The organism is Pseudarthrobacter sp. NIBRBAC000502770 (genome assembly GCF_006517815.1).
In the GTDB taxonomy this organism is placed as follows: Bacteria; Actinomycetota; Actinomycetes; order Actinomycetales; family Micrococcaceae; genus Arthrobacter; species Arthrobacter niigatensis.
The window spans coordinates 3,123,312-3,177,675 of sequence record NZ_CP041198.1 but is presented as its reverse complement, the minus strand read 5'-3'; the positions used below and the strand labels follow the sequence as shown (position 1 = coordinate 3,177,675).

The following is a 54,364-nucleotide window of genomic DNA, read 5'->3' as shown; positions in this document are numbered from 1 at the left end:
TAGGGGCTGCCGGCGGCCACCAGGCGGGAAATGGCGGCGGCCGCGGGGAGCAGGCCTTCCCAATAGGCCGGCGTCAACCCGCCGCCCACCACCACGCCATCCACGCCATCGAATGCGGCAGGATCCGCCGGCTTGTCCCCGCGCAGCGGGATGGCCACGATCCCACAGTCAAGCCTGGCTTGGAGGGGCGCCGAGCAGGTCTCAATGAGTTCCTCCGGGCTTCCTCCTCGATGGTGTACGGCCACGGCAATCCGGACAGCCCGGCCAGGTGCCGCATGCCGGCGGACTGCATCCGCAAACTGGTCAAAGACATCCGGAAAGCCCAGTGGATCAGGGCCCGCCCCGGCAAGGAAGATGCTCATGAGCTTCAAGATACCGGCCAGAACTTGCCTGGCGGGGACGACGGAAAAAGCCATTGACCGGGGCTACCTAAAGGGATAATGTACAACCAAATGGTTGTAGATCCGCTTCGTGAGGCCGAACTGGACCGCCTCTTCCACGCGTTCGCCGATTCCACCCGCCGCGACATTGTCCGCAGGGTGACCGTAGAGGAGTTTTCAGTTTCCGGTCTCGCCGCCCTCTACGCCATGAGCTTCGCCGCCGTACAGAAACATGTGGCGGTATTGGAGCGCGCCTCCCTTGTCACCAAGGAAAAGCGCGGAAGGGAGCAGATCGTGCGGGGCAACCATGAAGGCCTGCTGAAAGCCCGGCGGCTGCTCGACGAATATGAACAAATCTGGCGGCAGCGCGCCGCCCGGATGGCAGCCATTCTCACTGAAGGTTAGGAAGGCAAGGCCATGACAGTCATCAGTACGGATAAAAACCCCGAGGCCCTGAGCCTCACCCTCGTTGCCGAGTTCGACGCCGGCATGCAACGCGTCTGGCAGCTCTTTGAGGACCCGCGGCAGCTGGAGCGTTGGTGGGGTCCGCCCACGTATCCGGCTACCTTCTACAAGCACGACTTCGTTCCGGGCGGCCGCGCCAGCTACTACATGACAAGCCCGGATGGGGAGAAGTTCCACGGCTGGTGGGAATTCACCAGCATCGAATCGCCGCGCCAGCTTGAATTCAACGACGGTTTCGCGGACAGCGACGGCAACCCCACCGGTGACCATGGCGTCAGCCATGCCACAGTGACGCTGGAACCGGTGGGGGAGCGCACCCGGATGACCATGCTGTCCGCCTTCGAGTCTGAAGAACAGCTGGAAGAGATGATCAAGATGGGCATGGAGGAGGGCCTCAAGGCAGCGGTCGGCCAGATCGACGGACTCCTTGCCGAGCACGCCAACGCCTGACAGTGCAACAGCCACTTCCTTTGCCACGGCGCCAGGTGGGCGGACGACGGCGGGACGTTCCGTCGTCGTCCGCCAACCCTGGGCGTTGAACGCCCAGGCCCGCCGCTGAATACTGGAGGTTGGGACCCGGCGAGGGAAGGCGGTGGCAGCAATGAGCGGCGCAGGGGAATTCCGCAAGCGCCTGGAGCGTGCGGCCGAGGTGCGGTCGTACCGTGGCGCCGGCATCAGCGCCGAGGAGGAAGCCGCGCTGGATGCCCTCGACGCGCAGGAGCGGGAGAAGCGCAGGAAAGTCAGCGATGCCGCCCGCGCGGAATACCTGGTCCGCGACGCCATGGCGCAGGGCAAGTTCGACAACCTGAAGTATGCGGGCAAACCAATTCCCGGCCTGGGCGAGTCGTACGATCCCGACTGGTGGGTGAAGGGGCTGATCCAGCGGGAGAACATCAGCGGCCTGGGGCCGGCGGCCATCCTCCTCCGCGCTGAGGACGCCGAGCTCGACGCGAAACTGGACGCCCAATACACCGAGCAGCAGGTCCGCGATGTCGTGGCGGATTTCAACCGGAGGGTGGTTGATGCCCGCCGCCAGTTGCAGGGCGGCCCACCGGTGGTCACCAAGACCCGTGACGTGGATGGGGAAGTGGAGCGTTGGCGCAGCCGGCGTGCTGTGCAGGTGGACGAGGCGCCGCCCGCGCCGGAGCCGGAACGCCCGTGGTGGAAGCGGCTGTGGAAGGGGACGGGTTAGGCGGCATCCAGATCCACCATGGATGCGCCAAGTGCCTACGGCCTGTAGTTGGGGTTAGGGCCGATCATCGAAGCGGGCGGTGGCGCGAACGGGGTTGCGGGATACAGCGGCGCCACCTTGAGCATGTAGTTGGCCCACTGCGGCCCGGCAATCATGTACCCGTCGAGGCGGGGATAGAAGGTTCCGTTGATGGTCACGTTCTGCCCGGCCCGCTTTTGGCCTTCCAGTGCATCGCCGAAGAAGGAAGCCGTGACAAGGCCGGTGGTGTAACCCACCACCCACGTGGAACCGTTGTTGTTGGAGGTTCCAGTCTTGGCGGCGGTGGGCACCGTGTCCTGTACTTTCGGGTTGATCCAGACACCGGACCCCTTCTTCAGGACGTCCTGGAGCACTGAATTGACGCCCCGGGCCACGTCGGGCTTGACGGCGTCGTGGCAGTCGGGGGCCTGGGCGGGCAGCTTCGCCCCTGCCGCATCGGTCACCTCGGCCAGGGCGATCGGCGCACAGTAGCGGCCCTCCGTGGCGAAGGTGGCGAAGGCGTTTGCCAGGGTAAGCGGAGCCACGCCCGTGCCGCCCAGCAGGTTGCCCAGCTGATGCATGTTGACCGGGGTGCTGTCCAAGCCACTGTGCAGGCCCACGGAGTCCACCATCTTCTGGATGCCGCAAAAATCGAGCTGGGCAGCCGAGGCGAAGGTAGCGGTGTTGATGGAGTTGTACAGGCCGTAGTTGACGGGCATCGGCCGGTAGAAGCCGTCCTCGGCGTTCTGCAGGTCATCGGCAGCGCCAAGGGCCGGGTTGGCCTGCGCCGTGCTGTACGCGCCCAGCACCTTCCCGCAGCTGTCCTTCCACGGGAACCCCAGGGGATAGACCCGGCGTGAGGCATCCACTTCCGCGGTCAGCGGCTTGCCCTCGTTCAACCACTCCGCGAAGGTAAAGGGCTTCATGGTGGAGCCCGGCTGGAACCCGCCGGCGCCATTCAGGTCATTGCCCTGGGCGTCCCTGGCGTCCACGTTGAAGTTCAGGTTGGTGTCAAATTTGCCAGGCTGGGGGAGGAATACCGTGTTCTGGGCCATGGCCAGGATCTTGCCGCTGCCTGGCTGCAGGGTCAGGAGCGAGGCTGCCCACCGGTCCGGATTTGCACCCGCTGTACCGTCCACCTGGGCCTGGGCGGCCGTCTGGAGCCTGCTGTCCAGGGTGGTGACGATAGTGAGGCCGCCGCGGTACAGCCTGCGCTCGCGCTCCACTTCGGTGGCGCCGTAGGCAGGATTGTTCAGGATCAGGTGGGAGATGTAGTCGCAGAAGTAGGGCGCCATTGCGGCATTGGCGCAGCCCTGCTGTTGCGGCGTGATCTTCAGCTCGATAGGGGTGGCCACTGCCGCGTCGTACTGGGCCTGCGTGATCCTTCGCAGGCGGAGCATCTCGGACAGGACCTGGTTCCGGCGCACGATCGACTTGTCCGGATTGGTGGCCGGGTTGTACAGGGTGGGGCTGTTGACCAGCCCGGCCAGCAACGCGGCCTGGGGCAGGGTGAGGTCCTTCGCGGTGGTGCTGAAGAAGTATCGCGCCGCGGCTTCTATCCCGTAGGCATTGCTGCTGAAAAACACGATGTTGAGATAGCCCTCAAGGATCTGGTCCTTGGTGTACTTCTTCTCCAGCGCGATGGCGAGCTTCATTTCACGCAGCTTGTCACCGAAGTCCTTCTGCCCGTTCAGCACCACCGCGTCCGGCCGGTCCTGCGAGAGTTGCGCCTCGTTCAGGACGTTCGTGACGTACTGCTGCGTGATGGTGGACGCACCCTGCTCGCCCCCTTGGTCAGGTTGGACACCAGTGCGCGCAGGATGCCCTGCGGATCCACGCCGGCGTGGGTGTAAAACCTGCTGTCCTCGATGGCAATGATGCCGTCCTTGATGAAGGGGGACATCTGGTCCAGTGGAACCCTGACGCGGTTTTCCGCGTAGAAAGTGGCAATAGCCTGCCCGTCGGAGGTGAGGACTTTGGTGGCCTGCGACGGCGGCTGGACGGTCAGCTCCGTGGGCAGGCTTTCGAAGAAACCAATGGAGGAACTGACGCCCATCCCAGCGGCTGCCACGGCAGGAACCACCAGGCTGGCCGCCAGCACTCCGCACATGACGCTCGCAGCAAGGAAACCCAGGAGCCTTCCCAGGGCGGCGCCAAAGCCGCGCCTGCGCTTCCGCTTCTTCACCATTCCTCGGCCCTCGTCCTCGAAGGTGGGATCAGAATACGCCCCTGCAAAGAGGTGAAACAGGGGCGGAAGGTCAGGATTTGGTCACGCTGAACCCTTGACTCAGCGATAGTTACCGACATATCGTTAACTATCGCTGAAGACGCAGCGAGCACATGAAAAATGAAAGGGCGATGCCACCATGAAAGGCATATTTGATGACAAGAATCCCGGCCCGGAATTCGGCAAGGGACGCTTCGAGCGGGGGAGGGGCCACAGGGGGCCGCACGGGCACCGGGGTCCCGGCTTCGGTCCCGGCTTCGGGCCTGGTTTTGGGCCCGGATTCGGAGCTGGGTTTGGGCCGGGCTTTGGCCCGGGTTTCGGACGGGGCGGCCGGCGTGCCAGCCGGGGTGACGTCCGCTCAGCCATCCTGTCGCTGCTGGCGGAGGCCCCGTCCAATGGTTACGGACTGATCAAGACCATCGCCGCAAAGACCGGCGGAATGTGGCGGCCCAGCCCGGGATCCATCTATCCCACGCTCCAGCAGTTGGTGGACGAGGGGCTGATCGAGGCCGTGGGCGAGGGCCGGGGAACAGAGTTTGCGCTGACGGACGCCGGGAAGGCCTACGTCGCCGAACACGCCGAGGAGATGGAGAACGCCTGGAACGCTGAACCGGACAGCGCCGACAGGGACTTCCACCAGAGCATTGCCAAGCTGATGGGCGCCATCCATCAGTTCCGCACCGGGGTGAGCGAGGAGCAGCGGGCCGCCGCGATGGAAAAGATGGACGAACTGCGCCGCGCGCTCTACAAGATCCTTGCGGACTAGGGCAGGACTTACGCGAAGGAGTCTTCCTTGGCATGCCGTTCAGCGGGAGCCGGGGCCGTTGGAATGTGGGCCGCGGCGTGGCGCAGGGGATTGAAGCCCGCTCCGATCTCGCCGAAGGCGTAGGCCGTCTCGGCGTGCTCAGCCAGGTCCACGCCGGCGGTCTCAGCCTCGTGGCTGACACGGAAGCCAACAGTCTTGTGGATCACCCGGCCGATGACCGCGGTTCCTGCGCCGGACAGCAGGAGCGTGATGACTACCGCGGCCACCTGGGCGATGAGCTGCTGGACTCCGCCGCCGTAGAAGAGACCGCCGCCCTGGCCGTTCACCGGGAGGGCGATGAACCCCAGCGAAAGGGTGCCGATAAGGCCTGCGCCCAGGTGGACACCCACCACGTCCAGGGAGTCATCAAGGCCAAACCGGTACTTGAGGTCCACGAACACGCAGCAGGCGGCTCCCGCCACCAGGCCCAGGCCGATGGCGGCCACCGGGCTGATGTTGGCGCAGGACGGGGTGATGGCCACCAGCCCGGCGACCACGCCGGAGGCTGCACCCAGGGAGGTCGGGTGTCCGTGGCGGATCTTTTCGGTGACCAGCCAGCTCAGCATGGCCGCGGCAGGAGCCACAAGGGTGTTGATCCAGATGAGGCCGGCCTGTTCCACGCTGGTGGCAGCTCCGCCGTTGAAGCCGAACCAGCCAAACCACAGGATTGCGGCGCCGAGCATGATGAAAGGCAGGTTGTGGGGGCGGTGGTTGGGGTCCTTCGCGAATCCGTGGCGCTGGCCAACAATAACGGCGAGCACCAGGGCTGCAGTTCCCGAACTGATTTCCACCACGGCGCCGCCGGCGAAATCAATGACCTGGCCGAAGATTTCCGTGACGGCCCCGCCAGCGCTCATCAGTCCGCCACCCCAGATCATGTAGGCGAGGGGGCAGTAGATCAGGGTGATCCATACGGGCACGAACAGGACCCAGGCGCTGAACTTGGCACGGTCGGCGATGGCGCCACTGATCAGGGCGACGGTGACAATGGCGAAGGTAGCGCTGTAGCCGGCCTTGAGGAGGTCCGGTGAACCCATCAGGTCCTGCAGGCCAAAGCTGGTAAAGGGGTTGCCGAACAGTCCCAGGATGCCGTTCCCGGTGGTCATGGAGTAGCCCCAGAGGACCCAGACCACGCCGACAATCCCCGCCGAGATGAAGCTCATCATGATCATGTTCAGGGCAGCCTTGGCGCGGGTCATGCCGCCGTAGAAGAGGCCAAGCCCGGGGGTCATCAGGAGGACCATTGCGGCCGAAATCATCAGCCAGACGTGTTGGGCAGTGATTTCCACCGGTGGGTCCCTTCGCGATGTGAACGTGGTGCGGGACCCGTGTGGCCCCGCGGCATTTCCCCCGGGATCCATTTTTCGCGGCGTGTGTTTCAATCAATGCCGCCTAAAGTTGCGGCCACGTTACACAAATTGCCCGTGCGTGAAGTTCACGTATCAACTATGTTTCGGGCGTGTAAACGGCCTCTCCTCCGGCGGCTGCTTCGACATCCCTTCACCCGGCCCGTTCCCTGCAACCGCAGGCTGGAGGGGCCTGCGGCAGGTGAGCTCCGCCGTCGTCCGCCCCTGTGCCGGCTGTTTCGAAGCCGTGAACGGCACCTCACCCCGTCAGAAGGTGCGGGCGTTGGCGAGGACCGGCAGTGTGGCCCGGACGTCCTCCACGGTTGACGGGTCGATGTCGACGACGGCGAGTTCAGGTTTCCCGCCCAGGGCAACCACAGGCTTCCCCAGGGGTGTGATCACCGCGCTGTGCCCGATGCCCGTGGGTGCTGTGCCCGCCGGGCCGGCACCCACCGTTTGGGGATCGCCCTGTCCGCACGCAACCACAAATGTGGTGCTGTCCAGAGCCCGGGCGCGCACCAGCAGGTCCCACTGCTCCGCCTTGCCTTCACCGGCGCCCCACGAGGCGCACACGATATTCACCTGGGCGCCTGCATTGGCGTTTGCCGTGAACAGCCCTGGAAAGCGGACGTCGTAGCAGGTGGCCAGGCCAAACACGGTCCCATCGAGCTCGAACGTCACCGGGGCTTCCCCGGCGTCCACCGTCCTGGACTCCGTGAAGCCAAAAGCGTCAAAAAGGTGGACCTTGTCGTACGCCGCCTCCAGCCCGGGCCCGGTGACCAGGAGGGTGTTACGGACCCGGCCGTCTTTCCCCGGCGTGAACATGCCGGCCACGATCGCCAGGTCCAGCTCGGCAGCCATCCTGCGGACCTCGCCGGCCCACGGCCCGTCCACGGGCTCGGCAATGTCTTTCAGGGAATGGCCAAAGGCGCGCATGGTCGCCTCGGGAAAGACCACCAGTTGGGCGCCGGCGTTCTTGGCCTGGGCGGCATACTCCCAAACGAGTTCCAGGTTGGCCGTGGGGTCGGCGCCGCTGATGATCTGCGCTACTGCAATCCGCATTACTGCCTGTAACCCTCCACTTCGCTGATCGGGCGGGCCTCGGCGTCGTTCGGGTTCTCGCCCGAATCCTTCTTGGCCCGCCGTTGGCGCAGCAGGTCCCAGTACTGGTCCAGGCTTTCTTCCACATACTTGAGCCGTGCCTGGTCCGGCGCCTGCCCGTCACCCGAGCCTTCGCGCAGCGAGTGCTCCTCCTCCACCAGGGCCTGGATGTGCGACAAAATATCCTGATCATTCATGGCTACCCCTAACTCCGGTCCGGTCCCCTTCAGCGTACGTACCCGGTGCTGAAGGAGCCAGCCCCTGAGCGGTACCATCAACTTCATGCCCACTGCGCTCGATATGGCAGGTCCCATCCTGGAAGTGCTCACCTGGTTGTGCCTGCCCGCAGGGTTGGGGCTGCTCTTCTACACCGGATTCCTCCGCCGCTTCGTGCACCCCTGGGATGTTGCAGAGGGCGTGGTGTACTCGGATTCCACCGGTGTGGGCTTCCGCTGGCTCGACCGGAAGCACCAGGTGCACCACGCCCCAATGTCCCCTTACGACATCAGGGACATGGCCGCTGGGGACACCCTCCCCATCTATTACCACCCCAAGCGCCCCACGCAGTGGCAGACCACCAGGCCGGAAGAGGCGGGCAGGACGGCCTCGGTCCTGGGCCGCTGCCTCACGGCAATCGGCGCCGTGGCGCTGCTGGCCGGCTTCGTCCTGCCGATGTTCTAGCTGACCAGGACCACCACTATTCCCAGGCACCCCAGGGCGACGCCCGCAAAGGCAGTCCAAAGGACGGCGGGCAGGTCGGCCTCGATGCTTTCGCCTGCCAGGCCGTGGGACCTGGCCCGGTAACGGCGGCGCTGGGTGAGGTAGATGGCAAGGGCAGCCCCGCCCGAAATCACCGGCAGTACCAGGATGGGCGCGCCGTAGGTGGGGAGCCAGCGCAGGAAGAAAGCGCTCGCCGTAGCCAGCGCCAGCATAGTCCGCCCCCATGCGAGGGCGGTCCGCTCGGGCTGGAGGCCGGGATCGCCGTGGGGGCTGGGTGCGTGTGCTGCCACAGTTCAGCGCCAGAGGATGAAGACCAGTACGACGGCGGCGGCCAGCGCGCCTGCGCCGGCCAACAGGGGCACAAAAAGCGGCAGCGGCAGCGGCGCCTTATTGCGCATGCTCCGTTCCACCCGAAGCCACCGAAGGGCGGCGCCACCGCTGAGCATCATGCCCAGCAGCAGCAACAGGATGGCCAGGCCTTTCCGGACAGGTTCGATGAAGAGGCCGGAGGTGAATGCCTCGATGGCGATGCCCCCTGCCAGCAGCGCCAGCGACGTCCGGATCCAGGCCAGGAAGGTGCGTTCGTTCGCCAGCGTGAAGCGCGGGTCCGGTTCCTCGCCGCCGGGGAGCAGCCGTTCGGCCATCCTTCCGCGCGATGGCGGGACGGTGGGCCTGGGGGGCTGCTCACTGTTGATCACCGGGCCAGTTTAGCCGCGGCGGGTGAGGGGCTGCCGGTCAGGAAATATGGCGGAGCGCGGCTTTGCCGGCAAGGTGATCCCCAATGGGCAGGGCGGCTGTTGCGGCGGGGGAAGGGGCGCTCAGGACGTGGATCATCCGCTCTGTCTCCGCCAGCAGGAAGTCGTGGAGGAGCGTTCCATCCCGGCGTACAGCCTGTGCACGGATGCCTGCCCCGTACGGCAGCAGGTCCGCTTTGGCCAGGCCCGGAGCGTATTTGCGGCATTCCTGCAGGTAGCTTCCCTTGAACAGCGAGTTGCGGACCTCGCGCACCGCGGTGGCTGCGTTGGACCGGGCCACACGCCACAGCCCCGGAAAGCGCACGTAGCGGCCCACATCCCTGAGGTCCACCGAGAATTTGGGATAGCCCTCCCGGGCCAGGCCCAGCACCGCGTTGGGTCCCACCGTGATGCTGCCGTGGATGGTGGGGGTGAGATGTACCCCCAGGAAAGGCAGGTCCGGGTCCGGTACCGGGTAGATGAGGTGCGTAACGTAATCCGACTTGGCGTCCGGCAACTCAAAATATTCTCCGCGGAAGGGAATGATCTGCACGTCGATGTTCATTCCGGCCATTTCCGCCAGGCGGTCCGACTGCAGGCCCGCACAGGCCACCAGGCGGCGGCAGGAATAGAGGGCGTGGGCTGTGCCAACGTCCACCCGGTCTGAATGCTCCACGATGGAGTCCACCCTGGCTCCGGTGATGACCCGGCCGCCGGCAGCGGAGATGAGGTCAGCCAGTTTCCGCGCCACGTCCCGGTAGTCCACGATTCCGGTGCTGGGAATGAACAGGGCGCCCAGGCCCGAAACGTTGGGCTCGCGCCGGTTGAGTTCGTCTTGGCCAATGCGCTCGCAGGGCAGCCCATGGACGGCCGCGCGTTCTTCCAGGCGGTCCAGCCTGTCTAATTCCACCGCGGACGTTGCCACCAGCAGTTTGCCCGGCTCGGCGTACCTGATGCCGTGTTCCCGGCAGAACTCCTTGGTCTGCTGCGACCCCGCCTTGCTGAACCGTGCCTTGAGGCTGTCCGGGGCGTAGTAGATCCCGGAGTGGATGACGCCGCTGTTGTGTCCGGTCTGGTGTGATGCCAGGGACTCCGCGGCCTCCAGCAGGACCAGCGAAGCTCCCGGTTGCTTCTGCAGCAGCTGGTAGGCGGTTGCCAGGCCTATGATTCCGCCGCCGATAACGCAGTAGTCCACCCGGTCCACAGGGCCCGCCTTTCGTCGTGGGTAGATCTTAGCCACCGCCGCTGCCCACGCGCTCCTGCTATCCGCCGCTGCGGGGAGCAAACATGATCACGGCAACCCCCAGGAGGCACACCAGGGACCCGGTGATGTCCCACCGGTCCGGGCGGAAGCCGTCAAAGGCCATGCCCCAGGCCAGGGAACCGGCCACGAACACGCCGCCGTAGGCCGCAAGGATCCGGCCGAAATGGGCATCTGGCTGGAGCGTGGCCACGAAACCGTAAGCTCCCAGCGCGATCACGCCAAGCCCGGCCCACCACCAGTCCCTGCCTTCGCGCACGGCCTGCCACACCAGCCAGGCCCCACCTATTTCCGCGGCGGCGGCCAGCACGAACAGCACGATGGTCTTGAAAACATTGACAGACTCGCCAGGGATACCCACGAAGCCATCATGCCAGCCGGTAATGCGGCCCGGCGGGGGCCCTGGGAGGGAGCCGAATGGACGGCGGGAACCTTCCTTGATACCTAACCGTTACTCTTAGAGGGCGACGTGGGGGCTTCGCGCCGATAACTAGCGTGTGACTGCGGAACGGTCATATGACGGAGAGAGAGAAATATGGCTCACACCGCTCTAGGCTTAACCGTATGATCCGGCTACGTCAGCTGGCCCAGGCGGCCTCAGTGCTTACCACCCCCTTGGCGCCGGAAGACATTCTGGCCCTGTTCAACCCTGTCTACTCGGCTCGCCAGCTTCGGGGCGTGGTCACCCGCGTGGTGCAGGAAACCGCGCAGTCGGCAACCATCTTTTTCCGCCCCGGCCGCGGGTGGAAGGCGCACCTGGCGGGGCAGTGGGCCCGCATCGGCGTCGAGCTCGACGGCGTGCGGCACTGGCGTTCCTACTCCCTTAGCGCTCCCGCAGGCAAGGATCCTGCCATCACCGTCACCGACGTCGGCGCAGTGTCCGGCACGCTGGTGCGCACCACCAAGCCCGGCGATGTCCTGTTTCTGGCTCCGCCGCAGGGCGACTTCGTCCTTCCGGAGCACCCCCGCCCCCTTCTCATGGTCACCGCCGGCAGTGGCATCACTCCGGTGATGTCCATGATCCGTACCCTTGTGCCGCGGCGTCCGGATGCCGACGTCGTGCTGGTCCACTCCGCACGCACCCCGGGTGACAGCCTGTTCCGTGAAGAGCTGGCCGAGCTCGCGGACCAGTTCCCCAACTTCCGCCTGGCGCACTGGTACACCGGTGAGCAGGGCCGCATGGACTTCTCCAGCACCAAAGAGTTGGACGAGATCTGCCCCGACTGGAAGGAACGGGCGGCCTACGCCTGCGGCCCGGACAGCTTCCTGGACGACGCCGAGGCCCTCTGGAAGCGCGCCGCCCTGACCACCAGGGCACCCGGAACCGACGTCGCCGTTGCCGGAGACGCCGGCAACCTCATGATCGAACGCTTCAACACCACCTTCAACGCCGGCGTAGGGCACGACGGCGGCCTGGTCACCTTCGAGGCATCCGACCGGGAGGTGGAAGCCGACGGCGACACCCCCATCCTGGACATCGGCGAGGACGCCGGGGTGCTGATGCCCAGCGGCTGCCGGATGGGCATCTGCCACAGCTGCCTCACACCACTCCTGGCGGGGCAGGTCCGCGACCTGCGGACCGGGGAAATCCACGGGGAACCAGGCCAACTCATCCAAACGTGTGTCTCGGCAGCCGCCGGACCCGTCAACCTCGAAATCTGAGGAGCACCACGGAATGTCTGTAATCACACCAAGCAAGGTCACCCCCGCGGGAAGCTCGAGAACCCGGCCCGGGAAGCTTGCCGAATCCGGCAGCCCCGCCGTCCGGCCCCCCGCAGCCGCGCACCTCAGCGATGAGCAGGTAGCGGAGCTGGGCCGTGAGCTCGACGCCATCCGGGACGAGATCCTGGGCAAGCGCGGGGCGGAGGACGCCGCCTACATCCGCCGGATGATCAAGATCCAGCGTGGCCTGGAGATTTCCGGCCGCGCCGCCCTCCTGGTCAGCAAGAACAAAGCCGCGTGGGTCGCGGGGACCACCCTGCTCAGCCTGGCCAAGATCCTGGAAAACATGGAGCTGGGCCACAACATCCTGCACGGCCAGTGGGACTGGATGCGGGACCCGGACATCCACTCCACCACCTGGGAATGGGACTTCGTCACCCCCTCGCGGTCCTGGCAGCACACCCACAACGACCTGCACCACCGGTGGACCAACGTGGTGGGCAAGGACAACGACGTCGGATACAACCTCCTGCGCATGGACGAGAACCAGCCGTGGAAGCCCATCAATCTGGCCAACCCGTTGTTCAACGCCATCCTGGCGCCGGTTTTCGAGTGGGGCATCGCCATCTACGACCTCGAGCTGACCGAGTACAAGGAAGGCACCAAGTCCAAGGAAGCCCTGCTCAAGGACCTCAAGGCGCTGGGCAAGAAGGTCGTAACCCAGTTCACCAAGGACTACGCGGCCACTCCTGCCGTCGCCATGCTGACCGGATCCGCCAAGCAGGCGCTGTTCGGCACGATCACTGCCAACGCCATCCGCAATGTCTGGGCCCACGCGGTCATCTTCTGCGGCCACTTCCCGGAAGGAACCGACACCTTCACCGAAGAGATGGTGGACGGCGAAACCCGCGGTGACTGGTATGTCCGGCAGATGATTGGCTCAGCCAACATCTCAGGCTCGAAATTCATGCACCTTATGACGGGCAACCTCTCGCACCAGATTGAGCACCACCTCTTCCCGGACCTGCCCTCCAACCGGTACGCGGAGGTGGCGCCGAGGGTCCGTGAGATCTGCCAGCGCTACGGCCTGAAGTACACCACCGGTCCGCTCCTGAAGCAGGTGGGCTCGTCCTGGGCCAAGGTCTTCAAACTGGCGCTGCCTGGAAAGCCTGCCCGGGCCTAGGCCGGAAATCCCATCAACGCAGAAGTGGCCCGCCGTCTGGCAGGGCCACTTCTGCGTTTTGTGCCTGCTACCGCCGGGTGGCGGGAGCCAGGAGCATGTGGTCAAGCTTGGGCAGTGCGTGCCGGAGCCGGTGGCCGGCGCGGTCAAGGATCTCTTCGGCCTGCGACAACTCCGTGTCAGCGAGTTCGATCCGTGCCGATCCCTGGAGGCGGTGGCCGGACCACCGCAGCTGCAGGTTTCCTACCGCGAGGACGCCCGGCGTCTCCTCCAGTGCCAGCAGTGCGCGCGAAACCAGGTCTGGTTCGATGCCATCCATGAGCCGCCGGCCGATGCTCCGGACGGTGCCCCAGAGCAGCACCATGATGGCTGCTGAAATGACCAAGCCAACGATGGGATCCGCCAGCGGAAAACCGAGCATGACGCCGACGGCGCCGATCACCACAGCCAACGAGGTGAAACCGTCGGTCCGGGCGTGCACGCCGTCGGCCACCAGCGCTGCGGAACCGATCCTGCGGCCGACCCGGATGCGGTAAATGGCTACGGCCTCGTTTCCTGCAAAGCCGATAAGGCCCGCGGCCATGACCCAGCCCAGGTTCTGGAGCGGCTGGGGATGGATCAGCCGGTCCACCGACTGCCAACCGGCCACGACGGCGGAGAGCGCCACCACAGCCACGATGAACAGGCCGGCCAGGTCCTCTGCCCGGCCGTAGCCGTAGGTGTACCGGCGGTTGGCGGCCCTGCGCCCGAGGATGAAGGCAACCCACAGGGGCACCGCGGTCAGGGCATCGGAGAAGTTGTGGATGGTGTCCGCCAGCAAGGCCACCGAGCTGCTGAACAGGACCACCAGGAACTGCAGCACGGTGGTGGCCAGCAGCACGAACATGCTGATCTTCAGCGCACGGATGCCCTCGGTGCTGGCTTCCATCGCGTCGTCAATGGAATCTGCGGCGTCGTGCGTGTGCGGCACGAACAGTTCGAACAGCCAGCCCTTGAACCCGGAATGGTGATGGTGGTCGTGGTCGTGGTCGTGGTCGTGATGGTGGTGGTCGTGGTCGTGGTCGTGATGGTGGTGGTCGTGGTCGTGGTCGTGGTCGTGCCCGTGGTCATGGTCATGCCCGTGCCCGTGGGTGTGCGTTGACTCCTGGTGCGGCCGGCTCATGAGGCACTCCGTTGCGCGGTGTGGTTGGCGGCCCGGTGGTGGGCCGGTTCCCCGCCGAGGGCATGCTCGGCCTGGAAAATCGCGTCGGCCACCAGCTGCCGGGCGTGTTCGTTCTCCAGCCGGTACATCACCCGGGTTCCGTCCTGGCGGGTAGACACCATTCGTGCCAGCCTCATTTTTGCCAGGTGCTGGGATACGGCGGCGGGAGATTTGCCCACAACGTCCGCAAGGGCGCCCACCGCCATCTCCCCCTCGCGGAGCGCAAGGACTATGCGCACCCTGGTGGCATCCGCCAGCATGGCGAACACCTCCACTGCCAGCTCCACGTACTGGCTGTCGGTGCCCAGGGCGCAAGCATTCTTATCTGCATTCATGCGCATATAGTGTCATACCTTCGGCCGTGGTGCACACGGATCCACGGCTCCCCCCTGGGCGACCGGCAGTAGGAAGGGCGCGCGTCCGACGGCGGCAACGCGCCGCCGTCGGACGCTGTCCCGCCGCCGAGGCGTTCTGCCGCGCGGCCGGCGGGCTCAGCAGTGCGATTTGCCGGGTAGGTGCGGCTCCCCTGAGGCGGCCGCCGCCGGGCACAGCTGCCCGGCGAGCTCCTTCAGTTCCTTCGGATGGAAGGGTTTGGTGAGGTAGCCGGCGGCCCCGGACGCCATGCCGGCAAGGACGTCGTCCTCCTCGGAGCGGGCGGTGAGGAACAGCAGGGGCGCGGTGGTGAGGTTTCCGATGGCTTGCGCCACCACGTGCCCGTCCATATCCGGAAGGCCAAGGTCCAGGGTGACCAGGGCGATGGCGGGATCGGCCGCTGCGGCGATGCCCTCCGCGCCTGTGGCCACGGCTGTGACCTTGAAGCCCGCATGGGCAAGGACCACGGAGATCAGGCCCCGGATATCGTCGTCATCTTCTACGACAAGGCAAACACGCTGCTGTTCCAAATTGAGCCCCCCGGCGAAAAGTTGGCACCATTCTACTGGGCGGGCGGGGATGCAGCAGGCCGCGGGGCCTAGCCGTCGTAATGGGTGCGCGCAGGCCCTTGGCCCAGGGCGTTCACCACGGCCGCGGCCACATCGTGGAGCTTGGTGTTGCGGGTGCTCGACGCGGTCTTCAGGATGGCGAAAGCGTCCTCCTGGCTGCACCGGTTCTGGGCCATGATGATGCCCACCGCCATGTCGATTACCGTGCGGGACTCCAGGGTGGCGCGGAGGTTCGCCGCCGTCTCGCTGTAATGCGCAAAGCGCACTGCAAGGCGGAGCGCCAGGGATGTTTGGCTGACGAAATCCTCGGCGAACTTCAGTACCCGGCCCCCGAAGCGATGGGCTCGGCGGGAGTACAGCAGCAGTGCTGCCTTGGTTTCACCTTCGAGCCGGAAGGGAAGGGCGGCAACCGACCGGACCCCCTTCGCCAGGACGGCAGGGGAGTAGTCTGGCCAGCGCCCGTCGTCGTCGAGGTCCGGCGCGTGGACAGTCTCCTGCGCCGTGAATGCGGTCAGGCTCGGAGTCTCGGCGAACCTGTGCTCGAGCCGTCCGATGGACTTTGCCTCGGGGCTGCTGCTGGCTATCGTCGCTGTCTTCCGCTGCCGGAGCAGGGTAATGGCGCACAGCATCTCGTCGCCGGGCTCGGAAAGGTTACGTGCGGACACCTGTGCCAGTTCGTTGAGGAAGTCCTCAACGTCGGAGCTGTTGAGGACCAGTTCATGCAGGTGTTCGGTGATGGATGTATCGGTTTTTGCTGTTGACTCGCCGGCCACGGTTTCTTGGTGCCATTCGTTCAGGTCAAAACGAGCCTGCAACACATAGGCGGCCCCACAGTTGGGCGGGGAGCCGGTGATGGTCGCTGGATCGACGAACTTTCCAACGGCCTGCTGCTAAACCGATAACCAGAGTATATACATTCCCCGGTGGGGCGAATCCCATTCCCGCGCCAGCCGTAACACCGGTTGCTGGCGCCGGACAGGGGCCAACCGGCACAATGAAGCGGGATCCGGTGCTGCCTCCGACTGGACCATAGACCGTGCTCCCGCTGCGGAAGGACAGGAACATGAGCAGGCTCCTTATCATCGGCCCACCGGGCTCCGGCAAGGGAACGCAGGCCGGGCACCTGGCGCGGCATTTCCAGGTCCCGGCCGTGTCCACCGGGGACATCTTCAGGAGCAACGTCAGGCGGAAGACGGACTTGGGGAACCAGGCCGCCCGGTACCTCGATGACGGCCATTTCGTCCCGGACCACCTCACCAACGCGCTGGTGAAGGACCGGCTCCTGGAAAGCGATGCGAGGAAAGGATTCCTGCTGGACGGCTATCCACGCACCGCCCCGCAGGCATTGGAACTGGATAGCATGCTCGCGGACCACGGCCACGTGCTGGACGCTGTCATCGAACTGACGGCGCCGGACGCTGAACTGGAGGAGCGGATGCAGCGGCGTGCCCTGGAGCAGGGCCGCACCGATGACACGATCGACGTTTTTCGGCGCAGGCTGGATCTCTACCGCCGGCAGACCCATGAAGTAGTCTCGGTGTACGCGGGGCGGGGCATCCTGGTGTCCGTCAACGGCAGCGGCGATCCGGGCGGGATTACCGCAGCGGCAATTGCCGCCGTCGAACAGTTCCTTGCAGCCCCGCGCCCTCCGTCCTGACCGAAACACCGCACGGTGAACGCACTCCAACAGAAGGAAACACTGATGAGAATTGCCGTTACAGGCGGAACCGGAAAACTGGGACGGCACGTGGTGCGCCGGCTCACCGACGACGGCCACCAGGTCCTCACCCTGGACCGGGCAGGTGAACGCAGCCCCGAACTCCTGGTGGTGGACCTGCGCAACTACGGGCATGTTGTGGACGCCCTGCTGGGGGTGGACGACAGGCATGAGGGGTTCGACGCCGTGGTGCACCTGGGTGCGATTCCCGCCCCGGGCATCCTTCCGGACGCAGCAACCTTCGAGAACAATATGCTGTCCACCTACAACGTCTTCCAGGCCGCGCGGCGCGCCGGGATCAAGAAGGTGGTGTACGCCTCCAGCGAGACCGTGCTGGGGCTTCCGTTCGACATCGACCCGCCCTACATTCCCGTGGATGAGGAATACCCGCCGCGTCCGGAAAGCACGTACTCCCTGGTGAAGACCCTCGAGGAGCGGATGGCCGTGGAAATGACGCGGTGGGACCCGGAGCTGAGCATCACGGGCCTGCGGTTCTCCAACGTCATGGATGAAGCCGACTACGAAAAGTTCCCCTCCTTCGATGCCGACCCGACGCTTCGGAAGTGGAACCTGTGGGGCTACATCGACGGCCGGGACGGCGCCCAGGCCGTAGCCCGGGCGCTGGAGAACGCCAAGCCGGGGTTCGAGGCCTTCATCATCGCCAATGCCGACACCGTGATGAGCCGTTCCAGCGCCGGCCTCGCCGCCGAGGTGTTTCCCGGCGTCAAGGTCACCAAGGAACTGGGCGAGCACGAAACGATGCTTTCCATCGACAAGGCGCGCCGGCTGTTGGGCTACGAGCCCGAGCACAGCTGGCGGAACCACGCAGCAGGCGGCCCGGGCTCCGGGGAGGACCAGGCCTAGGACCAGGTACGCAGCAAACGGTCCGAAGGCCAGCCAGGGGTTGGCACGGGATCGTCCAAGGAGCCGGAAGCCGTGAGCTTCCGGCTCCTGTCCGGTCCACTGCCGGCTCCTACTGGCCGCCGCCGTGGCCGCCGGCCGTCCTTCCGGCCCGGTGATGGAGCGAACGGCCCTACATGGGGATAATCTTCAGGCTAGGCATTCACACAGCACGCCCATCCGGCGTGCACTCACCAGGGCGCAGGGACGGGCAGCACATTGGCACAGAAATCAGCAGGTTCCGCAGCCGCGGGGGCTAAGTCCGGCAGGTGGCACGCCTTCCATGAAAAGTTCGTCGTGGAGGAACGCTACGTCGATGCCGCCGACCGGCGCCGACTTTACCGGGCATCGGTCATCCTGGCCGTCGTGGGGCTGGCGCTCTTCATTGCCACACTGGTCAGCGTGCTGCAGGCGGACGGCCTCACCGTCGCGGACCACCCGGTGCATGACTGGCTGCTCACAACCCGCTCAGCCGCACTTACCGCCTTCATGATCTTCCTGGCCATATTCTTCGGCCCCATCGCGCTGCCCATCATCGTGCTGGTGGTGATCCTTATCTGGGGATTCGCAGCCAAGCATGCCTGGCGCCCCATCCTGCTGGCGTCCGCGATGCTGGCAGGGGTGATCGTCTCCCAGATCATCCTGCACATCGTCCAGCGCTCGCGGCCGCCGGTGGACCAAATGCTGTTCGGCGCGGACCAGACCTTCTCCTACCCGTCCGGGCACGTCCTGGGGGCCTGCGATTTCCTGCTGGTGGGCGCCTACCTGATCTTCTCCCGGCGCCGGAACCCCCGGGCAGCGGTGTTCGGATTCATCGGGGCCGGGATCGGGATCATCCTTGCCATCGTCAGCCGGCTCTACCTGGGCTACCACTGGCCCACCGACACCCTGGCATCCTTCTCGCTGTCGCTGCTCATCCTGGGCGGAGTCATCGCCCTGGATACCTGGCGGACGGCAAGGATTCCGGGCGAACCGGTAACGGGGGAGCTCTCCAAGGAAGAATCCGGCCTGGACTAAGACCGCCCGCGGAGCCGCGTCACTGCGGCCGGGACCTTGCCCGCTTCAGGGCCCGGTGCAGTTCCACGTTCGCTGCCTCCAGTTCCAGGACCTTGGCAATGCCTGCCAGGTTAAGCCCCTCCTCAAGGAGTTCTCCGATCCGCTGCAGGACGGCGATATCGTCGTCGCTGTACTGCCGGGTACCGCCCGCCGTCCTGGAGGGCGTCAACAGCCCCCGTGTCTCGTAAAGCCTGATGTTCTGCTGCCCGGTGCCCGTGAGCTCCGCGGCCACCGAAATGGCGTAAAGGGCCCGCGAACCGGGCGGACGCGCGGGCCGCCCCGCCCCAGGATCTGCCATCTGTACTCCCAAAATTCGTTCCGGCCGGTGCCTTGCTTCAGTTTTCCACGAGTGCTATAAAAAATCTATATTCACTGCCATAGATTAGGTGGCAATGGACAGAAGACGCAGATCCATCACCTTGGAAGCTGAAGGAGTGGGAAATGATGTTGATGCGCACCGACCCGTTCCGTGAGCTGGACCGGCTCACGCAGCAGGTCTTCGGAACCCCCGCGCGTCCGGCCGCGATGCCCATGGACGCCTGGCAGGAGGACGGCGAATTCGTCGTGGCGTTCGACCTTCCCGGCGTGAAGGTGGACTCGCTTGACCTGAACGTTGAACGGAACGTCCTGACCGTGCGGGCCGAGCGGCAGGACCCCACGCAGCCCAATGTGGAGCTCGTGGCCTCGGAACGTCCCCGCGGCGTATTCAGCCGCCAGTTGATCCTGGGTGACACCCTGGACACCGAGAAGATCAAGGCCAGCTACGACCAAGGTGTCCTCACCCTGCGGATTCCGGTTGCCGAACAGGCCAAGCCGCGCAAGATCGAGATCCAGACCCAGCAGGGCGGGATGCAGGAGATCAATACATAGGTTCTTCCCGCGGGCCCCTGCCCATCCCGGCAGGGGCGCCGGTGGAACAGGAGGCTGGGATGACGGATGTCCCCGACTACTACGCCGTCCTGGGCGTAGGCCGGGAAGCCACCCGGCAGGAGATCTCCCATGCGTACCGGGTCCTCATGCGCAGCCACCATCCCGACATGGGCGGCGGGCGCAAGGACGTGCACGAACGGCCACCGGGAAACCCGGTAACGGACGGCGCCCCGGCGCAGCGTGACGAACTCCTGGGAATCATGCAGGCGTTTTACGTGCTCAGTGATCCCGGGCGCCGTGCGGACTACGACAGACGATTGGCTGCGGGGGCACCCACCGTGGTTCCGGTCCGAAAAGTCCGCAGTCCCGGCCGCGGGCCCGGACCTGTCATCCGCATCACCCCGGTGCGGTGGGAAAGCGGGCCGTGGGCCTGATGCCGGGCAGTGCGCCTGAACTCGGCCCCGGCCCTGAACCGGGGAACCAATCAAAAGCAGTCCCCATCATCCAAGGAGGCGCAAAGCTGTATGAGCGACTGGCGGCGCTACGATTCACACCTCATTCCCGCATTCCATGAGCGCTTTGAACAGCGCTGGGGCCCGGGAACCGCACCCTTCCTGGATCCCGAGGCGCACGAACAGCCGCTGCCGCGGGCGCAATGGATCAATCCGGCCACGGGAGCTGCCCTGGCGGTGGTCCCGGTCTGGACGGCCGACGAGAGTCAGCAGCGGTCCTTTGGCGTGTTCTACCTGCCGCCGGCGGGAGACATCTGGGTCCTGCGGCCCGGCTATACCGGGTATCTTGAACCGACCGACGGCGACTCGGAGCACCTGGTGACCCTCCGCAATGACGCCTTCCGGAAGGCGGTGGCGCACGCCAAGGAGTTCCTCTTCGGGTCACAGTAGGCGCCGGTGCCCGGCGCGGAGTTGCTGCTCGTCAGCGGTCCTGCGCTGTGACATTCTGGGACGTACCAAACTTCCGTGACCAAAAGGCTGGACCCCCATGCACATCACCGCCAAGGACCTCGCAGCGCTCATCCCCCCGGGGTTCACGCTTGGCGTCGCAACCGCTGCATTCCAGATCGAGGGAGCCCTGGACGAAGACGGCCGTGGACCTTCCGGCTGGGACAGGTTCGCCGCGAAACCGGGTGCCATCGTGGAGGACCACAGCCCGGTGGTGGCCACTGACCACTACCACCGGATGCCGCAGGACGTGGCCCTGCTGAAGCAGCTTGGCGTGGACTCCTACCGGTTCTCCTTCTCCTGGCCGCGCATCCAGCCCGGCGGAACCGGCCCGGCCAACCGCGCGGGGTTGGCCTTCTACGACCGGCTCCTGGACCAGCTCCTGGCGAACGGGATCTCGCCCATGGCCACCATCTACCACTGGGACACACCCCTGGAGCTGGACGAAGCGGGCGGCTGGATGAACCGCGATACGGCCTACCGGCTGGGCGAATATGCCGCCCTGGTGGCCGAGGCGTTCGGGGACAGGGTGGCCCGCTGGGTCACCATCAACGAACCGGCAACGGTCAGCGCGAACGGCTACGCCTTCGGCCTGCACTCGCCCGGCAAGGAACTGGCCCTGGGCGCGTTTCCCACCGTCCACCACCAGCTGCTGGGCCATGGGCTCGCCGTGCAGGCGCTGCGCGCAGCGAAGGTGCCGGGCGAGATCGGGATGACCAATGTGTACTCACCCATGGTGCCGAACTCGATCAATCCGCTGGACAAGATCAGCGCCGGGGTCATGGACCTTGGCCAGAACCGGCTGTACGCGGACCCGGTCCTGACAGGCAAATACCCGGACCTGATCCGTGCGGCCAAGTTCTTCAGTTCCTTCGAGCACCCGGACGAAGACATGGAGATCATCTCCCAGCCCCTGGACTTCTACGGGCTCAACTACTACATGCCTACCAAGGTGGCGGCTGGACCCGGCGGCGGCACCGTGCCGTCAAGCATGGCGGAAGCCATGGGCAGCGACCTCAGCGCAACAGGCAGCGGGGCAACACCGTTCCACGTGGAGACGTGGCCGGAGGCGGACATCACGGCGTACGGCTGGCCGGTCAAACCGGAGTACATGGCGGTGGCCCTGAAGGAGATGGCGGACCGGTACCCCAACCTGCCGCCGGTGATCATCACCGAAGGCGGTGCCAGTTTCGAGGACATCATTGTCCGGGACAAGTCCACCAACACCCGGTTCATCCCGGATGAACGCCGGCTGAAGTACATTTCCGACCACCTTGAAACGGCGTTGCGGGCCACCGCCCCCGGTGGGGTCGCCGAGTCCGTGGACCTGCGCGGCTACTATGTGTGGTCGTTCCTGGACAACTTCGAATGGTCCGCCGGCTACAAGCAGCCGTTCGGGCTGCTGCACGTTGACTTCGAAACACTGGAGCGCACGCCCAAGGCCTCCTACTTCTGGTTCCAGGAACTCATCGAAGAACGCGACCTGGCAGCCGCTGCCGAGGCCGCAATCGCCCAGGCAGTGGTTCCGGACATGCTGCCCAGCGACGACCTCCCCGGCGCCGATGACCTGTTGGCCAACCCCTGAGTAGTCAGCCGCGCAGCAGGTCCAGCAAGGCCAGCTGCTTGGCGATGCCGGCGCCGTCGGGGGAGTAGATCCACGGCACGCGGGAAGTAGTGTGGTCCCCGTCCTCGGAGTGGCCGCCGGCGAATACCGATTCGCTGACGGACAGCTGCCTGATCGCGATTGCCGCGACCTTTTCCGGGTTTTCGGCGGCGAAAGCCGAGTAGATGGCTTCGTCATGCTGGCCGTTGTCGCCGATCAGGAGCCACCGCATGTCCGGGAACTCCTGGGCGAGCCGCTCCAGGTTGCGGTGCTTGTGGTCCTGGCCGCTGCGGAACCAGCGGTCCTGGGTAAGGCCCCAGTCCGTCAGCAGCAGCGTGCCCTTGGGGTACATGTTGCGGGTCAGGAAGCGTCCCAGCGTGGGGGCTGCGTTCCAGGGGCCGGTGGAGAGGTAGATGACCGGGGCGTCGGGATGTTCAAGTGTCAGGCGGTCCAGCAGCACGGCCATGCCGGGCGTGGCCATGCGTGCCCGTTCGCTGAGCACGAAGGTGTTCCACAGCGCCAGGAAGGGACGGGGCAGGGCGGTCACCATGACGGTGTCGTCGATGTCGGACACGATGCCGAATTCCACACCGGGTGCGATCACCTGGATCAAAGCCTCCGCCGGGTCGGTCCCCTCCGCGCGCAGGATTGCGGTGTGCCAGCCGGGGGACAGTTGTACATCCACCTCGGTGTCGACCAGTCCGCCCCGGTCAGCCGTGACGTGGGTGACGACGTCCCCGATGGTGATCTCGACGTCGGTAAACTGCAGCGGCACCCCGGTGAAGGCGCGCCAGCCGCGGATGTTCTGGTTTCCGTTTTTAGCCTCGTGCTCGGCTTTGCTCCCCGGCAGCGGTTTGTGGGTCAGCAGCACGCGCCCCAGCACCCTGACCCGCGTGGTGGAACCGTAGCCCTGGTAGGCGATGGTCTGCGGCACGAACTTCCACCGCTTGGCCAGCGTGATCCGGACATCGTTGACCGAGTCGGACACCCAATGCGCCAAACGGAAGAAGCGGCTTCCGGACAACGCGTACTGGCCTATCTTGTCCTGCCGTGGCGCGTGGGCGTTGTCCCGGGCTGGGTTCTGCGGAGCCGTGTCCATGCCCTAACTCTGCCACAGGGCGGCGGCAGCCTTCAGCCTGCGCCCAGGATCCCGCGCAGGGTCCAGGCGTTCCGTACGGCGTTCCCGCCGCCGTCGTTGTTGAAGTACGCGAAAACGTCGATGCCCGCACTGTCCCACTCGCGGATGCGGTCCGCCCACCAGTGCATGTCCGCATCCGAATAGGAGCCCCCGTACAGGTGCTCGTGGTCCGGCCCATGCAGCCGGACGTAAGCGAAAGGCGCGGTGGTCCGCAGGACGCATGGAAGGTTGGCGCCGCTCATGACGCAGTAAGCCGCCTGGTGCCGCTCCAGCAAGGCGTACACCTCGGGCGAGTCCCAGCTGGCGTGCCGGAACTCCACGGCCACCCTGATCCAGGACGGAAGCGCAGCAAGGAAATAGTCCAGCCGTGCGTCGTCGCGCTCCAGTTGCGGGGGCAGCTGGACCAGGAGCACCGCCCGCTTGTCCCCCAGCTCATGCCAGCACCGGGCAATGCGCTCAATCCAGACCTCCGGTGAATAGAGCTTGCGTGCGTGGGTCAGGCCGCGGGGAGCCTTGACGGACATAGTGAAACCGGGCGGCAGCCGCCGGTTCCAGCCAGCAAAGGTGGTGTCCCGGGGCCACCGGTAGAAGCTGGCGTTCAACTCAACCGTGTTGAACCTGGAGACGTAGCTTTGGAGCCTGTCCCGGACGGGCAGTCCGGGCGGGTACAGGACGTTCTCCCAGTGGTCATAGCTCCAGCCGGAGGTGCCGATATGGATCGCCATTTGCCTCACGCTACACCTGGTATTCCCCTTCCGTTCGGAGCTCTGTGTGGCAGGGTGTTGTCATGGCGCGAATTGAAGATTATGCGGTGGTTGGCGACCTTCACACCGGGGCCCTGGTCAGCAAGGAAGGCTCGATCGACTGGCTCTGCCTCCCGCGGTTCGATTCCCCTGCCTGCTTCAATGCGCTGCTGGACACCCCTGATGCGGGACGCTGGCTGCTGGCGCCTGAGGGAGGGGGAACCTGCACGCGCCGCAGCTACCGGGACGGCAGCCTGGTGCTGGACACCGAGTGGGAGACGCCTGACGGAACGGTCCGGGTCACCGACTTCATGCCGCCCAGGGATTCCGTTGCCGACATCGTCCGCATCGTGGAGGGCGTCAGCGGCACCGTCAAGATGCACGGAGAGCTGGTCATGAGGTTCGACTACGGCCATATCGTGCCATGGGTGCGGAAGGACAAGCGTGGGCTGCATGCCATCGCCGGCCCGGATGCCGTCTACCTGGTGACGCCGGCGCCGCTGCATGGCGAAAATATGCGCACGGTCAGCGACTTCACGGTGAGTGCCGGCGAGAAGGTACCGTTCGTGCTGACCTGGGCGCCAAGCCACGTGGGACGTCCGGTCAGCGTTGAGGCCGAGCACGTCCTCGACAGCACCTTCGAATTCTGGCGGGGCTGGTCCTCGCAGTGCACCGTCAAGGGGAAATACCAGGACGCGGTGGTCCGCTCCCTGGTGACACTCAAGGCACTGACCTACGCACCCACAGGGGGCATCGTCGCGGCCGTCACCACGTCCCTCCCCGAGCAGCCCGGGGGCCAGCGGAACTGGGACTACCGATACTGCTGGCTGCGGGATGCCGCCATGACCCTGCAGGCCCTGCTGGCCGCCGGCTACACCGCGGAGGCTGCTGCCTGGCGGGACTGGCTGCTCCGGGCGGTGGCAGGCGACCCCGCCGACCTGCAGATCATGTACGGGATCCACGGCGAGCGGCGGTTGCCGGAGATGGAACTGCCGTGGCTGAAGGGCTACGAGAACTCCACCCCGGTTCGGATCGGAAATGCCGCGGCGGAGCAGTTCCAGCTGGATGTCTGGGGCGAGGTCCTTGACTGCCTGGCCCTGACCCGGAACTCGCTGCTGAAGCACACGGACGAAGCATGGGATGTGCAGATCGCCCTGATGGAGCACCTGGAAACCATCTGGGACCAGCCGGACAACGGACTCTGGGAGATGCGGGGACCACGCCGGCATTTCACCCACTCCAAGGTCATGGCGTGGGTTGCCGCCGACCGCATGGTGAAGGGCGTGCGTGAATCGGGGCTGCCGGGCCCGGTGGAACGCTGGGAGGCCCTTCGGGACCAGATCCACGCCGACATCATGGCCAATGGTTTCGATGCCCAACGCAACACATTCGTGCAGTCCTATGGCCGCCCGGAACTGGATGCCAGCCTGTTGCTGATTCCCCGCGTGGGATTCCTTCCTCCCGACGACCCCCGGGTAGTGGGCACCATCGAAGCGATCCAACGGGAATTGACCCAGGACGGATTTGTGCTGCGCTACAAGCCGGAAGAGAGTGACGACGGCCTGCCGGGGGATGAAGGGGTCTTCCTGGCCTGCTCGTTCTGGCTGGTGGAGGCGCTGCTGGGGGCGGGGCGCCACGACGAATCGCGCGAACTTTTCGAGCGGCTGCTGGAACTGCGCAACGACGTGGGGCTGCTGAGCGAGGAATGGGCCGTAAAAGCCGGGCGGCAGCTGGGCAATACGCCACAGGCCTTCAGCCACTTTGCGCTTGTGACTAGCGCCCTGGAGCTCCATCAGGATACGGTTCGCCGCAGTGACACTCCCTTTCCGCACGACAATGCGGATACGCGCTGAGGCGGCGCGGAGGGGGCTGGAACTTCTCCTTCGCAGGATAGATAAGTATACTTACTAACACCTCATGGAGTGCTCCCAAGCACAGTGCCGTGATTGACGGAGGAGTGATAGTTATGGCCGGATTTTTTGAACTCGTGGATGCCCCTGACGGTGGTTACCGGATCAGGATGATGGACGGAAGCGGGAACCTGATGGCCATCTCGGTTACCTTCCCCACCAAGCGGGCCGCGGTGGCAGGCGTTGCCATGGCCCGGGAAATTGCCGGTACGGGCCTGATCCGGGACAAGAGCCTGGACGGCGCCGGGTCCGTCATCCGTGAACGCGTGCGGCCCGTCAGTTCACCCAAGGAAGAAGCGGCCAAACTGAAAAAGGCTCCCGGCGCCCGACGGGCGGCGGTGGGCTGATGGCCGAATCCACCACACCCCCTGGCGGCTCCCGCCGGGGGTCCTGTTTGACGTCGACGGGACGCTGATCGACTCGTCGTACATCCACACCGTCGCCTGGTGGGGTGCGTTCCGCCAGTACGGCCACGACGTCCCCATGGCGGCCATCCATCGGCTCGTGGGCATGGGTGGCGCCCGTTTGGTGGATCAACTCCTGCCGTCCGGCCGCGACCGGGAGGAAGACGAAGGCATCATGGCCAGCCACGGCGCACTCTACGCCTCGCACTGGCCAGCGCTGCGCGCCCTGGACGGGGCCAAGGACCTGTTGGGCCGGTGCCATACCGGCGGCGTTGCCGTGGCGCTGGCCTCCTCTGCGCGGCAGCGGGACCTGGAAGTCATGCGCTCCGTACTGGACGCCGACGCCTTCATCGACGCCGCCACCAGCGCCAATGACGCGGAGGAGAGCAAGCCTGCGCCGGATATCCTGGAGGCGGCCCTGAAGGCTGTGGGAGTGGACGCTGCGGACGCCGTTTACGTAGGCGACGCCGTTTGGGACATGAAGGCAGCGGGTGCCCTGGGAATCCCTGCCATTGGGCTCACCTGCGGGGGAATCCATGCGGCGGAACTTCGGGAGGCGGGCGCCGTCGAGGTCTATGACGGGCCGCGCCACCTGCTGCAGAACCTGGGTACCAGTGCCATCGGGCGGCTGCTCCCGCTGGAGCCGCGCTCCTAGATCTCCGGGCTACAGTGGCTGTCCGCCCGGCACGGACCCCTCCTCGCCGGCGATGGCCGGCTTTGTCCAGGACACGATGACCTGGACCGAGCCGTCGTCGTTCCGCTCGATATCGGTGGCGACCTCGGCGGCAGGTGCCCCCATCTCCTCGATGCGCATCCGGTAAGTGCTGACCAGTTCCGCGAGGCTTTCTTCCGTCCATTCGCCCGGACGCATGCGGGTGGAGATCTCGACCGGTTCCGGCTGGTAGAGCGACATGGCGTTCCCTTTCTTTCTTCCCGACTCTCCTACGCTATGGGCACTGGGTGGGGGCCACAACCTTTTAATCAGCATGCTTACTTTTTTCCGTCAAAACAGATAGCGTCGAAGAAAGGGTGCCGGCAGGTGCCCTGCCCGGCCCCAGGGAGACCCCCACGGGCACAGCAGAAGCGAAAGGGAGACTGTGAAAGCACTGACGTGGCAAGGAAAACGATCGGTAAGCGTGGAAGAAGTGCCCGATCCCTTCATCCACGAACCTACGGACGCGATCGTTCGGATCACCTCCACCGCAATCTGCGGCTCCGACCTGCACCTCTATGAGGTCCTGGGCCCCTACATGCACAAGGGCGATGTCATTGGCCATGAACCCATGGGCATCGTGGAGGAAGTGGGCAGCGGCGTCACCAACCTGCGAAAGGGCGACCGCGTGGTGGTTCCGTTCAACATCGCCTGCGGCTCCTGCTACATGTGCACGCAGGGCCTGCAGTCCCAGTGTGAAACCACGCAGGTCAGGGAAAAGGGGTCCGGCGCAGCGCTCTTCGGCTACTCCGAGCTGTACGGGTCCGTCCCGGGTGGCCAGGCAGAGTACCTGCGGGTGCCGCACGCCGACTACGGACCGGTGAAGGTGGGCAGCGAGCTTCCGGACGAGCGCTACCTGTTCCTTTCCGACATCCTCCCCACCGCCTGGCAGGCCGTGGAGTACGCGGACGTCCCGGCGGGAGGCACTCTTGCAGTGTTCGGCCTGGGGCCGGTAGGCCAGTTCGCGGGCCGCATCGGCGTCCACCGCGGTTTCCGGGTGATTGGCATCGACCCGGTTGCTGAACGGCGGGAGATGGCGGCGCGGCACGGCGTGGAAACGCTGGATTACAGCAAGGCCATCGGGGACGAACTCCGGGAGATGACCGGTGGGCGCGGCCCCGACGCGGTAGTTGACGCCGTCGGCATGGAAGCCCATGGTTCCCCGGTGGCAGGGTTCGCCCACCAGGCGCTGGGCCTCCTGCCGGACAAGCTGGCCCAGAAGGCGATGGAGACCGGCGGCGTGGACCGGCTGGCAGCGCTGCACGCTTCCGTTGACGCGGTGCGACGCGGCGGCACCTTGTCCCTGAGCGGGGTGTACGGCGGTACGGCCAGCCCGATGCCGCTGCTCACCATGTTCGACAAGCAACTCCAGGTGCGCATGGGGCAGTGCAACGTGCGGCGCTGGACCGATGACATCCTTCCCCTCGTGGAGGACGACGCCGACCCGCTGGGCGTCATGGACCTGGTCACCCACCGGTCCAACCTCGACGGTGCGCCCGCCCTGTACGAGAAGTTCCAGAAGAAGGAAGACGGCTGCATCAAGGTGGTCCTGAACCCCGCCGCCTGACCAAAAGCACAACAGAGGCCGTTATGGATTCCCATAACGGCCTCTGTGCTGTTGTAGGCGGAAAGCGCCTAGGTGAGCTTCACCTGGCGGTTCATGTCCTTGTAGAGCAGGTAGCGGAACTCGCCCGGGCCGCCCGCGTAGCAGGCCTGCGGGCAGAAGGCCCGCAGCCACATGAAGTCACCGGCCTCCACCTCCACCCAGTCGTTGTTCAGCAGGTACATGGCCTTGCCCTCCAGGACGTACAGGCCGTGCTCCATGACGTGGGTTTCCGGGAACGGGATGACGCCGCCGGGCTGGAACGTCACGATGTTCACCTGCATGTCGTGGGCCAGGTCATTAGAGTCCGTGAACCGCGTGGTCTTCCACACGTCGTTGGTGTCCGGCATGGACGTGGGCTCGATGTCCTTTTCGTTCGTGACGAAGGACTTGGCCTCGTACCCCTCCAGCCGCTCGTAGGCCTTGCGGATCCAGTGGAAGGACACCACGTCGTCAGAGACGTTTTCCAGGCCCCATTCCGAACCCGCAGCGAGGTAGGCGTAGCCGCCTTCCTCCAGCGGGTGCAGTTCACCGTCGAGGGTGAGGTTGACCTTGCCGCGGGTGACGAAGATGACGCCTTCGACGCCGGCCTCGAATTCGGCCTTCGGGGCTCCTCCGCCCGGGCCGATTTCCACGATCAGCTGGGAGAAGGTGGTGGCGAAGCCGGAGATGGGGCGGGCGATGATCCAGGACCGGGTGTTTGAAAAGCCCGGCAGGTTGGACGTGACGATGTCCGTCATCACACCTTTCGGGATCACCGTGTACGCCTCGGTGACGATGGCGCGCTCCGTGGTCAGGTGGGTCTGCGGCGGGAGTCCGCCGGTGGGGGAGTAGTACTTGCCCATTGAAAGGGATCCTTTGGCTAGGAATTGGAGGTGGTGGCGAGCCGCGGGTGGGCCAGGGCGGTGAGTTGGGGAAGTCCGACGCCGGCAAGCGCCTGGACTTCCTCGGCGCCGACTGCCCCGCACTGGACGCCGCGCAGGACGAATGCGGCCAGGGCCCGGGCGGTGGCGGGTTCGTCCAGGACGCCGCCTTCGGTCCGCTCCACATAGTTGCGCAGGCGGGCAGCGGCAGCTGGCAGGCCTTCGCGGTAGAACGCATAGGTGGCGGCGAACCGGCTGGGCAGCTGGGCCGGGTGCAGGTCCCAGCCCTGGTAGTAGCCGCGTTCCAGCGACCTTCGGACCAGGCGCCCATGCAGCTGCCAGGCGTTCTCCACGTTGTCGCCCACCGGGATGATGTTGGTGGAGCCGTCGGAAAGCCGGACGCCGGTGCCTGCCACGGCCAGCTGCATGACCTCCTTGGCGAAGTCCGCCACCGGATGCTCCATGGACTGGTACTCCGCGGAGATCTGCAGCGAAGCCGAGTAGTCGTAGGTGCCGTAGTGCAGCCCGCTGATCCGCCCGGGCACGGCATGCGGCAGTTGCGCTACCGGAGAGGTTCCTTCCGGGCCGAGGATCAGCTGCGGCGTCTCCACCTGGACCTCGAACCGCAGCCGTCCCGCAGGAAGGCTATGGACGTCCTCGAGCCGGGAGACCGCATAGTCCATGGCCTGAACCTGCGCCACGGTGGTGACCTTGGGGAGGGTCAGGACCAGGCCCTCCGGCAATTCGCCGGCCGCGGCCAGGCCGGAGACGAACAGGTCGAGGGTCCGCAGGCCGCGGGCCCGGGTGGGAGCCTCGAAGCACTTGAAGCGGATGCCGATGAACGGGGGAGCGGAGCCGGCAGCGGCGGCCTGCGCCACCGCGGACGCCGCGGCAACCGCGGTGGCGTCCTCGGCGTCGTCGCCCCTGTCCCCGAAGCCGTCCTCGAAGTCGAGGCGCAGGTCCTCGATCGGTTCCGTCCGGAGTTTTGCCTGGACCCGGCCCGCCACGGCTTCGGCGAGCCCGGCGTCCTGGCCCAAGAGCCGGCCCAGTGTTTCCAGGCCGCCGTGGGCTTCCGCCGTCGCGATCGCCTGGGCGCCCCAGTCGGCCGCGAGCGACGGCGTGAACCGGTCCGCGGGCACGTACACCGTGTGCACGGGCTGGCGGGAGCCGTCGTCGCCCGGGTAGTTCTGTTCCAGCAGCCGGTCGGTGGCAGCAAGCTGCCCGTCAATGTGCGCGAAGTCCGCGGCTGAAAGGGAGGATTTTGGTGCTTCCATCTCAACCCACCAATTCGTAGGCAGGCGTGGTGAGGAAGTCGGTGTAATCGTCCGAGAGGCAGATGTCAGCGATGAGCTCGCTGGCCGGCTGGTAATAGCGGCGGAAGGCTTCGTCGCCGAATTCGGTGCGGAGCCGTTCCGTTTCCTCGCCAAGGATCCGTTCCACCAGTTCCCGGGTGACGGTGTTGCCCGTGTCCGCGAGGATGGACTTGTTGCGGATCTGCTGCCATACCTGGGAACGGGAGATCTCCGCGGTGGCAGCATCCTCCATCAGGTTGTGGATGGCCACGGCGCCGTTACCGGACAGCCACACCGCCGTGTAGGCGACGGCTACGTAGAGGTTCAGGCGCAGGCCGGCCTCGGTGACCTGGCCCCCGGCGGACTGGACGTCCAGCAGCTGCTCCGCGGTAACTGAAACCTCGGGGCGCTGCTTGTCCACCTGGTTGGGCTTGTCACCCAGGACGGAGTCGAAGACTTCGCGGCAGGTGGGGACCAGGTCCGGGTGGGCAACCCAGGAACCGTCGAAGCCGTCGTTGGCCTCGCGGGTCTTGTCCGCGCGGACCTTTTCAAACGCCGCTTCGGTGACCTCGGGGTGGCGGCGGTTGGGGATGACCGCGGCCATGCCGCCCATGGCAAAGGCGCCGCGCCGGTGGCAGGTCTTGACCAGGAGTTCGGTGTAGGCGCGCATGAAGGGGGCGGTCATCGCCACGGAGGCGCGGTCCGGCAGGACGAACTCCTCACCGGCATCGCGGAAGTACTTGATGATGCTGAACAGGTAGTCCCAGCGGCCGGCGTTCAGGCCGGAGGCGTGGTCCCGCAGTTCGTACAGGATCTCGTCCATCTCGAAGGCGGCCGGGATGGTCTCGATCAGCACCGTGGCGCGGATGGTGCCCTGGTTCAGGCCGAGGAAGTCCTGCGCGAACACGAACACGTTGTTCCAGAGCCGCGCTTCGAGGTGGCTCTCCATCTTGGGCAGGTAGTAGTACGGCCCCTGCCCGTTGAGGACCAGCTGCTTGGCGATGTGGAAGAAGTGCAGGCCAAAGTCCACCAGCGCACCCACCGCGGGTTCACCGTTCACCAGCAGGTGCTTCTCCTGCATGTGCCAGCCGCGGGGCCGGGCCACCACGACGGCGAGCGGCGCGTCGGTGCGGAGCCGGTACTCCTTGCCTTCCTCCGAGGTGTAGCTGAGCGTGCCCTGGGCGGCGTCGCGGAGGTTGAGGATGGCATCGATGACATTGGCCCAGGTGGGCGTGCTGGCGTCCTCGAGGTCCGCCAGCCACACCTTGGCGCCGGAGTTCAGGGCGTTGATGGCCATCTTGGCCGGCGAGGCGGGGCCGGTCATTTCCACCCGGCGGTCCTGCAAAGCTGCCGGTGCCGGCGCAACCTTCCAGTCGCCGTCGCGCACGTCCTGCGTCTCCGGCAGGAAGTCGAGCTTGCCCGTTTCCGCCACCCGCTGCCGCTTGACGGCACGGGCTGCCAGGAGCTCGTTGCGGGTGCCGGCGAACCGGTTGTGGAGTTCCTCCACGAAGGCCAGTGCCTTGGGGGTGAGGATCTCCTCTGCGCGGTCGATCGGCCGGGGATCTGTGACGGTGATGGCCATTTCTGGTCCTTTCCTTAGGCTGGAAGTCGGGCGGTCAGGCGGAGGCCAGTGCTGGCTCCGCGGCGGAATCGGCCGGTCCGGCAGCCGTTGCCACGTTTGAGGCGTGAGCCGCGGCCGCGACGGCTGCCGCGACGTTGGCGGTCACGTGCGGGTCGAAGATGCTGGGGATGATGTAGCTGGCATTGAGCTCATTATCATTCACCCGGTTGGCGATTGCTTCCGCGGCGGCCACGAGCATTTCCGGGGTGATGTCGCTTGCCCCCACGTCGAGGAGTCCGCGGAAAAGGCCGGGGAAGGCCAGGACGTTGTTGATCTGGTTGGGGAAGTCGCTGCGGCCGGTGGCCACGACGGCGGCGTGCCGGGATGCGACGGCGGGGTCCACCTCGGGGGTGGGGTTGGCCATGGCGAAGACGATGGCGTCCTTTGCCATGGAGGCGATGTGTTCCTCCTCCAGGATGTTCGGGGCGGAGACGCCGATGAAGACATCAGCACCCACCAAGGCCTGGTGCAGGGTGCCGGCGAACCCTTCCTGGTTGGTGTTTTCCGCGATCCAGGTGCGGTGCGGATCGTTGTACGCCTCACCCTTGTGGATGGCGCCGGAGCGGCCCGCGGCCACAATGTGCCGGGCGCCCTGGGCCTTGAGCAGCTGGATGATGGCAGAGCCGGCGGCGCCGACCCCGGACACCACGATCCTCACGTCCGCGATCTTCTTGTCCACCACGCGCAGGGCGTTGACCAGGGCAGCGAGGGTCACGATGGCCGTGCCGTGCTGGTCGTCGTGGAAGACCGGGATGTCCAGTTCCTCGCGCAGGCGGGCCTCGATCTCGAAGCAGCGGGGCGCGGCGATGTCCTCCAGGTTTACGCCGCCGAAGACCGGTGCCAGGAGCTTGACGGTGCGGATGATTTCCTCCGTGTCCTGGGTGTCCAGGCAGACGGGCCAGGCGTCGACGTTGGCGAACTGCTTGAACAGGGCGGCTTTGCCCTCCATGACCGGAAGGGCCGCGGCGGGGCCGATGTTGCCCAGGCCCAGCACCGCCGATCCGTCGGTGACCACGGCCACCGTGTTGCGCTTGACGGTCAGGTTGCGGGCGGCGGCGGGGTCCTCCGCGATGGCCAGGCAGACGCGGGCGACGCCGGGGGTGTAGGCCCGGGAGAGGTCGTCACGGTTGCGCAGGGGGACCTTTGGGACCACCTCGAGCTTGCCGCCCAGGTGCATCAGGAAGGTGCGGTCCGAGACGTGCTGGACCGTGACGCCGTCGAGCGCGTTGAGGGCGTCCTTGACGCGGGCGGCGTGCGCGTCATCGGTGGTGTTGCAGGTGACGTCAACCACCAGGGTCTCGTGGTGGGACTCGGTGACGTCAAGGGCGGTGATCGCGGCGCCGGCAGCTCCCACGGCTGCGGCGAGCTCGCTGGTGGCGCTGAAGCTTGACGGTGCTTCCACGCGCAGGGTGATCGAATTTCCGGGGCTGGGGTTCGCCATTGAATGTCCTCCTGTTAGGCCTTGTCCGGCTTCTGCTCTCATCCGGATGTTTTCGTATTATGGATATTATTATCTACTTTATGGAAATACAAGCCCTCCGAATACGACCGCAAAGACCGCGTCGCGGGTGGTACCGCCGTGCTGTATCTTGGGTTTCCTAAGCAATTCTTTTCACGATGCGGATAAGAGTTGTCGGATTCCGAGCCACAGGAGACAACGGAATGGCAGAGAAAGCCTCTGGTGGGGTGCAGTCGGTAGAGCGTGTCTTCGAACTGCTGGAGCTCATCACCGATGCCGGCGGTGACGTGACGCTCAGCGAGCTCTCGTCCTCCACGGACCTCCCGCTGCCCACTATCCACCGCCTGCTGCGCACCCTGGTCTCGCTCGGCTACATCCGCCAGCTGCCCAACCGGCGCTACGCCCTTGGCCCCCGCCTCATCCGTTTGGGTGAGGGCGCCAACAAGCAGCTCGGTGCCCTGGCGCAGCCCCAGCTTAAGATCCTGGTTGACCGGCTGGGGGAGACCTCCAACATGGCTGTCCTGGACTCGGACATGGTGATCTACGTGGCCCAGGTGCCCTCGCTGCACTCCATGCGCATGTTCACGGAGGTGGGACGGCGCGCCCACACCCACGCCACCGGCGTGGGCAAGGCCATCCTGGCCCAGCTCGACGACGACACCGTGCGGGGCATCATTGCGCGCGCCGGGATGCCCACCCCCACTGCGAAGAGCATCGGCGACGTGGAGGAACTCCTGGCCGACCTCAAGCTCATCCGTGAGCGGGGGTACTCCATCGACGAGGAAGAGCAGGAACTCGGCGTCCGCTGCTTCGCCATGGCGGTCCCCAACGCTCCGACGCCTACCGCGATTTCCGTTTCCGGGCCGGTGTCCCGGGTGGACGGGAACTTCGCCGACAAGGCCGTGCCCATCCTCCGGGAAGCGGCCGAGGCCATCTCCCGCGAGCTTAACCGCGCCTAAGGCTCCCTCTTCACTGACAACCACGACGGCGGCCCGCACCTTTCGCGAAAGGTGCGGGCCGCCGTCGTCCAACCCGGGGAAGGTCAGTGCTCTGACGCCTTTTCGGATGACTCGATGGCGACTTCCTTGCCGTCGCAGTCAATGAGCTTGCCGTTTTCGAACCGGTCGCCTTCCGCCAGGCACTTGAGGTCCTCCTCGCGGACCACCCGACCGGTGCCGGCAACAAACACCGATTGGTTCTCCGAGTTGCCGGCCTTCAGGTGGTTGAAGAGCAGGTTCAGCAGGATGGCCATGACGGCGGCCGAGCTGATGCCGGAGTGGAAGATGGTGCTCACCCAGGCGGGGAACTGGTTGTAGAAGGTAGGTGCCGCAATGGGAAGCATGCCGAACCCGATGGAGGTGGCCACGATGATCAGGTTCATGTTGTTCCGGTACTCCACCTTGGCGAGGGTGCGGATGCCGCTCGCGGCCACGGTCCCGAAGAGGACAATCCCGGCGCCACCCAGGACAGCGGTGGGCACGGCCGCAACCACCCGGCCCATGACCGGAAGCAGCCCCAGCAGCACCAGGATGACGCCGCCCGCGGCAACCACATAGCGGCTCTTGATCTTGGTGACGGCCACCAAGCCCACGTTCTGGGCGAAGGCGCTCTGGGTAAACGAACCAAAGATCGGGGCAATCAGGCTGGAGCCCATGTCGGCCCGCAGGCCGGCCGCGATGCGCTTGGAGTCGGTGCGGGTGCCAACGATCTCGCCCACTGCAAGGATGTCCGCCATGGTTTCGGTGAGGATGACCAGGACCACGATCAGCATGGAAATGATGGCGGCAATGTCGAACGTCGGCGTGCCCAGCAGGAACGGTGTGGGGAAAGCGGCAATGGGACCGTTGCCCACCCTGGAAAAATCGGCCATCCCGGTTGCTGCCGCGATCAGGGTTCCCGCCACCATGGCCAGCAGGATGGACAGGCGGGAAATGGTGGCGCTGCCCACCTTGCTCAGGACCAGGACCAGGACCAGGGTGACGGCCGCCAGTCCGATGTTGGCCATGCTGCCGTAGTTCTCCGCCTTGCTGTTCCCGCCCATGGCCCAGTTTGCTGCCACCGGCATGAGGGTCAGCCCAATGGTGGTGATCACCGTGCCCGTTACCACCGGGGGGAAGAACCGGACGATCTTGGAGAAGACTGGTGCGATCAGCAGGCCAACCGCGGCGGAAACCATCACGGCCCCAAACACGGCAGGCAGTCCGCCTCCGTTGGTCACAATCGCGACCATGGTGGCCACGCTGGCGAAGGAGACACCCTGGACCAGCGGGAGTTGGGATCCGAAGAAGGGGATTCCGACGGTCTGCAGCAGGGTAGCGAGGCCGCCCATGAAGAGGGCTGCCGCAATCAGGACGCCGGTGTCGGAGGACGACAGGCCTGCTGCCTGGCCTACGATCAGCGGGACGGCGATGATGCCGCCGTACATGGTCAGCACGTGCTGGAACCCGTAGGCAAAGCTGCTGCCTATCGACAGCCGTTCGTCTTCGGGGCGTCCCGCTGCGGGGCGCTTGGTCCGTTTCTTGGAGTCGCCGGCGGTCTTGTTCGTACCGGGGGACGGGGCGTTCTTGATGTTCATGGCAGACTTTCCTGGTTCATGGCAGACGTCTTCGTCTGGCTAACTTTGTCTGGCTAACGTCGAAGTTTTAGGGGTGCTGCGGTTTTGCGGAACTGCGGGTTGCGGGTGGCCGGGCCGCCGAAACCTCGGTCGCGGCGGCCCGGCCACCCGCACTGGCTCAGCAGAAGCCGGCGATGCCCGTCCATGCGTTCTCGGCGGGAACGGCGTCTTCGCGCAGGACCGTGGCCTCGATCAGGCCGTAGGGACGGTCCGCCGCGAAGAAGACCTCGTTGGGGTTGTCCAGGCCGAACGGCGAGAGGTCCACAAGGAAGTGGTGCTTGTTAGGCATGGAGAACTTGATTTCGTCGATTTCGGGGTGGGCCTCGAGGACCTTGGTTCCCATGTCGAACAGTGTCTGCTGCAGGGCGTGTGAGTAGTTTTCGGTGAAGCCTTCGAGCAGCAGGCTCTTCACGTCGTCGTAGTTCTTGTTGAAATCAAACGACGTGAAGTCGGTGCCGGCCTTGTACCGCCAGCGGGCGGAGACGTCGGTGGCGAGGATCCGGTCGGTGGTTTCCGCCAGGGTGGTGTACTTGTCCTTGGGGTAGCCGACGAAGCCGGACTGGGTGGACTTCAGGACAGTCAGGTCCTTCAGTCCGGAGATAAGGTGCTCGGCAGCGCCGTCGCGGACCAGCACTGCCGTGCGGACTTCCTGGCCGTTGCGGACGAACGAGTGGTCGTGTTCGCTGCCATGGGCCTGGATCCGGTTCCAGCTGTAGGACTCTGCTTCCCAGCGGCCGCCATCAACCCAGCTGAAGCTCGAGGTGAAGTGCTCGCCAAGGCGAAGCAGGAAAGCTTCCGGGGAACCGATGCCCTCGCGGGCGAATGCGTAGACGGTGTTCTTCTGGGTGTCGGTGGGCACAACATGGCTGTTGTCGCCCTCCAGGTGGGCCGCCTCGAAGTCGCCGCGCAGCTGCGAGGTGACGTTGAGGTCTTCAATCTGGTGGCGGTCTGTGTCGCGGGTGATCTTGACGACCCGGACCTCGGCCTTGCCGAACTGGTTGCTGCCGAGAATGATCTTGCTGCTCATGGTCTTTTCCCAACTTCCGGTAAGTGGAACCTAGGTTCCATCACTGAAATTAAGCGCGCGTTTCATGCGCGTTTCCGATGGAGCCGACCCAACAAAAAAGAGCCGGCATCCGTTGATGCCAGCTCATTACGACCCTGCCTGCTGCTCCCAGGTTACGTGACGTGCGCCACGAGTTGCATAACAGCGTACCCCGGCTGCGCGGTGGTGTACATCACAGAATGAAAATTCCATTTGTGACCGGCGGGCTGCCTGCGCTCCCGCCGCTACCTATTGACGGGATGGGATGGCCACCCTAATATTTTCATAAAGCAAAAACTAATTTCCACATTACGAAAAGAGGGCGTTCCGATGTTCCAGCAGGAAAACCAGCCCACGCCCGCAGCGCCGTCCGCAGGAGTGGCTGCACAGGAGTTCTACCTCCCGCTCGGCGGCGGGGTGGACCCCGACCTCTATCTGCCCGAGGACCGCCTGCGCCTCACGGGCCGCCTGTCCAGGTGGGTGCAGTCATTGCGTACTCCGCCGGTGAGGGTGTCCAAGGGCCGCCCCCAAGGTTGAGCGCCCGCTGCTCAGGAACCGGTGTGCCCCGGCCACTGCTTTCCGGCCCAGGGGTCGTAGTCCGCGATGAGCTCCTCCTGCGGCGGCCGGTCGGCCTCGGGGACATGCTGCAGGTTCACCCGCACCCGGTACCAGAGCGAGCTTGAACCACGCATCCCGTCCACCAGGACGTCGGCCGGCTGCAGGGAATCGACGACGGCGGCATGCCGGGCCTTCCATTCGTCGAGCGCCGCCAGCGCTTCGGGCTTTGTCTTGGTCCGGGCCACTTCGATGAGGGGCATCAGCGACTGCCGGCGGCCGGATCCGTTGCCGCTGCGCGGAGCCTTTTCCGCCGGCCCCAGTTCCTTTGCCAGGGCAAGGAGCCCGTCCAGTGACCCCACCGCGCCGTCGATGCCGGCGTGCGGGTCGCCGATTCCTGCATACCGCTCCATCACCGTGGCGACAGTGAACTGTCCAGGCCGGGCGGTGCGCATTTCCTCCCAGGTCAGCGGAGTGGACACCCGGGCGTCCGGCAGGGGCCTGACCGAGTAGGCGGACGCGACCGTGCGGTCCTTGGCGTTCTGGTTGAAGTCCACGAACACGCTCTCGCCGCGCTCCTCTTTCCACCACCGTGCCGTTGCCAGGCCGGGGGCGCGGTTCTCCACCTCCCTCGCGAGGGTCTCCGCGGCCAGCCGGACGTCCCGGTACGACCACTCCGGCGCGATGCGGACCAGGATGTGCAGGCCGCGGGACCCGCTGGTCTTGGGCCATCCCACCAGTCCCGCGTCGGCAAGGACCTCCTGCGCCACATAGGCGACGTCGACGATTTGCGTCCAGTCCACACCAGGCATGGGATCAAGGTCCACCCGCAGCTCGTCCGGGTGTTCAAGGTCTTCTGCCCGCACCGGGTGGGGGTTCAGGTCAAGGCAGCCGAGATTAACCACCCAGGCGAGTCCTGCCGCATCCCTGATCACCGCCTCCTCGGCCGAAGTCCCTGACGCGTAATGCAGGGTAGTGGTATCGATGAAGGGAGGGTGGTTTTCCGGCACGCGCTTCTGGAAGAACGGTTCTGCATCAATGCCCTTGGGGAACCTCTTGAGCACCATGGGGCGGCCGCCGGCGCCGCGCAGTGCTCCCTCCGAAACCGCGAGGTAGTACCGCACCAGGTCGAGCTTGGTCAGGCCGGCATCCGGGAATACCACCTTGTCCGGGCTCGAGATCCGGACTTCGTTGCCTTCAATGTCCAGGACCTCAGCCGGCGTCTTTGACGGAGTCATGCCGTCACGCTAGCAGTTGGCCTTTTGCGCGTCAGCCCTGCAGGGCCGGGGGCGGCCCGCGAGAAGGGGCGTTCCGTGAAGCCGTGGAAACATGGATTTCACATCGCGAAATAAATTTTCCAGAAAACTATGGCGTGGCCCACAAACCGGTGCTAATCTCGATTCTGCCAAAGGCGGGCACCCAAACCCGGGAAGCTATCTACCAGGCGCAACTTAACCTTCACAGCACATGCTGAAGCCTGGTATCCGTTCGCACCTGGTTTTACTGGTCCTGCGCGGCAACAGGCTTCCCGGCAAAAGGAAGTCGCATCATGAGTACCACCGTCACGGCCGAACAGTTTTTGGCCCGCTCCATCCGGCTGGCAACGGCCAACGTCCTGAACAGCGGAGGCCCGTTCGGCGCCATGATCGTCATGGCGGACGGGCAGGCGTTCGACGGCGTCAACCGCGTCACGGCGGACAACGACCCCACCGCACACGCCGAAGTCACCGCCATCCGCACTGCCTGCCGCGAGCTGGGCACCTTCGACCTCAGCGGCGCCACCCTCTACACCAGCTGCGAGCCGTGCCCCATGTGCCTGGCCTCCGCACTCTGGGCCCGGGTCAGCCGCGTGGTCTACGCAGCGGACCGCCATGACGCCGCCTCCGTCGGCTTCGACGACGCTGTGTTCTACGAATACTTCGAAAACCAGGACAGGGATTCCCTGATGCCGGTCTCCAAGCTGGAGCTGGGCGATCCCCAGTCCCCGGCCCCGCTGGAGCCGTTCAGTACCTGGAACACGCTCGAATCCAGGATCGATTACTAGGCGGCAGGAATGACCATCCTGGACCATTCCCACGAGGAGCATTCGGCTCCAACCGCCAGCATCTCCCGGCAGGAGCCGCGCGCGTTGGCGCAGGCCGCAAAAAAGCCCCGGCCGCCTGCACCGGACTCCATCCTTGACCGCTTCTTCCATATCACCCGGCGCGGCTCCACGCTGGCCCGCGAATTCCGGGGCGGCCTGGTCACCTTCTTCACCATGGCGTACATCGTCATCCTGAACCCCCTCATCCTGGGCGGGTTCAGCGCGGACAACGCACCCACCGATGTGGCTGGCGGCTGGCTCTCCGCGTCCCAGGTGGGTGCCGTCACCGGCCTCACCGCCGGCGTCATGACCATCCTCTTCGGACTGATCGCCAACCTGCCGTTCGGCCTCGCTGCCGGCCTGGGCATCAACTCCTTCCTGGCCGTCTCGGTGATCCACGAGGTCACCTGGGCCGAAGCCATGGGCCTGGTGGTCATCAACGGCATCCTGATCGTCCTGTTCGGCGTCACCGGCGCCCGGACCGCCATCTTCCGGGCCGTGCCCAAGGAACTCAAGGCCGCCATCACCGTCGGCATCGGCCTGTTCATCGCCTTCATCGGCTTCGTCGACTCCGGCTTCGTCAGGCCTGCGGCAGGCGGCCCGCCCGTCCAACTGGGCGACGGCGGCTCCATCACCTCCGTGCCCACGCTGGTGTTCGTCGTCGGCCTCCTGGCCATGGGCATCCTCGTGGCGCGCAAGGTGCAGGGCGGCCTGCTCATCGGCATCGTCGGCACCACCGTGCTGGCCGCCGTCGTGGAAGCCGTCCTGAAGCTTGGCCCCGCCAGCCCCACCAACCCCGGCGGCTGGCACCTGAACACCCCTGTCCTGTCCGGCCAGCTGGTATCCGCACCCGACCTGGGCCTGGTGGGCCACTTCGACCTCTTTGGTTCATTCAGCCGGATCGGCGGACTCGCGGCCACCATGCTGGTGTTCACGCTGGTGTTCACCAACTTCTTCGACGCCATGGGAACCATGACCGGCCTGGCCAGGAGCGCCGGCGTCGCCCACAAAGACGGCACATTCCCGCGGCTGAAAGCGGCCTTCATCGTGGAAGGCTTCGGCGCCGTAGCGGGCGGGGCAACCTCCGGATCATCCAACACCGTGTACATCGACTCCGCGGCCGGAATCGGCGAAGGGGCGCGGACCGGCCTGGCCTCGGTGGTCACCGGCGTGCTGTTCCTCGGTTCGATGTTCCTCACCCCGCTCACCAGCGTGGTGCCGCTTGAAGTCGCGGCTGCCGCCCTGGTGGTGGTGGGCGCCATGATGATGGCCCAGATCCGCGAGATCAAGTTCTCCAAGTTCACCGTGGCGCTGCCGGCCTTCCTCACCATCGTGACCATGCCGCTGAGCTACTCGATCGCCAATGGCATCGGCGTCGGCTTCGTGAGCTGGGCGGTCATCGGGGCGGCGTCAGGCAAGGCGAAGAAAATCCACCCGCTGATGTGGGTGGTGAGCATCGGGTTCCTGGTGTACTTCGCCCGCGGTCCGATCAACCACCTGCTGGGCGGCTGAGCTTGCCCCAGCCACACCAGGGGCCGGGCCAACCCTTGGCCCGGCCCCTGCCAGGACCGACAATGGACACCACCGCCGCGCGGAAGAAGGAGTGCCGCCATGCTTGACCTGATCCCTTCGCTGGGCCCGTGGCTGCACCGGCTTGCAGACGGGCAGTTCGCCGTTGCCACCATCGTGGCGGCGTCCGGTTCCGTGCCCCGGCCGGTGGGAACATCCATGCTGGTCACCGAATCCGGCGAGGTGCTGGGCAGCCTCTCCGGCGGCTGCGTGGAAGGCGCCGTGGTGGCGCTCGCCCAGGAGGCAATGGACGACGGCGTCCCGCGCCACGGGACGTTTGGCTTCAGTTCAGAGGACGCCTTCGCGGCCGGGCTCACCTGCGGGGGAGAACTGGGCATCCACATCCAGCCGGTGCCGGCCGCGGCACCCGGCGAAACCCCGCACCCACTTCGGGCCGCCCTGCTGCAGCTCGCCGGCGTCGGCCCGGCCCACCCCGTGGCGCTGGTTCGGACCCTCGGCGCCGGGGGAGGAGGCGCCGTCGTGGTGCCAGATCCGGGTACCTTCCGGGCGGCTGGCTGTCCGGAGCTGTCAGCTGTGCTTCACGGGGAGGCACTGCTGCATGTGGAATCCCTGGTTCGCAGCGGTGGGGCGGGTTTGGTCCGGCTGTCCGGGACGGGTGGGTGCCTGCCCGACCGCGACGGCCAAAGCCGGCATCCCGGGGAGCCCGCCATCCTGGTGGAGTCCCGGCTCGCCCTGCCACGCATGCTGGTGTTCGGTGCAAACGACTTCGGGGCCGCGCTGGTCCCCGCCGCCAAGCTGCTGGGCTATCACGTGACCCTCGTTGATGCCCGCCCGGCCTTCGCGTCGCAGCCCAGGTTCGCGGCCGCCGACCAGGTGGTCACTGAGTGGCCGCACCGCTACCTGGCTGCGGAAGCGGCGGCAGGCCGGACGGACAGCCGCACCGTGGCCGCCGTCCTCACCCATGATCCGAAGTTCGACCTCCCCCTGCTGGAAACGGCGCTGGCCCTTGACCTTGCCTACGTGGGCGCCATGGGGTCCCGGCGGAGCCACCTTCAGCGGGTTGACCAGCTCCTCAACGCCGGCGTCGCGCCGGAGCGTATCGCGCAGCTGCATTCGCCCATCGGCCTTGACCTCGGTGCGGTCACTCCGGCCGAAGTGGCGGTGTCCGTCACCGCGGAACTGATCGCCGCCCGCACCCGCGCAGCCAGCTGCCTGCCGCTGCGGGAAACCTCCGGCACCATCCACCACCACCCGGCAGCCCCGGCGCCCACAGACCTTGATACGCAGGAGATCGCATGGACATGAACACCATCGAGGCGGTGGTCCGCACCACCGACCCCGCACAATGGCGCGACGGCGATGCCTGGCTTGCCGGCGGCACGGTCCTTTTCTCGTACGGCAGCTACGCCTTTGGACCCCAGCCGCTCACCCGGCTCCTGGACCTGGGCGGTGCCGGCTGGACGCCCATCACCGTCACCGACGACGGGACTGAGCTGGCCGCCACCTGCACCATCGCCGAGCTGTATGCCCTGCCCGATTCTCCTGAGGTGTCCGGCCGTGCCTGGCCCGCGCTGGACCTGGTCCGCGCATGCTGCGATTCGTTCGTGGCGTCCTTCAAGATTTGGAACATGTCCACCGTGGGCGGCAACCTCTGCACCTCCCTGCCCGCGGGACCTGTCATCTCGCTCTGCGCCGGGCTGGACGGCACGGCCACCATCCTCGCACCGGACGGCACCAGCCGGCTTGTTCCGGTGGCAGATTTCATCACCGGGGATGCGACAAACTGCCTGGCACCCGGCGAACTGCTCCGCAGCGTCCATCTGCCGGCGTCGGCCCTTGCCTCACGCGTGGCGTTCCGACGGCTGTCGCTGAGCAACCTGGGCCGGTCCGGGGCGCTGCTCATTGGAAGGCTCGACGGCGGCACCTCCTTGATCCTGACCGTCACCGCCGCCACCAGGCGGCCTGTCCAGCTGCGCTTCGACGGGGTGCCGGAAGCAGACCGGCTGGCCGCTGCACTGGACGACGCCATCCCGGCGGCGCTCTACCACGACGACATCCACGGCCTGCCTGCCTGGCGCCGCGACATGACTTACCGGCTGGCCGAGGAAATCCGGGCCGAGCTGTCGGCGCCTGAGGGGGCCCACGATATTCCCGTCTCCGGCGACTTCTGGCCGCCCCGGGCCGTGTCAGCACAAACCGGGCCCACCACGCTTTCGAAAGGGGCTTGAGGATGTCCATCGAGATTAACGGAACACCTGCCGGCGCGGACCCCCGCCCGGGGCAATGCCTGCGTACCTTCCTGCGCGAACAGGGCAACACCGGCGTGAAGAAGGGCTGCGACGGCGGGGACTGCGGCGCCTGCACCGTGCACGTGGACGGGACCCCGGTCCACAGTTGCATCTATCCCGCCGTCCGCGCCGAGGGGCACTCGGTCACTACCATCGAGGGGCTGGCAGCCGCCGCTGGTGGTCCCGAGGGGCAGCTGCACCCGGTCCAGCAGCAGTTCATGGAACGCCAGGGCTTCCAGTGCGGATTCTGCACCGCAGGCATGGTGATGACCGCGGCGACGTTCGATGAGAACCAAAAGGAGAACCTGCCCCGGAGCCTCAAAGGCAACCTTTGCCGCTGTACCGGTTACCGCGCCATCGGCGATGCGGTATGCGGACATCCCGGGCACCCTGATCCCGACGGGCCGGGCTCAGGCATCGCGGGGGAGGGGCAGCCTGATCCGGTGCAGGGCCGGCTGGGCGACGACGTCCCTGCACCTGCCAGCCGGGCAGTGGTCACCGGCGCCGCCCGCTACACCCTGGACCTCCCAAGGGACCAGCAGCAGGCACTGCTGCACCTGAAGATCCTGCGTTCGCCGCACGCGCACGCCCGGGTGGTGTCCATAAATGCGGATGCTGCCCTGAAGATTCCGGGGGTAGTGGCGGTCTTCACCCATGCGGACGCGCCGGAGCAGCTGTTCTCCACGGCCCAGCACGAGCTCTTCACCGACGACCCGGACGATACGCGGGTGTTGGACGACGTGGTGCGCTTCATCGGGCAGCGGGTTGCCGCCGTCGTCGCAGAATCGGTGGGTGCCGCAGAAGCCGGAGTGCGGGCGCTGACGGTTGACTATGAGGAATTTCCGGCGGTCTTCTCGCCGCAGGAGGCCCTGCTTCCCGGCGCGCCCCTGGTCCATGGGGACAAGGACGGCAGAGCGTCCCGCATTGCCCGGCCGGACGGAAACGTGGTCGCGGAACTCCACTCGGAGCTGGGAAGCGTAGCTGACGGCTTCGCTGCCGCTGACTTTATCCACGAACAGACCTACCAAACCCAGCGGGTGCAGCACGTGGCGCTGGAAACGCACGCGGCCATCGCCTCGGTGGATGACGAGGGCCGGCTTCAGGTCCGCACGTCCAGCCAGGTCCCTTTCCTGGTCCGCAGGACACTGTGCCGGGTATTTGGCCTCCCGGAAGACAAAGTGCATGTGGTGGCCGGCCGGGTCGGCGGTGGATTTGGCGGCAAGCAGGAAGTCCTCACCGAGGACCTCGTGGCGCTTGCGGCCCTCAAGCTGCAGCGGCCGGTCCAGCTGGAACTGACCCGCGCCGAGCAGTTTACCGCCACCACCACCCGCCACCCGTTCACCATCAAGCTGAAGGCCGGTGCCAGCAGGGAAGGGCGGCTGACCGCGCTCGAGCTGGACGTCGTGACCAACACCGGCGCCTACGGCAACCACGGCCCTGGCGTCATGTTCCACGGCTGCGGCGAATCCCTGGCCGTGTACAACTGCGCCAACAAGAAAGTGGACGCGCGCTCGGTGTACACCCACACCGTGCCGTCCGGTGCATTCCGCGGGTATGGGCTGAGCCAGATGATCTTCGCCATCGAATCCGCCATGGACGAGCTCGCCGCCGGGATTGGCATGGATCCACTGGAATTCCGGCGCCGGAACATGGTCCGCGAGGGCGACCACATGTTGTCCACCCGGCCGGATCCGGAAGAGGACGTCCACTACGGCAGCTACGGACTGGACCAGTGCCTCAACCTGGTCCGGGACGCCCTGGACCGCGGCAAGGCACGTTACCGGGATGCAGGCCTGGCCGATCTTGGGCCCGACTGGATGGTGGGCGAAGGCGCCGCCCTGTCCATGATCGACACTGTCCCGCCGCGCGGCCACTTTGCCCACTCCCATGTACGGCTCCTGCCGGACGGGACGTACCAGGCCGACGTCGGGACCGCCGAATTCGGGAACGGCACCACCACGGTGCACGCCCAGCTTGCCGCTACCGCCCTCTCGACGGAAGCGTCCAGGGTGGGGGTGCGGCAATCGGACACGGACTTGGTGGAGCACGATACCGGTGCATTCGGGTCCGCCGGCACCGTGGTGGCCGGCAAGGCGACCCTGGCAGCGGCGGAAGAGCTGGCTGTCCGCATCCGCGCCTTTGCCGCCGGGATCCGCCAGACCCAGGCTTCGGCCTGCGTCCTCGAGGGCGGCGCCGTGGTGGTCGACGGGACCCCCGTGGCACTGGCTGAACTGGCGCAGGCGGCCGCGGATGCCGGCGTCGAACTTGCTGCCGAGGGCCGTTGGGGTGGTACGCCGCGCTCGGTAGCCTTCAACGTGCACGGCTTCCGGGTGGCGGTGAACCGCGGCACCGGCGAGCTGAAGATCCTGCAAAGCGTGCAGGCGGCCGACGCCGGGGTGGTGGTCAACCCGCGCCAGTGCCGCGGCCAGATCGAAGGCGGAATCGCCCAGGCCCTGGGTGCCACGCTGTATGAGGAAGTGGTGGTGGACGACGCCGGCAAGGTCACCACGGACATCCTCCGTCAGTACCACATTCCTACTTTCGCGGACGTTCCGCGCAGCGAGGTGTACTTCGCGGACACGAACGACAAGATGGGGCCATTGGGGGCGAAATCGATGAGCGAAAGCCCGTTCAATCCGGTAGCTCCGGCGCTCGTCAACGCCATCCGGAACGCGACGGGAGTGCGGTTCGCGTCCCTGCCGATCGCCCGTGACCGGCTCTACCTGGGGCTGAAGGAGACGGGGCTGGTGCGCAGGCTGGACCACGTTCCGACCTAGGCCGGTGGCAGGTCACACTTCCGCTTGTCAGGATGCAACCCGGGGTCGGATCTGACCCCGGGTTGCATCGTTGCATATAGTCGGGGGATGGAACAGCGGATTTTAGGCAAGACCGGACGCAGCGTCTCCGTCGTCGGGCTCGGTACCTGGCAGCTCGGCGCGGACTGGGGCAACGTGGACCCGGCCCAGGCGCAGGCCATCCTGGCGGCCTCGGTGGAAGCGGGGGTCACCTTCTTTGACACCGCCGATGTTTATGGCGACGGCAAGAGTGAGCAGGCCATCGGGAAGTTCCTGAAGGACAACCCGGGCCTCGGTGTCACGGTTGCCACCAAGATGGGCCGCCGGATGGAACAGCGCCCCGAGAACTACACCCTGGCCAACTTCCGCCAGTGGGTTGACCGGTCCCGGAAGAACCTGGGCACGGACACCCTGGACCTGGTCCAGCTGCACTGCCCGCCCACGCCTGTTTACAGCAACAACGAGGTGTACGACGCATTGGACACCCTTGTGGCCGAAGGTGCCATCCGCAACTACGGTGTGTCCGTGGAACGGAGCGACGAGGCCCTGGAAGCCATCCGCCACGAGGGAACCGCGTCGGTACAGATCATCCTGAACGCCTTCCGGCTCAAGCCCCTGGATGAAGTCCTCCCGGCGGCAAAGGCCGCAGGGGTGGGCATCATCGCCCGCGTTCCGCTGGCCTCGGGCCTGCTGTCCGGCAAGTACTCCAAGGAGACCACGTTCGCCGAGAACGACCACCGGAACTACAACCGCAAGGGCGAGGCCTTCGACGTCGGGGAGACCTTCTCCGGGGTGGACTACGAGCTGGGCCTCAAGGCGGTCAAGGAGTTCGAGCAGCTGGTGCCCGAGGGCGCCACTACCGCACAGGCGGCCATCGCCTGGATCTCCGCGCAGGACGGTGTCAGCACCGTGATCCCCGGAGCCCGCAACGTGGAACAGGCACAGTCAAACGCTGCTGCGGCAGCGGTCAGCGTTGGGCAGGAGTTCGACGAAGGCGTCCGCTGGATCTACGACCACTACTTCCGTGAGGCCATCCACCCGCGCTGGTAGCCGGTTGCCCCGGGAGCATGCCGGTGACCGGCTCTGTCAGCGACTTTGTGGAACGGCTGGCGGCCGTGGAAGTGGGGCCTGCCTGCACCAACTTCTTCAACCATGCGGTTCCGGCGAATGCTATCCGCCGGCACAACCTGGAGCTCTACCTGCAGGAGATGCTGGACCGCCGGCCCAAGGTACTGCTGGTGGGGGAGGCGCCCGGATTCCGGGGCATGCGGATTACCGGGGTGCCCTTCACCAACAGAGTCATCCTCGGAGGGCCCGCCAACAGCTTCGGGCTTTTCGGCCCTGGCAAAGGCTATGTGCTGCCGCCCGAAGCTGCGGGGGTGGCCGCGGAACCTACGGCTACGGTGCTGTGGCAGGTCCTGGAAGAGGTGGGTATTCTGCCTTTGCTGTGGAGTGCTTTTCCCTGGCACCCGCACCAGCCGGACAAGCCGTCCTCCAACCGCACGCCCAAGACCTCCGAGACCAAGCTGGGCACGCCTTTCTGGCAGGATCTTGCGGCTCTCTTCGGCATCGATTCCCTTGTGGCGGTGGGCAACGTGGCCCAGCACAGCCTGCGGCGGAGCGGGCTGGACGTACCGAAGATCCGGCATCCCGCCCACGGTGGCAGGTCCGGTTTCAAGCAAGGGCTGGAGCAGTTGCTGGAGCGTGGGATGCCGGCCTGAGCTGAATTCTCCGTTATGGATCTTGATTGTCGTACCCCCTTGTCATGATGGGTTTATGGGGAAAGCGGCGGTGGTGAGGGCGTTTGGGGAGATCTGTGCTGCCCTGGCTGTGCTGAATGCTGAGGTGGACGCGGCTGGTGTGGAGCCGTTTTCTGCGGCTGATCCGTTGGCTGGTGTGGCGGCTGGGTGCCTGGACATTCTGGCCGGTGCCCGGGAGGTCGAGGCCGGGTTCGCTGGCCTGAAGGCCAGGGCTGCGGTGACGTACGCGGAGAGCGCCGACGTGGTTGCGGGGCCGGATGTGCCGGTGCGTGCGCAGGAGATGGCGGTCGCGGCGGAGATCGGGTGCGTGTTGGCTCTGGGTCCGCGGGCCGCGTCGTCGTTCCTGACGGCCTCGCACGCCGTTGTTGCCACGTTGCCGCTGACCTTGTCGGCGTTGCAGGCCGGGGTGATCTCCTGGGGCCACGCGGTGGTGATGGCGGACGAGACAGCCTGCCTTGATGCTGCGGGGGCGGCGGCGTTGGAAGCCCATTTCCTGGACCCGGGCGCCGCGGACCCGGCGCGGGGCTGCCCGGTGGGTGCGTTGCCGGCGCACCGGTTCAAGGCCAAGGCCCGGACCTGGCGGGAACGCCACCACGCCGAGAGCATCGAGACACGCCACGCCAAGGGGGTGTCGGAGCGGCGGGTGGAGTTCCGGGCGGACCAGGACGGGATGGCCTGGCTGTCCGCGTGCCTTCCCGCGGACCAGGCCCTGGCGGGGTGGAACCGGCTCACCGCGACCGCCCGTAGCCTGCAGGGCCCCGGCGAGGGCAGGACCCTGACCCAGCTCCGGGCCGACACCTTCGCCGATGCGATCCTCACCGACGGCACCGGCGCCAGCGACACCCGTGCAAGCGGCAGCGGCGGTATGACCGAGGGCGCGAGTGGCAGCTCCACCGGGGGTGTGGGTGCAGGCGGCAGCCCCAGCGGCGGTGCTGTCCGGGACCGTGTGCCGTCGCCGGTCCGGGCGCAGGTGCTGGTCACGGTTCCGGTGTTCTCGCTGCTCGGCCTGACCGATGAGCCGGCGGTGCTGGACGGCTACGGTCCCATTCCGCCGTCCATGGCCAGGGAACTTGTCGCAAACGGGGCGGGGTCCTTTTACCGGGTGTTGGTGGACCCGCGGGACGGGGCCCCGTTGGAGATCGGCCGGACGAGTTACCGGGTGACAGGTCCGATGCGGGCGTGGTTGCGGATGCGGGACGGGAAGTGTCCGTTCCCGGGGTGCAGCAACAACTCCCTGGACAACGATGCCGATCACATCCTCGCCTGGGCCAAGGGCGGCACCACCGGGATCAGTAACCTGGGACAGCCGTGCCCGAAGCACCACAAACTCCGGCACGCCACCGGCTGGAAACCCACCCCGGCCACCAAGAACGAGCCACCCGGCTGGACCTCACCCGCCGGCCGCCACTATCAAAGCGAACACCAAGACTGGGAACCTACCCACTGGCCGCACGGAAAGCGGCCGGACAGAAAGTGGCACGGCAGCATCGATCTCGTTCGCCATGGTGCTTCCCCCTGGGAAGATGCCCTTGCGCGCTTCCTGCGTGCCCACGCCTGATTATGCCGCTACGGGAGGCCGGCTCTGCTATTCGAGGTCTGCTGCTGGTGGAGCCGGGGTGCTAGCGGAGCAGACCCAGCTGGTCCGGCGTATCTACGTCCTCGCCGGTGGACTGGTCGCTGCAGTCCACGTCGTCCACCAGATCCGGGTGGGCGCGCAGGAAACTACGCGCTCCGGCATCGCCCGTCACCGTCGCGCACACGGCGCCGCGCAGGGAGGCGTCGATGACCAGGGGGTGCCCGCGGCGGAGGCCCGCGCTGCTGTCGTCGTTGGAATCACGGCGGCGGTACGCGGCGGCGGTGATCCGGCCCGGCTGATGCCGGGCCAAGAGCCGCTGAACCGTCGCCGGGGTCAGGCCCGGCTGATCGACCAGGGCGATCAGGAGGTGATCCGCCGCATCCGCGGCGTGGTCGCCGAGCAGGAAGGAACTGCCCATTCCAGACTCCCACTCGGGGTTGGCCAGGACATGGCAGCCGTCCAGCCTCGCGGACGCTTCAACCTCGGCCGCACCTGCACCGAGGACCACCACCACGTCACGGCAGCCGCCGTCGAGCAGGGCTCCCGCAACGGCCTCAACAAGTGGCCGTCCACGGAACGGAAGCAGGGCTTTCGGGCCCAGCCCCAGGCGCGTGCCGGCCCCCGCGGCGAGCACCACGCCGGTGGTCCTCATCCCCGCTGAACCGGTCCCGCCACTGTCACCCATAGCTGCACCCTATGGGAGGAACGCTCAGGCGTCGCCACCCGCGCCGCCTGTGGTGCCCGCGTTGACGTCCAGCAGCTTGTAGCGGTCCATGGCGTACGACGGCGCGTCCGCCTCTACTTCACCCCTTGCCGCGAGCAGTTGGAGCACTTTCACCACGATGGAGTGGGTGTCGTTTTTGAAGTAGCGGCGGGCTGCTGCGCGGGTGTCGGAGAAGCCGAAGCCGTCGGCGCCGAGGGTGGCGTATTCGTTGGGGACGAACTGCCGGATCTGGTCGGGGACCGCTTTCATGTAGTCCGAGACGGCGACGATGGGGCCGGTGGCGCCTTCGAGTTGCTGGGTGACGAAGGGGACGCGGGCGGGTTGGCCGGGGTTGAGGAAGGCTTCTTCTTCGGCGGCGAGGCCGTCGCGGCGCAGTTCGTTCCAGGAGGTCACGGACCAGACGTCGGCGGAGACGTTCCAGTCATCGGCGAGGACGCGCTGGGCTTCGATGGCCCAGGGCACGGAGACGCCGGAGGCGAGGATCTGGGTGCGGGGACCGTCGATCTTGGCCGGGGCGAGGAGGTAGATGCCCTTGATGACGCCTTCGACGTCGAGGTTCTCCGGTTCTGCGGGCTGGATGATGGGTTCGTTGTAGACGGTGAGGTAGTACATGACGTTCTTGTCCGTCGAATCCGCGCCGTACATCCGTTCCAGGCCGGAGCGGACGATGTGTCCGATTTCGTAGCCGTAGGCGGGGTCGTAGGTGAGGACGGCGGGGTTGGTGGAGGCGAGCAGGGGGGAGTGGCCGTCGGCGTGCTGGAGGCCTTCGCCGGTGAGGGTGGTCCGTCCTGCGGTGGCGCCGATGATGAAGCCGCGGGTCATCTGGTCGCCGGCGGCCCAGAAGGCGTCGCCGGTGCGCTGGAAGCCGAACATGGAGTAGAACACGTAGACCGGGACCAGGGGTACGCCGTGGGTGGCGTAGGAGGTTCCGGCGGCGGTGAAGGCTGCCACGGCGCCGGCTTCGTTGATGCCGGGGTGGATCAGCTGCCCGGCGGGGGATTCCTTGTAGGCCAGGACCAGGTCCCGGTCCACCGACAGGTAGTTCTGCCCGGCCGGGCTGTAGATCTTGGCGGTCGGGAAGAACGCATCCATGCCGAAGGTGCGTGACTCATCCGGCACGATGGGCACAATCCGGTTCCCGAACTTCTTGTCGCGGAGCAAATCCTTGAGCAGGCGCACGAAAGACATGGTGGTTGCGGCCATCTGCTTGCCCGAGCCACGCTTGGCCACCTCGTAGGACTTGGCCTCCGGAAGATCAACAGACCCGTCTCCGCCGCGGCGCTCGGGAACAAAGCCGCCCAATGCGCTCCGCCGTTCAAGGAGATAGGCGATCTCGGGTGCATCGAAGCCCGGGTGGTAGTAGGGAGGCCGGTACGGGTCGGCGTCGAGTTGTTCGTCCGAAATGGGAATGCGCAGGTAATCCCTGAAGTCCTTGAGATCCGCCACCGTCAGCTTCTTCATCTGGTGGGTCGCGTTGCGGCCCTCGAAGTGCGGTCCGAGGCCGTAGCCCTTGACGGTGTGGGCGAGGATGACGGTGGGTTTGCCCTTGAATTCGGTGGCGGCTTTGTAGGCGGCGTAGACCTTGCGGTAGTCGTGGCCGCCGCGTTTGAGGTTCCAGATCTGGTCGTCGGTGAGGTCCGCGACGAGGTCCTTGGTCTGCGGGGTTTTGCCGAAGAAGTGTTCGCGGACGAACCCGCCGGACTCGGCCTTGTAGGTCTGGTAGTCCCCGTCGACGGTTTCGTTCATGATTTTCACGAGCGACCCGTCGGTGTCGCGGGTGAGCAGGTCGTCCCATTCCCGGCCCCAGACGACTTTGATCACGTTCCAGCCCGCGCCGCGGAAGAACGCTTCGAGTTCCTGCATGATCTTGCCGTTGCCGCGGACCGGCCCATCGAGGCGCTGGAGGTTGCAGTTGATCACGAAGTTCAGGTTGTCCAGGTTCTCGTTCGCGGCGAGCTGGAGCAGGCCGCGGGACTCGGGCTCGTCCATTTCACCGTCGCCCAGGAACGCCCAGACCTGCTGGTCCGAGGTGTCCTTCAGGCCCCGGTTGTGCAGGTAGCGGTTGTTCTGTGCCTGGTAGATCGCGTTCATCGGCCCGATGCCCATGGACACGGTGGGGAATTCCCAGAAGTGCGGCATCAGGCGCGGGTGCGGGTAGGAGGAGAGGGCGTGGCCCTCGCGGGACTTTTCCTGCCGGAACCCGTCCAGGTCCTCCTCGGAGAGGCGGCCTTCCATGAACGCCCGGGCGTACATGCCGGGGGAAGCGTGGCCCTGGAAGAAGACCTGGTCCCCGCCGCCGGGGTGGTCCTTGCCGCGGAAGAAGTGGTTGAACCCGACCTCGTACAGGGTCGCCGCCCCGGCGTAGGTGGAGATGTGGCCGCCGACCCCGATATCGGGCCGCTGCGCCCGGTGCACCATGACCGCGGCGTTCCACCGCATATACGCCCGGTAGCGGCGCTCGAACTCCTCGTTGCCCGGGAACGCCGCTTCCTGGTCCACCGGGATGGTGTTCACGTAATCGGTGGTGGTCACCATCGGCACCCCCACGCTCTGCGCGCCCGCGCGCTGCAGCAGGCTCCGCATGATGTATTGGGCACGCTCGGTACCCTGTTCCCTGATCAACGCGTCCAGGGACTCAACCCACTCGGCAGTCTCTTCCGGATCACGATCAGGCAGCTGGTTAGTCAACCCGCTGAGGATATGGGAGGTATCTTCTCCTGCAGCCACGGCAGCCTCTTTTCGTCTTTGAATGCATTAGGCGCTGTTTTCGTATTGTGAGAAAACATTATTGCTAGACGAGATTAGTGGGACGCTGTCGATCGGTCAACGTGCTGGGTGCCACGAAGGCGGTGATTGCCGGGTGCGATCCCGAATGAACGCATTATGACCGCGCAGGGACCGGTCGGCACTTGACCGGCAGTGACCCACGTCATACGCTTATTTTCACTATTCAATATCTCTTTTCCGTATTGTGGAATAACAGAAACGACGCAGGTCGGCCTCACCACGCGGGATACTCCAAAGAATTGAGACTCCTATGCAAACCCCTCCCACGGCGGGCGTTGATGCGGAGCAGGGCGTGACAGTGCCGTCAGCCCCTGCAGCACATCCCGACGACAGCGTTGAAGCCCTGTGCGAGTCAGCCAGCGCCGCCTCGGGCACGGCAATCAGCCCTTCCTTGTACAACTCCGATCTTGCCCCCACTAAACGCGCCGGCCGCAGCTGGACCAGCTACAGCATCTTCACCCTTTGGGCGAATGACGTGCACAGCCTGGGCAACTATGCCTTTGCCATTGGACTGTTCGCCTTGG

General features: G+C 66.2%; 54 protein-coding genes and 1 pseudogene (2 of these 55 only partly in view). 29 read left to right on the top strand and 26 right to left on the bottom strand.

Annotation, left to right across the window (positions count from 1 at the left end; all coding sequences use genetic code 11):
* Nucleotides 1–362: the start of a Type 1 glutamine amidotransferase-like domain-containing protein gene (locus NIBR502770_RS15260; protein WP_141182495.1), read on the bottom strand. 367 nt of this gene lie to the left of the window's left edge; the window shows 362 of its 729 coding nt (coding positions 1–362); it begins with the start codon at nucleotides 360–362; its stop codon lies beyond the left edge, outside the window.
* A gap of 90 nt (nucleotides 363–452) precedes the next feature.
* Between NIBR502770_RS15260 and NIBR502770_RS15255 the strand changes: the two genes are divergently transcribed.
* The 3 genes from NIBR502770_RS15255 to NIBR502770_RS15245 all read left to right on the top strand — a co-directional run bounded on the left by NIBR502770_RS15255 (nucleotide 453) and on the right by NIBR502770_RS15245 (nucleotide 2,037).
* Entirely contained in the window at nucleotides 453–785 is a 333-nt protein-coding gene (locus NIBR502770_RS15255; protein WP_141182494.1) for a metalloregulator ArsR/SmtB family transcription factor, read from the top strand.
* Between the two features lie 12 nt (nucleotides 786–797).
* Nucleotides 798–1,295, top strand: a complete 498-nt coding sequence (locus NIBR502770_RS15250; RefSeq protein WP_141159301.1) for an SRPBCC domain-containing protein — start codon at nucleotides 798–800, stop codon at nucleotides 1,293–1,295.
* Nucleotides 1,296–1,446: 151 nt separating this feature from the next.
* Entirely contained in the window at nucleotides 1,447–2,037 is a 591-nt protein-coding gene (locus NIBR502770_RS15245; RefSeq protein ID WP_141182493.1) for a DUF1992 domain-containing protein, read from the top strand.
* 35 nt (nucleotides 2,038–2,072) lie between these two features.
* Here the strand turns inward: NIBR502770_RS15245 and NIBR502770_RS15240 are convergent.
* Nucleotides 2,073–4,243 (bottom strand): annotated as a pseudogene (locus NIBR502770_RS15240) (transglycosylase domain-containing protein).
* A gap of 178 nt (nucleotides 4,244–4,421) precedes the next feature.
* Here NIBR502770_RS15240 and NIBR502770_RS15235 point away from each other — a divergent pair.
* The gene (locus NIBR502770_RS15235; RefSeq protein WP_141182492.1) at nucleotides 4,422–5,048 is read left to right on the top strand and encodes a PadR family transcriptional regulator; all 627 of its coding nucleotides are present in this window, start codon (nucleotides 4,422–4,424) and stop codon (nucleotides 5,046–5,048) included.
* An 8-nt stretch (nucleotides 5,049–5,056) separates the two neighbouring features.
* On the opposite strand, the gene NIBR502770_RS15230 is transcribed toward NIBR502770_RS15235, so the two are convergent.
* From NIBR502770_RS15230 to NIBR502770_RS15220, 3 genes are all read right to left on the bottom strand, one after another.
* Nucleotides 5,057–6,376: an ammonium transporter gene (locus NIBR502770_RS15230; RefSeq protein ID WP_141159305.1), complete on the bottom strand. Its 1,320-nt coding sequence runs from the start codon at nucleotides 6,374–6,376 to the stop codon at nucleotides 5,057–5,059.
* Nucleotides 6,377–6,700: 324 nt separating this feature from the next.
* Nucleotides 6,701–7,495 carry a carbon-nitrogen hydrolase family protein gene (locus NIBR502770_RS15225; protein WP_141182491.1) on the bottom strand — a complete coding sequence of 265 codons (795 nt, stop codon included), beginning with the start codon at nucleotides 7,493–7,495 and terminating at the stop codon, nucleotides 6,701–6,703.
* Nucleotides 7,495–7,731 carry a DUF2630 family protein gene (locus tag NIBR502770_RS15220; protein ID WP_141182490.1) on the bottom strand — a complete coding sequence of 79 codons (237 nt, stop codon included), beginning with the start codon at nucleotides 7,729–7,731 and terminating at the stop codon, nucleotides 7,495–7,497. The genes NIBR502770_RS15225 and NIBR502770_RS15220 overlap by 1 nt, the downstream gene beginning before the upstream one ends.
* Nucleotides 7,732–7,816: 85 nt before the next feature.
* Here NIBR502770_RS15220 and NIBR502770_RS15215 point away from each other — a divergent pair, with 85 nt between their 5' ends.
* On the top strand, nucleotides 7,817–8,215 hold the full coding sequence (locus NIBR502770_RS15215; RefSeq protein WP_141182489.1) for a hypothetical protein: 399 nt from the start codon (nucleotides 7,817–7,819) through the stop codon (nucleotides 8,213–8,215).
* Here the strand turns inward: NIBR502770_RS15215 and NIBR502770_RS15210 are convergent.
* From NIBR502770_RS15210 to NIBR502770_RS15195, 4 genes are all read right to left on the bottom strand, one after another.
* Nucleotides 8,212–8,544 (bottom strand): DUF202 domain-containing protein, encoded by a 333-nt coding sequence (locus NIBR502770_RS15210; protein WP_141159309.1) that lies wholly within the window; start codon nucleotides 8,542–8,544, stop codon nucleotides 8,212–8,214. The two genes, NIBR502770_RS15215 and NIBR502770_RS15210, sit on opposite strands and share 4 nt — an antisense overlap.
* 3 nt (nucleotides 8,545–8,547) lie before the next feature.
* Nucleotides 8,548–8,898: a YidH family protein gene (locus NIBR502770_RS15205; protein WP_141161464.1), complete on the bottom strand. Its 351-nt coding sequence runs from the start codon at nucleotides 8,896–8,898 to the stop codon at nucleotides 8,548–8,550.
* A 91-nt stretch (nucleotides 8,899–8,989) separates the two neighbouring features.
* Complete coding sequence (gene lhgO, locus NIBR502770_RS15200) at nucleotides 8,990–10,192, bottom strand: L-2-hydroxyglutarate oxidase (protein WP_141182488.1); 1,203 nt, start codon at nucleotides 10,190–10,192, stop codon at nucleotides 8,990–8,992.
* Between the two features lie 58 nt (nucleotides 10,193–10,250).
* Nucleotides 10,251–10,610, bottom strand: coding sequence for a YnfA family protein (locus NIBR502770_RS15195; RefSeq protein WP_141182487.1), 360 nt, complete (start codon nucleotides 10,608–10,610; stop codon nucleotides 10,251–10,253).
* Nucleotides 10,611–10,813: 203 nt separating this feature from the next.
* Here NIBR502770_RS15195 and NIBR502770_RS15190 point away from each other — a divergent pair, with 203 nt between their 5' ends.
* Both NIBR502770_RS15190 and NIBR502770_RS15185 read left to right on the top strand, forming a co-directional pair.
* Nucleotides 10,814–11,911: a ferredoxin reductase gene (locus tag NIBR502770_RS15190; protein WP_141159311.1), complete on the top strand. Its 1,098-nt coding sequence runs from the start codon at nucleotides 10,814–10,816 to the stop codon at nucleotides 11,909–11,911.
* A gap of 13 nt (nucleotides 11,912–11,924) precedes the next feature.
* Nucleotides 11,925–13,094: an acyl-CoA desaturase gene (locus tag NIBR502770_RS15185; protein WP_141159312.1), complete on the top strand. Its 1,170-nt coding sequence runs from the start codon at nucleotides 11,925–11,927 to the stop codon at nucleotides 13,092–13,094.
* 67 nt (nucleotides 13,095–13,161) lie between these two features.
* On the opposite strand, the gene NIBR502770_RS15180 is transcribed toward NIBR502770_RS15185, so the two are convergent.
* From NIBR502770_RS15180 to NIBR502770_RS15165, 4 genes are all read right to left on the bottom strand, one after another.
* Nucleotides 13,162–14,253: a cation diffusion facilitator family transporter gene (locus NIBR502770_RS15180; protein ID WP_141182486.1), complete on the bottom strand. Its 1,092-nt coding sequence runs from the start codon at nucleotides 14,251–14,253 to the stop codon at nucleotides 13,162–13,164.
* Nucleotides 14,250–14,627: a metalloregulator ArsR/SmtB family transcription factor gene (locus NIBR502770_RS15175; RefSeq protein ID WP_141182485.1), complete on the bottom strand. Its 378-nt coding sequence runs from the start codon at nucleotides 14,625–14,627 to the stop codon at nucleotides 14,250–14,252. Before NIBR502770_RS15175 ends, NIBR502770_RS15180 begins: the two co-directional genes overlap by 4 nt.
* A gap of 156 nt (nucleotides 14,628–14,783) precedes the next feature.
* Entirely contained in the window at nucleotides 14,784–15,194 is a 411-nt protein-coding gene (locus NIBR502770_RS15170; protein ID WP_141159315.1) for a response regulator transcription factor, read from the bottom strand.
* A 68-nt stretch (nucleotides 15,195–15,262) separates the two neighbouring features.
* On the bottom strand, nucleotides 15,263–16,006 hold the full coding sequence (locus tag NIBR502770_RS15165) for a GAF and ANTAR domain-containing protein (protein ID WP_141159316.1): 744 nt from the start codon (nucleotides 16,004–16,006) through the stop codon (nucleotides 15,263–15,265).
* A gap of 290 nt (nucleotides 16,007–16,296) precedes the next feature.
* Here NIBR502770_RS15165 and NIBR502770_RS15160 point away from each other — a divergent pair, with 290 nt between their 5' ends.
* The 3 genes from NIBR502770_RS15160 (at nucleotide 16,297) to NIBR502770_RS15150 (ending at nucleotide 18,867) form a co-directional block, all read left to right on the top strand.
* Nucleotides 16,297–16,890, top strand: coding sequence for an adenylate kinase (locus NIBR502770_RS15160; RefSeq protein ID WP_141182484.1), 594 nt, complete (start codon nucleotides 16,297–16,299; stop codon nucleotides 16,888–16,890).
* Between the two features lie 45 nt (nucleotides 16,891–16,935).
* Entirely contained in the window at nucleotides 16,936–17,814 is an 879-nt protein-coding gene (locus NIBR502770_RS15155) for an NAD(P)-dependent oxidoreductase (protein WP_141182483.1), read from the top strand.
* 255 nt (nucleotides 17,815–18,069) lie between these two features.
* Nucleotides 18,070–18,867: a phosphatase PAP2 family protein gene (locus NIBR502770_RS15150; RefSeq protein WP_141159319.1), complete on the top strand. Its 798-nt coding sequence runs from the start codon at nucleotides 18,070–18,072 to the stop codon at nucleotides 18,865–18,867.
* A 19-nt stretch (nucleotides 18,868–18,886) separates the two neighbouring features.
* Here the strand turns inward: NIBR502770_RS15150 and NIBR502770_RS15145 are convergent, their stop codons facing one another.
* A complete protein-coding gene (locus tag NIBR502770_RS15145; protein WP_141182482.1) occupies nucleotides 18,887–19,204 on the bottom strand; it encodes a MerR family transcriptional regulator in 318 nt (105 codons plus the stop codon).
* A 146-nt stretch (nucleotides 19,205–19,350) separates the two neighbouring features.
* On the opposite strand from NIBR502770_RS15145, the gene NIBR502770_RS15140 reads away from it, so the two are divergent.
* The 4 genes from NIBR502770_RS15140 (at nucleotide 19,351) to NIBR502770_RS15125 (ending at nucleotide 22,320) form a co-directional block, all read left to right on the top strand.
* A complete protein-coding gene (locus tag NIBR502770_RS15140) occupies nucleotides 19,351–19,776 on the top strand; it encodes an Hsp20/alpha crystallin family protein (RefSeq protein ID WP_141183460.1) in 426 nt (141 codons plus the stop codon).
* A gap of 59 nt (nucleotides 19,777–19,835) precedes the next feature.
* The gene (locus tag NIBR502770_RS15135; protein WP_141182481.1) at nucleotides 19,836–20,210 is read left to right on the top strand and encodes a J domain-containing protein; all 375 of its coding nucleotides are present in this window, start codon (nucleotides 19,836–19,838) and stop codon (nucleotides 20,208–20,210) included.
* Nucleotides 20,211–20,300: 90 nt separating this feature from the next.
* A complete protein-coding gene (locus tag NIBR502770_RS15130) occupies nucleotides 20,301–20,678 on the top strand; it encodes a hypothetical protein (protein ID WP_141159322.1) in 378 nt (125 codons plus the stop codon).
* Between the two features lie 97 nt (nucleotides 20,679–20,775).
* Nucleotides 20,776–22,320: a glycoside hydrolase family 1 protein gene (locus NIBR502770_RS15125; RefSeq protein ID WP_141182480.1), complete on the top strand. Its 1,545-nt coding sequence runs from the start codon at nucleotides 20,776–20,778 to the stop codon at nucleotides 22,318–22,320.
* 4 nt (nucleotides 22,321–22,324) lie between these two features.
* Here NIBR502770_RS15125 and NIBR502770_RS15120 read toward each other — a convergent pair whose 3' ends face one another.
* The gene (locus NIBR502770_RS15120) at nucleotides 22,325–23,437 is read right to left on the bottom strand and encodes an App1 family protein (protein WP_141159324.1); all 1,113 of its coding nucleotides are present in this window, start codon (nucleotides 23,435–23,437) and stop codon (nucleotides 22,325–22,327) included.
* A gap of 32 nt (nucleotides 23,438–23,469) precedes the next feature.
* Nucleotides 23,470–24,201, bottom strand: a complete 732-nt coding sequence (locus tag NIBR502770_RS15115) for a DUF72 domain-containing protein (protein WP_141182479.1) — start codon at nucleotides 24,199–24,201, stop codon at nucleotides 23,470–23,472.
* A gap of 62 nt (nucleotides 24,202–24,263) precedes the next feature.
* Between NIBR502770_RS15115 and NIBR502770_RS15110 the strand changes: the two genes are divergently transcribed.
* The 3 genes from NIBR502770_RS15110 (at nucleotide 24,264) to NIBR502770_RS15100 (ending at nucleotide 27,188) form a co-directional block, all read left to right on the top strand.
* Nucleotides 24,264–26,072: a glycoside hydrolase family 15 protein gene (locus NIBR502770_RS15110; RefSeq protein WP_141159326.1), complete on the top strand. Its 1,809-nt coding sequence runs from the start codon at nucleotides 24,264–24,266 to the stop codon at nucleotides 26,070–26,072.
* A gap of 113 nt (nucleotides 26,073–26,185) precedes the next feature.
* Nucleotides 26,186–26,476, top strand: coding sequence for a ribosomal protein L7/L12 (locus NIBR502770_RS15105; RefSeq protein WP_141159327.1), 291 nt, complete (start codon nucleotides 26,186–26,188; stop codon nucleotides 26,474–26,476).
* 7 nt (nucleotides 26,477–26,483) lie between these two features.
* Complete coding sequence (locus NIBR502770_RS15100; RefSeq protein WP_246857495.1) at nucleotides 26,484–27,188, top strand: HAD family hydrolase; 705 nt, start codon at nucleotides 26,484–26,486, stop codon at nucleotides 27,186–27,188.
* A 9-nt stretch (nucleotides 27,189–27,197) separates the two neighbouring features.
* Here NIBR502770_RS15100 and NIBR502770_RS15095 read toward each other — a convergent pair whose 3' ends face one another.
* Complete coding sequence (locus tag NIBR502770_RS15095; RefSeq protein WP_141159329.1) at nucleotides 27,198–27,446, bottom strand: hypothetical protein; 249 nt, start codon at nucleotides 27,444–27,446, stop codon at nucleotides 27,198–27,200.
* 184 nt (nucleotides 27,447–27,630) lie between these two features.
* Between NIBR502770_RS15095 and NIBR502770_RS15090 the strand changes: the two genes are divergently transcribed.
* Nucleotides 27,631–28,812 carry a zinc-dependent alcohol dehydrogenase gene (locus tag NIBR502770_RS15090; protein ID WP_141159330.1) on the top strand — a complete coding sequence of 394 codons (1,182 nt, stop codon included), beginning with the start codon at nucleotides 27,631–27,633 and terminating at the stop codon, nucleotides 28,810–28,812.
* A gap of 68 nt (nucleotides 28,813–28,880) precedes the next feature.
* On the opposite strand, the gene NIBR502770_RS15085 is transcribed toward NIBR502770_RS15090, so the two are convergent.
* Genes NIBR502770_RS15085 through NIBR502770_RS15070 form a run of 4 tightly spaced genes read right to left on the bottom strand, consistent with a single transcriptional unit; the run spans nucleotide 28,881 to nucleotide 34,065 of the window.
* Nucleotides 28,881–29,693 carry a bifunctional allantoicase/(S)-ureidoglycine aminohydrolase gene (locus tag NIBR502770_RS15085; protein ID WP_141159331.1) on the bottom strand — a complete coding sequence of 271 codons (813 nt, stop codon included), beginning with the start codon at nucleotides 29,691–29,693 and terminating at the stop codon, nucleotides 28,881–28,883.
* Between the two features lie 17 nt (nucleotides 29,694–29,710).
* Nucleotides 29,711–30,985: an aldolase gene (locus NIBR502770_RS15080; RefSeq protein WP_141182478.1), complete on the bottom strand. Its 1,275-nt coding sequence runs from the start codon at nucleotides 30,983–30,985 to the stop codon at nucleotides 29,711–29,713.
* Nucleotide 30,986: 1 nt separating this feature from the next.
* A complete protein-coding gene (gene aceB, locus NIBR502770_RS15075) occupies nucleotides 30,987–32,585 on the bottom strand; it encodes a malate synthase A (RefSeq protein ID WP_141159333.1) in 1,599 nt (532 codons plus the stop codon).
* Between the two features lie 34 nt (nucleotides 32,586–32,619).
* Complete coding sequence (locus tag NIBR502770_RS15070) at nucleotides 32,620–34,065, bottom strand: NAD-dependent malic enzyme (RefSeq protein WP_141182477.1); 1,446 nt, start codon at nucleotides 34,063–34,065, stop codon at nucleotides 32,620–32,622.
* Nucleotides 34,066–34,286: 221 nt separating this feature from the next.
* Between NIBR502770_RS15070 and NIBR502770_RS15065 the strand changes: the two genes are divergently transcribed.
* Nucleotides 34,287–35,042 carry an IclR family transcriptional regulator gene (locus tag NIBR502770_RS15065; protein WP_141182476.1) on the top strand — a complete coding sequence of 252 codons (756 nt, stop codon included), beginning with the start codon at nucleotides 34,287–34,289 and terminating at the stop codon, nucleotides 35,040–35,042.
* A gap of 83 nt (nucleotides 35,043–35,125) precedes the next feature.
* On the opposite strand, the gene NIBR502770_RS15060 is transcribed toward NIBR502770_RS15065, so the two are convergent.
* Complete coding sequence (locus NIBR502770_RS15060; protein ID WP_141182475.1) at nucleotides 35,126–36,658, bottom strand: nucleobase:cation symporter-2 family protein; 1,533 nt, start codon at nucleotides 36,656–36,658, stop codon at nucleotides 35,126–35,128.
* Between the two features lie 157 nt (nucleotides 36,659–36,815).
* Entirely contained in the window at nucleotides 36,816–37,724 is a 909-nt protein-coding gene (gene pucL / locus NIBR502770_RS15055; RefSeq protein WP_141159337.1) for a factor-independent urate hydroxylase, read from the bottom strand.
* A 348-nt stretch (nucleotides 37,725–38,072) separates the two neighbouring features.
* Here pucL and NIBR502770_RS15050 point away from each other — a divergent pair, with 348 nt between their 5' ends.
* On the top strand, nucleotides 38,073–38,279 hold the full coding sequence (locus NIBR502770_RS15050; protein ID WP_141182474.1) for a hypothetical protein: 207 nt from the start codon (nucleotides 38,073–38,075) through the stop codon (nucleotides 38,277–38,279).
* 11 nt (nucleotides 38,280–38,290) lie between these two features.
* Here NIBR502770_RS15050 and ligD read toward each other — a convergent pair whose 3' ends face one another.
* Nucleotides 38,291–39,535, bottom strand: coding sequence for a non-homologous end-joining DNA ligase (gene ligD / locus NIBR502770_RS15045; RefSeq protein WP_141182473.1), 1,245 nt, complete (start codon nucleotides 39,533–39,535; stop codon nucleotides 38,291–38,293).
* 311 nt (nucleotides 39,536–39,846) lie between these two features.
* Between ligD and NIBR502770_RS15040 the strand changes: the two genes are divergently transcribed.
* From NIBR502770_RS15040 to NIBR502770_RS15005, 8 genes are all read left to right on the top strand, one after another.
* Nucleotides 39,847–40,341 (top strand): nucleoside deaminase, encoded by a 495-nt coding sequence (locus NIBR502770_RS15040; RefSeq protein ID WP_141182472.1) that lies wholly within the window; start codon nucleotides 39,847–39,849, stop codon nucleotides 40,339–40,341.
* 9 nt (nucleotides 40,342–40,350) lie between these two features.
* Nucleotides 40,351–41,892 (top strand): NCS2 family permease, encoded by a 1,542-nt coding sequence (locus NIBR502770_RS15035; protein WP_141182471.1) that lies wholly within the window; start codon nucleotides 40,351–40,353, stop codon nucleotides 41,890–41,892.
* Nucleotides 41,893–41,991: 99 nt separating this feature from the next.
* On the top strand, nucleotides 41,992–43,215 hold the full coding sequence (locus NIBR502770_RS15030) for an XdhC family protein (protein WP_141182470.1): 1,224 nt from the start codon (nucleotides 41,992–41,994) through the stop codon (nucleotides 43,213–43,215).
* The gene (locus tag NIBR502770_RS15025; protein WP_141182469.1) at nucleotides 43,206–44,138 is read left to right on the top strand and encodes a xanthine dehydrogenase family protein subunit M; all 933 of its coding nucleotides are present in this window, start codon (nucleotides 43,206–43,208) and stop codon (nucleotides 44,136–44,138) included. The genes NIBR502770_RS15030 and NIBR502770_RS15025 overlap by 10 nt, the downstream gene beginning before the upstream one ends.
* 2 nt (nucleotides 44,139–44,140) lie before the next feature.
* Nucleotides 44,141–46,975 (top strand): molybdopterin-dependent oxidoreductase, encoded by a 2,835-nt coding sequence (locus tag NIBR502770_RS15020; RefSeq protein ID WP_141182468.1) that lies wholly within the window; start codon nucleotides 44,141–44,143, stop codon nucleotides 46,973–46,975.
* A gap of 87 nt (nucleotides 46,976–47,062) precedes the next feature.
* Nucleotides 47,063–48,043, top strand: a complete 981-nt coding sequence (locus NIBR502770_RS15015; protein WP_141182467.1) for an aldo/keto reductase — start codon at nucleotides 47,063–47,065, stop codon at nucleotides 48,041–48,043.
* Nucleotides 48,044–48,060: 17 nt separating this feature from the next.
* The gene (locus NIBR502770_RS15010; protein WP_141159347.1) at nucleotides 48,061–48,714 is read left to right on the top strand and encodes a uracil-DNA glycosylase; all 654 of its coding nucleotides are present in this window, start codon (nucleotides 48,061–48,063) and stop codon (nucleotides 48,712–48,714) included.
* Nucleotides 48,715–48,769: 55 nt separating this feature from the next.
* A complete protein-coding gene (locus NIBR502770_RS15005; protein WP_141182466.1) occupies nucleotides 48,770–50,311 on the top strand; it encodes an HNH endonuclease signature motif containing protein in 1,542 nt (513 codons plus the stop codon).
* Nucleotides 50,312–50,372: 61 nt separating this feature from the next.
* Here NIBR502770_RS15005 and nboR read toward each other — a convergent pair whose 3' ends face one another.
* Together nboR and aceE are read right to left on the bottom strand one after the other, a co-directional pair.
* On the bottom strand, nucleotides 50,373–51,014 hold the full coding sequence (gene nboR / locus NIBR502770_RS15000) for a nicotine blue oxidoreductase (RefSeq protein ID WP_141182465.1): 642 nt from the start codon (nucleotides 51,012–51,014) through the stop codon (nucleotides 50,373–50,375).
* A 24-nt stretch (nucleotides 51,015–51,038) separates the two neighbouring features.
* Nucleotides 51,039–53,780: a pyruvate dehydrogenase (acetyl-transferring), homodimeric type gene (gene aceE, locus NIBR502770_RS14995; protein ID WP_141182464.1), complete on the bottom strand. Its 2,742-nt coding sequence runs from the start codon at nucleotides 53,778–53,780 to the stop codon at nucleotides 51,039–51,041.
* A gap of 310 nt (nucleotides 53,781–54,090) precedes the next feature.
* Here aceE and NIBR502770_RS14990 point away from each other — a divergent pair, with 310 nt between their 5' ends.
* Nucleotides 54,091–54,364: the 5' end (the start) of an NCS1 family nucleobase:cation symporter-1 gene (locus NIBR502770_RS14990; RefSeq protein WP_141182463.1), read on the top strand. Its footprint extends 1,295 nt past the window's final position; the window shows 274 of its 1,569 coding nt (coding positions 1–274); it begins with the start codon at nucleotides 54,091–54,093; the stop codon falls past the right edge of the window.

Excerpts from the sequence above, each read along its gene's own strand:
- NIBR502770_RS15115 (WP_141182479.1), bottom strand. The coding sequence starts at position 24,201 with ATGGCGATCCATATCGGCACCTCCGGCTGGAGCTATGACCACTGGGAG.
- NIBR502770_RS15190 (WP_141159311.1), top strand. The coding sequence starts at position 10,814 with ATGATCCGGCTACGTCAGCTGGCCCAGGCGGCCTCAGTGCTTACCACC.
- NIBR502770_RS15095 (WP_141159329.1), bottom strand. The coding sequence starts at position 27,446 with ATGTCGCTCTACCAGCCGGAACCGGTCGAGATCTCCACCCGCATGCGT.
- NIBR502770_RS15085 (WP_141159331.1), bottom strand. The coding sequence starts at position 29,693 with ATGGGCAAGTACTACTCCCCCACCGGCGGACTCCCGCCGCAGACCCAC.
- NIBR502770_RS15250 (WP_141159301.1), top strand. The coding sequence starts at position 798 with ATGACAGTCATCAGTACGGATAAAAACCCCGAGGCCCTGAGCCTCACC.
- NIBR502770_RS15070 (WP_141182477.1), bottom strand. The coding sequence starts at position 34,065 with ATGGCGAACCCCAGCCCCGGAAATTCGATCACCCTGCGCGTGGAAGCA.
- aceB (WP_141159333.1), bottom strand. The coding sequence starts at position 32,585 with ATGGCCATCACCGTCACAGATCCCCGGCCGATCGACCGCGCAGAGGAG.
- NIBR502770_RS15040 (WP_141182472.1), top strand. The coding sequence starts at position 39,847 with ATGAGTACCACCGTCACGGCCGAACAGTTTTTGGCCCGCTCCATCCGG.
- NIBR502770_RS15050 (WP_141182474.1), top strand. The coding sequence starts at position 38,073 with ATGTTCCAGCAGGAAAACCAGCCCACGCCCGCAGCGCCGTCCGCAGGA.
- ligD (WP_141182473.1), bottom strand. The coding sequence starts at position 39,535 with ATGACTCCGTCAAAGACGCCGGCTGAGGTCCTGGACATTGAAGGCAAC.
- NIBR502770_RS15180 (WP_141182486.1), bottom strand. The coding sequence starts at position 14,253 with ATGAGCCGGCCGCACCAGGAGTCAACGCACACCCACGGGCACGGGCAT.
- NIBR502770_RS15205 (WP_141161464.1), bottom strand. The coding sequence starts at position 8,898 with ATGGCCGAACGGCTGCTCCCCGGCGGCGAGGAACCGGACCCGCGCTTC.
- pucL (WP_141159337.1), bottom strand. The coding sequence starts at position 37,724 with ATGAGCAGCAAGATCATTCTCGGCAGCAACCAGTTCGGCAAGGCCGAG.
- NIBR502770_RS15015 (WP_141182467.1), top strand. The coding sequence starts at position 47,063 with ATGGAACAGCGGATTTTAGGCAAGACCGGACGCAGCGTCTCCGTCGTC.
- NIBR502770_RS15030 (WP_141182470.1), top strand. The coding sequence starts at position 41,992 with ATGCTTGACCTGATCCCTTCGCTGGGCCCGTGGCTGCACCGGCTTGCA.
- NIBR502770_RS15060 (WP_141182475.1), bottom strand. The coding sequence starts at position 36,658 with ATGAACATCAAGAACGCCCCGTCCCCCGGTACGAACAAGACCGCCGGC.
- NIBR502770_RS15105 (WP_141159327.1), top strand. The coding sequence starts at position 26,186 with ATGGCCGGATTTTTTGAACTCGTGGATGCCCCTGACGGTGGTTACCGG.
- NIBR502770_RS15225 (WP_141182491.1), bottom strand. The coding sequence starts at position 7,495 with ATGCGGATTGCAGTAGCGCAGATCATCAGCGGCGCCGACCCCACGGCC.
- NIBR502770_RS15010 (WP_141159347.1), top strand. The coding sequence starts at position 48,061 with ATGCCGGTGACCGGCTCTGTCAGCGACTTTGTGGAACGGCTGGCGGCC.
- nboR (WP_141182465.1), bottom strand. The coding sequence starts at position 51,014 with ATGGGTGACAGTGGCGGGACCGGTTCAGCGGGGATGAGGACCACCGGC.
- NIBR502770_RS15020 (WP_141182468.1), top strand. The coding sequence starts at position 44,141 with ATGTCCATCGAGATTAACGGAACACCTGCCGGCGCGGACCCCCGCCCG.
- NIBR502770_RS15215 (WP_141182489.1), top strand. The coding sequence starts at position 7,817 with ATGCCCACTGCGCTCGATATGGCAGGTCCCATCCTGGAAGTGCTCACC.
- NIBR502770_RS15005 (WP_141182466.1), top strand. The coding sequence starts at position 48,770 with ATGGGGAAAGCGGCGGTGGTGAGGGCGTTTGGGGAGATCTGTGCTGCC.
- NIBR502770_RS15185 (WP_141159312.1), top strand. The coding sequence starts at position 11,925 with ATGTCTGTAATCACACCAAGCAAGGTCACCCCCGCGGGAAGCTCGAGA.
- NIBR502770_RS15160 (WP_141182484.1), top strand. The coding sequence starts at position 16,297 with ATGAGCAGGCTCCTTATCATCGGCCCACCGGGCTCCGGCAAGGGAACG.
- NIBR502770_RS15140 (WP_141183460.1), top strand. The coding sequence starts at position 19,351 with ATGTTGATGCGCACCGACCCGTTCCGTGAGCTGGACCGGCTCACGCAG.
- NIBR502770_RS15235 (WP_141182492.1), top strand. The coding sequence starts at position 4,422 with ATGAAAGGCATATTTGATGACAAGAATCCCGGCCCGGAATTCGGCAAG.
- NIBR502770_RS15120 (WP_141159324.1), bottom strand. The coding sequence starts at position 23,437 with ATGGACACGGCTCCGCAGAACCCAGCCCGGGACAACGCCCACGCGCCA.
- NIBR502770_RS15130 (WP_141159322.1), top strand. The coding sequence starts at position 20,301 with ATGAGCGACTGGCGGCGCTACGATTCACACCTCATTCCCGCATTCCAT.
- NIBR502770_RS15145 (WP_141182482.1), bottom strand. The coding sequence starts at position 19,204 with ATGGCAGATCCTGGGGCGGGGCGGCCCGCGCGTCCGCCCGGTTCGCGG.
- NIBR502770_RS15220 (WP_141182490.1), bottom strand. The coding sequence starts at position 7,731 with ATGAATGATCAGGATATTTTGTCGCACATCCAGGCCCTGGTGGAGGAG.
- NIBR502770_RS15245 (WP_141182493.1), top strand. The coding sequence starts at position 1,447 with ATGAGCGGCGCAGGGGAATTCCGCAAGCGCCTGGAGCGTGCGGCCGAG.
- NIBR502770_RS15065 (WP_141182476.1), top strand. The coding sequence starts at position 34,287 with ATGGCAGAGAAAGCCTCTGGTGGGGTGCAGTCGGTAGAGCGTGTCTTC.
- NIBR502770_RS15255 (WP_141182494.1), top strand. The coding sequence starts at position 453 with ATGGTTGTAGATCCGCTTCGTGAGGCCGAACTGGACCGCCTCTTCCAC.
- NIBR502770_RS15025 (WP_141182469.1), top strand. The coding sequence starts at position 43,206 with ATGGACATGAACACCATCGAGGCGGTGGTCCGCACCACCGACCCCGCA.
- NIBR502770_RS15135 (WP_141182481.1), top strand. The coding sequence starts at position 19,836 with ATGACGGATGTCCCCGACTACTACGCCGTCCTGGGCGTAGGCCGGGAA.
- NIBR502770_RS15110 (WP_141159326.1), top strand. The coding sequence starts at position 24,264 with ATGGCGCGAATTGAAGATTATGCGGTGGTTGGCGACCTTCACACCGGG.
- NIBR502770_RS15035 (WP_141182471.1), top strand. The coding sequence starts at position 40,351 with ATGACCATCCTGGACCATTCCCACGAGGAGCATTCGGCTCCAACCGCC.
- NIBR502770_RS15080 (WP_141182478.1), bottom strand. The coding sequence starts at position 30,985 with ATGGAAGCACCAAAATCCTCCCTTTCAGCCGCGGACTTCGCGCACATT.
- NIBR502770_RS15155 (WP_141182483.1), top strand. The coding sequence starts at position 16,936 with ATGAGAATTGCCGTTACAGGCGGAACCGGAAAACTGGGACGGCACGTG.
- NIBR502770_RS15175 (WP_141182485.1), bottom strand. The coding sequence starts at position 14,627 with ATGAATGCAGATAAGAATGCTTGCGCCCTGGGCACCGACAGCCAGTAC.
- NIBR502770_RS15125 (WP_141182480.1), top strand. The coding sequence starts at position 20,776 with ATGCACATCACCGCCAAGGACCTCGCAGCGCTCATCCCCCCGGGGTTC.